This window comes from Petrotoga sp. Shatin.DS.tank11.9.2.9.3 (assembly GCF_003665005.1).
Taxonomy (GTDB): Bacteria; Thermotogota; Thermotogae; order Petrotogales; family Petrotogaceae; genus Petrotoga; species Petrotoga mobilis.
The window spans coordinates 27,264-84,934 of the sequence record NZ_JGVT01000004.1; the positions used below are offsets into that span (position 1 = coordinate 27,264).

Sequence of the window (57,671 nt, forward strand, 5' to 3'; positions counted from 1 at the left end):
TCCATCTGGTTTTTGAGTTCTTCTGAGTTCTTCCTGCTTTCTTGTGATGAGCGCGTTAGACTTTCTGATGCCTTTTCTACTTTGTCTGATGCCTGTTTTATTGATCCCACGGATCTTCTCAGTTCTTTACTCATTTCTGATAGAGCGTTAGCCATCTGACCTATCTCGTCTTTGCTTTTACTTTCAAAGTTTACCGTTAGGTCTCCTTCTTTGAATTGGTTTATCTTGTTTTTGAAGTCTAACAGTGGTTTCGTTATACTCCTTATTAGATAGATGATCATGATTATCGATACTATGAAGGCTACTACGGTTAGGATGGCTGTCAAGGTTATTGCTTGATTGTTTTCTTCTATGAGTGATGGACCTAACGTGTCTTGTTGGACCTTTAATTCATTTCTTTGTTCTTCTAATAGGTTTATTAACTCTACCCTTGCTTGTTCCATCTGCCCGATTATAGGCTGTTGGGATTCTATCGCTGTGACTATTTGATTGAAGGTGTTTCTGAACTGTTCAGCCATATCTTTCATCTCGTTGAACATTTCAGTTAGTTCGTCAGAGGTTAGACCATATTGCATAATCAAAAGTTGAGAATCCAAATCATTAAAAGCGTTTAAAACATTGTTTTTATCACCAAAAGATTTGGATGAAAAATACATGGAAGATAAATTATCTATATCATCCAATATATTCATTGAACTATCCGCATAAAAAACGAGGGTTGAAACGTTATTTTTTTGGGCTAAGGTTTTAAAATCGGTAATAAGTTGGCGTAATTCATTTGATATATCTTTAAAATCCTGACTTGCGAGTCTATTTTTTTCTTCATTTAATTGAACAATTTGATTAAAATTATTTTCATAGTCCTCTATCTTTGTGATTATGTTTTGTACAAGTGTTGAATCGGTAGTTTCACCTGTAAAGAAACTTTGAACCGCGTTGATATTTTGAGTAAAAGTTTCTTTTGTTTGTTCATCGTAGTTAATCACATAATCTTTGAAGGCTAAAGCAGCTCCAAAAAAGTTGTCTTCTATTTCGGAGATCTGATTCGTTACCTCAGATAAATCCCTATAACTACCCAAACCATCGTTGGACTTTACCAAAGAAAAAATATTGAAAAAAATCGCTGCCCCAAATAAAACAAAAATTACAACGATAATTACAATTATCCTTCCTCTTATGCTTTTGAATGACATGGAATTTTTCCCCCTTTATTTTTAATTATCTTATCAATAATTATAATATAAAACAGTACTCAAAAGCAAATAAAAAGTTTTTAGAAACATACCTTTCTAATGCGAAATAAAAAAATAACAATAAGATATGGTAAAATAGTATAGGGTATAATTAAAGAAGAAAGAGGAGGTAGATTATGCAATATAACAATCTTGGTAAAGCTGGTATAAAAGTAAGTGAAATTTCATTTGGATCTTGGCTAACTTTTGGAAATCAGCTCGACACAGAAGGGGTCAAATCATGTTTGCGTACAGCTTATGAAAACGGTGTTAACTTTTTTGACAACGCTGAAGCTTACGCTAATGGTCTTTCTGAATCTCTTATGGGAATGGCAATAAAAGAGTATAGAAGAGAAGATCTTGTAATTTCCACAAAAATATTTTGGGGTGGAAAAGGCCCAAACGATAGAGGGGTATCAAGGAAACATCTTCTAGAAGGAACATGGAACTCTCTAAAAAGGCTACAAGTTGATTATGTTGACCTTATATTTTGCCACAGACCAGATCCAACAACACCCATTGAAGAAACAGTATTCGCAATGGATTACATAATAAGAAACGGTTTAGCTCTTTATTGGGGAACTTCCGAGTGGAGTGCGGAACAATTGGAAGAAGCTTATCAAATAGCGGATAAAAGAAATCTTATTCCTCCCACAATGGAACAACCTCAATATAACATGTTTGTTAGAAATAAGGTTGAGAAAGAATTTAAACCTCTTTATGAAAAATATGGATTGGGATTAACAACATGGAGCCCGTTAGCCAGCGGGGTGCTCACTGGAAAATACAACGATGGAATTCCTCAAGACAGTAGACTTGCAAAATTTGAAAACTTACGAGAAGAGTTCGAAAAAGGCGGACTATTATCTCAAGAAAATATCGAAAAAGTCAGAAAATTGACAAAAATAGCTAACGATTTAGGTGCTACAATGGCTCAGCTTGCTCTTGCCTGGATATTGAAAAATCCTAACGTTAGCACCGTAATAACTGGTGCAAGCAGGCCAGAACAGGTAAGAGAAAACGTAAAAGCTTCCGAAATAAAAGAAAAACTTACAGATAGTGTAATGGAAGAAATTGAAAAAATTCTAAACAACAAACCCTAATAAAAATTAGTAAAATCCCACCAATGCGGTGGGATTTTTTTAATTTTCTTTAGTTTTATAGAAATCCCTAACCTCGATTATGTCAAGCCACAAACATTGGAAATAGTGATATTTAATTTGCTTTTTGAAAAATGACAACTTTCTTTTATCAACGACTTTGTCTAAATATGTATGGCTAATCCTTCCACGCTTTCTTCTGCGCCAAGCAGACTTTCAGTCAAAGTGGGGTGAGGATGTATACTATTCGTTAGTTTCTCTACACTCATCCCATATTTTACAGCCAAAACTCCTTCCATAATCATATCTGTAGCATTCGGAGAGACAATAGCTACACCTAATACTTTTTTAGTCTCCTTGTCAGCTATTATCTTTGCAAAACCATCTAACTCTTCCATAGTCCTTGCTCTGCCGGTAGCAGATACAGGAAATTTTGAAACGATAACTTTTTCAGAATCTACTTCTTTTTCTTTCAGACCTACGGTTGCTATTTCTGGGTTAGAGAAAATAATGTTTGGCACAGCACTGTAATCCATTTCCTTGGTTTCACCTGCAATATTGTGGGCTGCTACTATACCTTCATTCATAGCCACATGAGCTAACATAATATGGGCTCTAATATCTCCTATTGCATATACGTTTTCAACGTTTGTTCTCATTTTGGAATCTGTTTTAACCCCTTTTTCTATCTCTACACCTAAATTTTTAATATCTTGCGTTATAACAGGCCTTCTCCCCACAGCAAGTAAAATCTTTGAGCTTATTATTTCTTTGGTCTCACCGTTGAATTCGATTTTTGATACGTATGAATCTTCATTTTTTTTAATATCTATGACCTTATGTTTTTCTAAGACTTCCACACCTTTTTTAACCAAAGATTTTTTTGCTTCTTCTGCTACATCTTTGTCCTCATTGGGGAGTATATGTTCAAGCAGTTCAACAACATAAACTTTTTTACCTAAACTTGCAAAAAATGTAGCAAATTCTACACCAATTACCCCTCCACCAACTATCAAAATCGATTCAGGCATATGTTCCATCTTAAACACATCGTCACTTGTCCAAATTCCTTGAATTTTATCAAAGGGGGGAAACATTACTGGTTCAGAACCGTGAGCTAAAATAATGTTTTGCGTTTCTATACTTTTATCGCCAACTTTAATATGATTTTTATCAATTATTTCAGCGACACCTTGTATTAAATCGATATGATTTTTCTTTAATAGATACTCTACACCTTTTTTGGATTGTAGAACAATTTTTTTCATATGGCTCATTATTTCGCTTATTTCATATGTTACTTCACCCACTTTTATGCCTAATTTGTTCGATTTTTTTAAAATCTCTTCGTAAAGATGTGAAGAGGTCAACATTGCTTTTGTGGGGATACAACCTTTGTTGGTACAAGTTCCACCAAGATTTTCTTTCTCAATAACAGCAACCTTTTTCCCTAATTGCGATAACCTTATTGCCGCAACATAACCGCCTGGACCTGATCCAATAACAACAACATCGTACATTTGAGGTTCCCCCCTTTTAATTTCATTGTTTATTGCCTTTAGAATCTCTAAAACATTATATATAGCGTCCTTCCCCCGCTCCCCACCCAAAAGGATAAAAATATTTTTATCTTTTATTACATAACTGCCCTTTTAAGGAATAAATCTGCGGTATCTTAGAACCTTAAGCCCAGCTGAAAGGATAATGAAAATTTATTCCTTTGTCCAACAGTCCATCTAATTTCATCTTTCAATATTATAACAAAAAAGGGGAGATTTTCTCCCCTTTGACATAATTCACTATTATTTTAGGTCTTTTAACGCTTCCAAAACCAAACCTGCGTGCATTAAAGCTGGACCTCCACCCATTAACACTGCAACCCACGCAGCTTCCAAAATTTCCTCTTCTGTGGCACCTGCTTCTAACGCAAATTTCACATGACACGCGATGCACCATTCACAATTTCTTGCTATAGAAAGTGCAACAGCTATTAGCTCTTTAGTTTTTTTATCAAGCGCGGCTCCTTCTTCTTTTTCGATTGCCTCCATCATGTTTTGGAAACTCTTCATTTGCTCTGGGTTTGTCTTAGAAAACTCCTTCATCCAGTCCATTGCTTTTTGAAAACTATCTTTCATACTCACCGAAATCACCCCTTTTATAATTTTTGTTATATATTTCACAATTTTTTCAAAAAAGAATTTCAAATCCTCATATTTCAACAGTCTTTTTTCACCATTATCAAAATTATTATAACTCAAATTTGTTAAAATTTTAACAAGCTAATGTTTCGTTTAAATCAAATTATTATTCAAATACTCTTTACTAAAAAAAAGAAAAAAAGGACCCTTTTATAGGATCCTTATATTGTATTGGCTGGGGGAGGAGGATTCGAACCTCCACTGACGGAGTCAGAGTCCGCTGTCCTGCCGTTAGACGATCCCCCAATCAGCAAAATTATTATATCACAATTTTTTTTGGTTGACAAGTAAATTTGAAACTCTAAAAAAAGAGGTCGATTGGGGACAAAACCCTTAGCCCAAATATCTAGAAATTTCTAAGTATTCGGTTTTTTTAACATAGGTTCAAATGTTAGAAACTATTTTGTGGGAAAATAACTGCGGATTTTGTTCCTTTCAAAAATTTTTTAATGGAGACAATAATTATTATGAAATGTGAAGGCTGCGGTATAGGAATACAAACAGAAGACCAAGAAAAACCAGGATATATCCCTGAGAATGTTCTCAAAGAAAAAATAAAAAATAACGAATCTGTAGTTTGCCAAAGATGCTTTAAATTAAAGCATTATAATTATTTATTACCTATAACAATAAATTCCGATTTTTCCGGTGAGCTTGACAAGGTTTTAAAAGATTTTGAAACGGTTTTATGGGTGGTAGATGTAATAGATTTCGAAGGCACATTCAGAAAAGAGATTGCCGAAAAAATAAAAGGGAAGAATATTTTTTTAATCGTCAATAAAATAGATCTTTTACCGAAAAGCACACCCTACGAAAAATTAAAAAATTGGTTGCTCTTGAGAATCAAAGAGATGGGTATAAATATCCGGGATGATCATGTGAGAATGGTCAGCGTTAAAACAGGTATGGGAATAGAAAAAACAAAACAATTGCTTTTGCAAAAAGAGAAAGAAAAGGCATTGGTAGTAGGGGTAACCAATGTAGGTAAATCATCTTTTTTAAACAGATTAGTGGAAGCAGAAATAACTGTAAGTGCATATTCTGGAACTACTTTGAAGGTATTAAAAGCAAACGTACCTAACACAGATTTGCAATTATTCGATACCCCCGGCATTTTCACACAAGACAGGTTGTGCGATTTTTTTGATATTTACACTCAAGTTAAGATGATTCCTTCTAAAAAAATTAAGATTAAAACTTTCACTGTGAATGAAAAAAATGTTCTTTTTATCAGCGGATTGTTCTGGTTGAAAGTTTTAAAGAACGGTGTTAACAATTTACCACCTATAATCACTGTTTTTCTTCCAGAAGAGATATCTGCTCATAGAGCAAAAGAAGAAAGAGTTAATGATTTACTTCACAATAGAGAGGTTTTATTCCCTCCTTACAATGATAATTTTGATTTTGATCAAATAGAGTTTGAAAGAGAAAATGTAAAAATTGATAAGGGAAATGATATAGCCCTTCCCGGAGCGGGATGGCTTTCTATAAAAAGAGGTCCCTTAATAGCAGAAATATCAAAACCTAAAGGGCTAAGATATGTGCTAAGAAAATCAATGAAATAGGAAGATTTCATGTGGGCCGATTGTGGGGTGGGGAGCGGGGCGAAGGGGCGCTGTCTATAGAGTTTTCGAGCTTTGAAAGAAAGTAGGATTTCATAATTTATGGAGGTGTAAAAACTTGCAATTGAAAGAACCTGGAGTAGTTGTTGGGGTATCAAATAGGCATGTACATTTATCACAAGAAGATTTGGAAAAGTTGTTTGGTGAAGGTTATGAATTAACTCCCTTAAGACCACTGGGACAACCGGGTCAATACGCATCTGAAGAATGTGTAGATTTGATAGGACCAAAGGGTTCTTTCCAAAAAGTGAGAATATTAGGTCCGGTAAGAAAGGAGTCACAAGTCGAAATATCTAGAACAGACTCCTTTAAACTGGGAGTAAACCCCCCTGTTAGAGACTCAGGAGATATAGAAGGAACACCAGGGATTACGATAAAAGGACCTGTTGGTGAAATACAATTAAAGAAAGGTGTAATCATTGCCAAAAGGCACATACATATGCACCCAAAGGATGCCGAACATTATGGCGTTAAAGATAAAGACTTAGTTTCAGTATATTGTGATAAAGAAGGAAGAAGACTTATTTTTCAAGATGTTTTGGTCAGAGTCAGTGAAAAATATGCATTAGAGTTTCATGTTGATATCGACGAGGCAAATGCGGCTTTACTCAACAACGGAGATTATGTGAAAATTATAGAAAAATTCTAAAAATCGGTGCTTGCACCGGTTTTTTTCAATCAATATCAGAAGGTATTTCATAGGTTATACCCCCATATTTCCCTTCGGTTATTTCTCTTAGAAAGGCATTTCTTCCCCTTTCGTAATCTGGAACTCCGCCTTTTTTTATAAAATTTCTCTTCATAGAAAACCTTTCAATGAACTCAACTATATTTTCACAGCTTTCCCAATCTTTTAAAACTGAATCCAAAATATTAGGATACTCTTGTTTTAAAAAATCAAAAAGGTAGAAAAGAGCCTCATCTAATTCCGTATCTTCTGCTTTTAGAGAACCAATTAGAATTAATTTGTTAACAAGATCTTTGTTAAAAAGTTTTGGATATAACACACCCGGTGTATCAAGAACTTTTAAGTCCTTCGATACGGTTATCCATTGTAAACCTCTTGTTATACCAGGTTTATTGCCCACTGCTGCAGACTTTTTGCCTTTTAGACGGTTTATGAAAGTAGACTTACCAACATTTGGTATACCAACTATCATTAGAGTTTTTTCATTGAACTTTTGAGGGACGATGGGATAAATGTAGTTTAAAAAAAAGTCTTTAACATTGAATTCATTGAGGCTAAGTGAAAAAACATCCTCACCTTTCTCTTTATAATACTTTTCCCATAACTTGGTTTTTTTCATGTCGCAAAGGTCTTTTTTATTCAGAATAATTATTCTTTTTTTGTTTCTAAAAAGTTGGTCTTCTTCATATGCCCTGCTGGCGTAGGGAGCCCTTGAATCGAGAATTTCTACTACCGCATTGACAAGTTTTAAATGCTTTTTTATCAAAGATTTGGTTTTTTCTATATGCCCCGGATACCACATGCTTTTAACCCCTTTGAACAGTCGTTTTTACCATGATTCTTATTTTACTTAAATTGTGGTATAATCTAAGTGATAAAAGTATACCTTATTTTGTAAAAAAATCAAAGAGGAGGGATAATCTATTCTGAGATATTCTATCTCTATACCCGATAATGTGGAACCGATTGAAATTTTTGGGGCTTATGATAGCCGGACAAAATACATAAAAAAAGAGATGAACGTAGATATACATTACAAAAACAGAAAAATTTTTATTGAAGGAAAGGATGACGACTCGGTCAATAAAACATCAAAGATATTCACAGAACTTTTAGAAATTTTAGATGAAGGGCATTTAATCGATTGGGATGAATTCCAATACGTGGTTTCTAGGTATAAAACCAACGGGAATGTTTCTAAGACTGAAGAAAAGAAAAAATCGATGAAAGATGTGATAAATACCCGCATTGTAGGTACTCAGATATTTGCAAAAACTGAAGGCCAAGCAAATTACATTGACTACTTAAAAAATAATGATATTGTTTTTAGTATAGGACCAGCCGGAACTGGCAAAACATATCTTGCAGTTGCTATGGCGGTAGATTATTTAAGATCGGGTAAAGTTCAAAGGATAATATTAACAAGACCCGCTGTTGAAGCAGGAGAAAAATTAGGTTTTTTACCTGGTAACTTTTATGAAAAGGTTGACCCGTATTTAAGGCCCTTGTACGATGCCTTACTTGATTTTATGGATACAGACAAACTAATTTCATACAGAGAAAAAGGCATTATAGAAATACTTCCATTAGCTTACATGAGAGGTAGAACGTTAAACAATTCTTATATTATTTTAGACGAAGCTCAGAATACAACTTATCAGCAAATGAAGATGTTTTTAACAAGAATAGGTTTCAACACTAAGGCGGTCATCACTGGTGATGTCACTCAAATAGACTTAGAAAAAAAGAAAGATTCGGGACTACTTTCGGTTAGAAAGGTGCTCAATGGAAACATTTCAGGAATAAAATTCATTGAACTTTCAAATAACGATGTGGTAAGAAATCCTTTGGTAAAAGAGATTATAAAAGCATACGAAGATTATGAAAACTCTGTATAAATAAGGAAGTGTTTTCCGCTGTATGAAGAACAAAAGTACAGAAAATAATAAGAGAACCAGTAAAAGTCTTTTTCAAAAAGCAAATCTAGTTTTTTCTAAAAATAAGGGTTTTATAATTAGGATGATTCTTTTTACATTTTTAGCCTTATTCACAGAATGGCTTATTTTCAACAGAATCTCGTTGAATTTTCAGTTGAGTTTTAACTTAGTATTTCTCGTATTTTGGATATTTATCGGAGAATTTTTGCTACCTAAGAATAAAATGTTTAAACTTCATCCTAAAAATTATTGGGCGGCTTTTTTAACGCCGCTCTTTTTCAATATAATACTAAATCTTTTTGTTTTCAAATATGTGAATATATTTGCAATATCGACCATATTGAGTACTTTGATAATAACCTTACTAATAGATTACTCTACCGGTTTAATTTCAGGTCTCATATTTTCCGCTTACTTTGGTATTTTATTCGGATTTGATTTGAAGTTCATGATTTTTTTATTTTTACCCGCAGCAGTTGTCGCCCTATCATCCAGAAAAACCAAAAGGAGAATAGAGATAATACTACCATTTTTTTGGGCTAGTTTAACGCAAATTATCGTTGCTTATGTAATTAACTTATACTATACCCCTTTGGACTATCTAATAATAATCGAAAGTAATTTTTTGAGCGTGTTGGTAACTATGGGTATTTTACCCTTCTTTGAATACTTAACCAGAGTTTATTCCGAGATTGGGTTGTTGGAACTTGGTAATTTAAGTAATCCTTTGCTAAAAAATCTTTCTTTGAAAGCACCAGGAACATACTATCACAGCATGATCATATCTAACTTAGCGGAAAGCTCTGCTGAGATTATCAATGGAAATATGGTTTTAGCCAGGGTAGGTTCTTATTTCCACGATATAGGGAAGGTGTGGAGACCTCAGTTTTTTTCCGAGAATCAAAAGAATAAAAACCCTCATTCCGATATAAGTGCTAAATTAAGTTCTTTGATTTTAAACAACCATGTCACTTATGGTATCGAATTGGCAAAAAAACACCGTTTACCTATACTAATAGAGGATATGATAGCACAGCATCATGGCACAAGGGTTAAGCAATTCTTTTACAGCGAATATTATAATCAAACAGGGATAAAAGATACCAACATGTTCAGATATCCCGGACCCATTCCTCAATTTAAGGAAGCTGCCATACTAATGATATGCGATGTAACTGAAGCCATGGTAAGAAGTATGCAAGACTTAAGCGCTGTTGATCTTAATGAAAAACTTGATAATTTGATAAATTCTCTTTTTTTTGAAGGACAGTTAGATGATTGTGGATTAACACTTAGAGAAGTCAAAAAGATAAAAGGCAGAATTATTAGAACCATAATGGAAATGAATCATAAAAGGATATCCTATCCCAAAGTTGAGGCAAAAGAACTTAAAGAGTAGAGGAGAACGCCTTTGAAAATAAACATTATAAACCAACAAGAGTTAAGAGAGATAGACACTAAAAAAATCAAAGATATCGCCAAAAAACTTCTTCTAAACGAGGTTGGCGAAGGGGATTTTGAATTAAACATATTAATCACCGACGATAAGAATATAAGCGAATACAATAAATATAGAGGCAAAAGTTCACCTACGGATGTTTTATCCTTTTCTTATGGTTTAAAAGAACCTGTCATTGGAGATATTGTCATTTCTGTTGAAAGTATAGAAAAACAAGCGCCTGATTTTGGCAATTCATTTGAAGAAGAATTCTATTATATACTTATTCATGGCTTACTACACATCGTTGGTTACGATCATGAAAACTCTGAAGAAGATGCTAAAAAAATGTTTGACGTTCAAGATCAATATTTTCATCAATTAATTAAAGACAGGAGGAGATAGAGTTGGCTACAGTAAAGCCCTTTCAAGCTTTAAGACCATATAAAGGGATAGAACAGTGCTTTTCTTGCCCACCCTACGATGTACTTGAGGAGGATGAAGTTAAGGAAATAATCTCTAGAAACCCCAATTCTTTCTTGAGAGTAACAAGGTCCGAAGTAGAGGCGAAAGAAGATTCTAAAGAAGCTATTTACAAAAAAGCCAAAGAAAATCTTGAATCCTTTATTAAAAATGGTGTATTAATCAAAGATGTTGAACCATCTTTTTATATTTATCGTGAAACCTGGCAAGGAGTTTCTCAAACAGGTTTTTTTGCTGTGGTGAGCGTGGATGAGTACGACAAAGGGATTATAAAAAAGCATGAATTAACAAGAAGTGACAAAGAAGACGATAGGACAAATCACATATTAAATTTAAATGCACAAACTGGACCTGTTTTCTTAACCTACAAAACCCAAGAAGACTTAAAAGCCATAATTGACAAGCTTATAAAAAACAAGGAAATTCTTTATTCCTTTTGCGATGAAAACAATGTGAAACATGAACTCATCAAAATCCAAGAAGAAAGCGAAAAAGAACAAGTCGAAAAAGCTTTCAAGAGTATCGAATATCTTTACATTGTAGATGGACACCATAGGGCTGCTGCCGCTTCCAGAGTTCAAAAAATACTGAAAGAAAAAGACACAAGTTACTCTTTGGATAAACCCTACAATTATTTTATGGCAGCTATTTTCCCCCACAACGAACTCAGAATACTCCCGTACAATAGAATAGTTAAAGATCTAAACGGTTTAAGCAAAGATGAATTTTTGAAAAAGATCGGTTCCTATTTTCAAGTAGAAGAAGCTCCTTTTTCACCCTATTCTCCTGATTCCTCACACTCTTTTGGAATGTATCTTCAAAAAAAATGGTACAAACTCACATTTAAAGGTGAAGAAAGTGAAGATCCTGTAGAAAACCTTGATGTGCAAATATTGCAAAAATACTTATTAGATCCCATACTTTCCATAAAAAATCCCAGAACCGATCCAAGAATATATTTCCTGGGTGGTATTAGAGGCGTAAAAGAAATCGAAAAGTGGGTAGACAAGAAAGATTGGAAAGTTGGATTTTCTATGTATCCCACCCAAATAGACCAACTCTTAAAAGTTGCAGAGATGAACAAGATAATGCCGCCTAAATCCACTTGGTTTGAACCAAAATTGAGAAGTGGTTTATTAATACATGAATTAAGCTAAGCCTTTTTTTCAGACATTTGGGGTGGTAGTTATAAAATACTATAATTTTGATTTAAAAAACAAAATCGAAACAATAAAAACTCATACCGTTGATGAAAAAATTCAAGTAGATGAAATAAAGGTATTTGAAAATAATCTGTACGGAATAAAAAGAAAATGGAAGATTTTATCTTCTCATAACTCCGTTGATTTCATAAAACGCATACTATGCCCCAGTGATAACGTTATGCTAACCTATTATCATGATGAGAAAGGTGAAATGTCTAAATATCTCGTTTATATAGATTTTGGTAAATACAATGTCAGCAGCGGCAATATTGAATTTCAAGATCAAGAATTAGATCTTCTAGTTTATAACAACTTAAAATATAAAATACTTGATATGGGCGAATTATTAAAAGCTTTTGAATGCAAAAAGGTCACCTTATCTGATATGCAAAAAAATTTAATAACTCTTGAGCATTTTATTAATAATTTTAATTATTTGGGTGTAATTGACGCTATTAATTTGAAATTCGGCCCCAATGCTATTAATTGGCTTTTGAAAAACAAAACTTGGGTGATAAACAGAGCCTAAGGGACCGCAGGTCGCTTCCTTAAAAAGGGTGGGGAGCGGTGATAAGAGTAAAGACCTTTTATCCTTATGGGTGGGGAGCGGGGCGAAGGGGCGCTAACACATGTAGTTTCTAATGGCAGTTTTCACTTCATAACTGGAGGGGAAAAAATTGAGAAAACTCTATCGTTCCAGAGAAAATAAGATTTTAGCCGGTGTTTGCGGAGGCTTAGGTGAGTATTTTCAAATAGACCCTGTCATCATACGGCTGTTATGGATTGTTTTAAGCCTAGTTTGGGGATTCGGAGTTATTTTGTACATAATCGCAATTTTTATAATTCCCCCTCAACCTCAAGGAAATAATTATTCTGAACAATTTGAAGAAACACCCGAAAACGAGCATAGTCATATTTCACATAATATAGAAGACGAAGACAGAAAAGTCGTCATAGGTTTGTTTGCTTTACTATTTATCGTAATTGGGCTAATTATTTTGGTAAGTATAATAACTCCTTCTACATTCTTCTTTAGAAATTTTATCAAAATCGTGATAAGTATATTACTGATTGGAATTGGTGCATATTTAATTTCAACCTCAAGGACAAAAAAATAGTTTTGTATTTCTTTCCAAGTTATATAGTTCCCTTAATCTTGAAAATCGAAAAGGGCCTTTTGGCCCTTATTTTTCAATTGGCAAAAATAAAGAAAACACTGTTCCTTTTCCAACTTCGCTCTCCACTTCTATTCTTCCATCATGCGCATTAACGATCTCTTTGACAATTGCCAGCCCTAAGCCAGTACTTTTTTCACTGCTTGTCCTTGCTTTATCTCCCCTGTAGAAACGATCGAATATTCTATGTAAATCTTCTTTAGGAATACCTCTACCCGTGTCTTCTATCGATATTTTAGCAAAATTACCAATTTTAACAGAAGAAATAGTAACTTTACCTTCATCCGTATACTTTAAAGAATTATCTAAAATGTTTATAAGAGCTTCTTTTAATTTATCTTTGTCTGCCCTGATATTTAACTCTTCCAATTTTTCAACTTGTAAGGTTAAACTCTTGTTATGGTATAAAGGACTAACTTTTTTTATTACTTCCTCCAACAAAGATTTCAAATTAGTTTTCGTGAAATTGTAAAATTGAGTTTTGTTATCACTCCTGGCTAAAAAAAGTAATTTATCGATAATTTCTGACATATAAGAAGTTTCTTCTAAGATCAACTCTAATGATTTTTTATACTCGTCTATCGACCTGTCTTTTTTTAAAGTCAAACTACTTTCAGCTTGTATTATGGAAAGTGGGGTTCTTAAATCGTGAGAAACATCTGCGGTGAATTGCTTTTGTTGTTCAAAGGCTTTTTCAAGTCTCGAAATCATTTGATTCAACGTGGAAGCTAACCTTCCTAACTCATCTTGGGAGTTTACTTTTATCCTTTCAGTTAAATTATTTTCTTCGATATTTTTTGCGGTATCTATAATTTTTTCAACAGGTCGAAGAGAACTATCGGCATAAAAAAATCCACCTATCCCCGCAAGAATCATCACCAAAACGCCAGTCGATATCCCACATTTTCTCCTCAAGAATAGTTCTGGTAACTACTATTTTTGGATTCCTCATAAAATACTCCAAGATATTGTATTCCTTCGGGGTTAATTTCAATTTTTTCTCCCCCATCCAAACCTCTCTTGTTAAGGTGTTTAAAGTTAAATCTCCCACTTTAAGAACTGGGTTACGAGTGAAACTTTCTCTTCTCAGCAAAGATCTAACCCTTGCAAATAATTCATCGAAATCAAAAGGTTTTACCAAATAATCGTCCGCTCCAGAATCTAAACCCTTAACTCTGTCTCCCACACTATCCTTTGCAGTTAACATCAATATTGGAGTATTGATGTTTTCTTTTCTTAAATTTTGACAAACGGTTATCCCATCTTTTTTTGGTAGCATTATATCTAAAACTATCAAATCGTATGAAGAATATTTTGCATAGTTTTCCGCTTCTTCTCCGTCGTAAACAACGTCGATACAGTATCCTTCTTCCGTAAGTCCTCTTTTTATGAAATACAACGGGGACACTCTCCAATTCATTGGAGAGATGAGAGCTGTTTTATTATTCATACTACACACAATCCCTTTCTAAATATGTATGGTTCAACAATTTCTGTCTTAACTGGTTTTGAAAGCCCTGCAAGTTTAATATAACTTCCCTTATTTTGTATACCTTTCACAGTATACTTTTTACCTTCGTATATTACTATATCCTTTGGTTGATAAAAATACCTTTGAGTACGTATACTCCTTCTACCTTTGGACACTTTCTGCCCTCTAAACTTTTTAAGGTTCTGTGTATTGTAGTTCTTATTACGCGTAGTTCTGCCATTAAACAGTTCTTGCCCTTTCTTAGTCGAACCATCTCTTGTGTCTATATACTTTGCGTCATAAAACTTTTCTAACGAACGATTGTTTCTCCTAATCTGTTCAAAGTATATAGGTTCTATTCTCCTTTGCCTAGTTCCACCTGCAATGCAAAATGCATCGTTATAATGAGTTTTATCGAGGTTAAGCTTTATTCTCTTCGATTTGGTTATATAACCGTATGTATATTTACAACCTAAAGCATTAACTAACTTCCATCTAACAGTAGACATAAAGGTAGCTTCTTTCAATGGTTTTTGTACAGGTTTCATACCGTAAAGTTTACCACCTTTTAAGTGGTTTTTAGGATCATGGCATTTAGTACATAACGTAATTAAATTGCTTGGTCTATTGGTTCTTTCACCTTTCCAGTAGCCTATATGATGTACTTCAAGTGGGACATTAATCTTACCGCATAATTGACAAGTATAATTGTCTCTGTACAATATATACTCACGAAGGTTGTAAAAGTTTTGTTGCTCACCTTGTTGGTACTCTATACCTTCTATGTTAGGATTTTTAATCTTCTGAGTATCGAATTTTGCTACTTCAATTATTGGTTCTCTTCCAAAAAGTGTGGGTAGAAAAAATGAAATATGAACAAATGATTAAATAATCTGGTATCATGTAAGGAAACACAAAAATACACAAGGAGTGATATCAGATGAGAAAAGAGCTACCAAAATTCTTCGAACAGATACTGAATATAACAGAGCCATGGTACATAGAAAAGATAGAACAGCAAGGAAATATAATCAACATATATGTTGATTTCAAAAAAGGTGCAAAGTTCGAATACAACGGTAAATATTACAGTGCATACGATACGGTTCAAAGAAGTTGGAGACACTTAAACTTATTCCAATATGAAACATATATACATGCTAGGGTACCTAGGATAAAAACAGATGATGGGACAAAGACTGTAGAGGTTCCTTGGGCTCGAAAAAACTCTGGATTCACCTTATTGTTTGAAGCTTTTATCCTCGAGTTGTACAACCACATGACGGTTGCTGAGATAGCTAAAAAGTATAATATAACCCAAAATAGGTTGTGGAGAATATTAGACTTTTACGTTTCAAAGGAATTAGAAAAACAAGATTTCTCAAAAGAACCGATAAAAACGTTATCTGTTGATGAAATAGCAAGGAAAAAGCATCATGTATATTTAACCAATTTCTTAGATGTGGAACGAGAAAAGGTTGTACATATAGCTGATGGAAAAGATGCAGAAACCTTCCTATCATTCAAAAAGAGATACACTGAAAAAAACGGTGATCCAAAAGACATAGAGTCCATATGCATGGATATGTCGGTACCTTTCAAAGCTGGAGCAAGGGACCATTTTCCAAAAGCAAAGATAATATTTGACAAATTCCATGTGCTTAATGTATTAAGTGTCCAACTTGATAAAGTAAGAGCCAGAGAGAATAAAGGGTACCATGAAATACTCAAAAGGACAAAATACTTGCTATTAAAAAATCCTAACAACCTTACCAAGAAAGATAAAGTTAGACTCGATGAATTGATGGAATATCAACACCTTGATACAGTTCAAGCCTACGGATTGGTACTTGAGTTCAAAAAGATGTTCGATTACAAGAAACCTTCTTATGCAGCTAAGTATTTTAAACGATGGTATGAAAAGGTAATAGAATCAAATATACCTGAAATGATTAAAGCTGCTAAGACTCTTTTAAATCACATAGAAGGTATCTTGTTGCACATAAAAACGAATATCTCTAACGGTAAAATAGAAGGTATGAACTCTAAACTTAGAGGATTTACTAAAAGGGCTTTTGGTTTTAAAACATTAAAGAATTTAAAAATCACTATCTTTATTGCCCTTGGTAAACTTAATTTAACTCCAGCTTAATTACCCACTATTTTCGTGATAGAACCCAATTATTATCTCAGTTATAGGAAGTATCTTCTTAATGAATTTTATAAACCGAATATGAGTATCTAACTTATGTTTGATTGATGGTGCTAACCAACTTTCCTTGATCCCCTTTCGGAGTGTTTCCTTCCTAGAAGATATTCTGTTGTCAAACTTTGGTTCTCTATACCTTAATCTACTTCGTCTGATTCTGCGATACATAACCTTTTCTTTGATAAGCTCACTTATATCATCCCTAAGCTCAACTTCGCCTGATAATAATTCTTCTTTTCCTGTTACAGCAGAAAAACCTATGTACTTGTGACCGCTATCTATACCAAGCGTTATAGGTTGAGTGTAATGTGTTGTGTCATAGGTCAGTTGTATAGTAAACGGTTTGTTTCTAACAACTTTTGCTTTACCTTCTCTAAGTAAATGTTTAACTTTACCGTGCCTTTTAGTAGGCATTAAAGGTGTTTCGTCTTTAGAAAGTACATATACCATTCTTAGATCTCCTTTCGGAAATAAATCCGCTATATAGCGGTAGGTCCACATCGCCAATGTTATATCGGGTTTGTCGTCAGCAACACTTCTCCTACCCCTCAGAGATGTTTAATCACTGACCGTAGAGCATAGAACTTGTGGAGCATCCTATGGTACCTATTTGGCATACGCCATTCCGATATAACGTAGCCCCTTCAACATTCGCTAGTAATAGCCGATTGCTGGTGGCTGAGGCTAATCAACTAGGGCTTGTTTATCACAAGCCACCGTCTTTAGACGGGGGTAGTTGACTATATTAGCAAGTTTTTCTTCATCTTCAACAACAAGGATTTTCATACTATTCACCTCGATAATTAATATTCTATCACAACCAATTTTCTGACTTTTAAATTAAACTTTTATGAAAAAAATAACTTTTTAAATGTTGACGACCCACATGAAAAAGGCTGCTATTGGAGCCATCGTCGGTATCGAACCGATAAGATAACTCGCAATCAACGAGATTAAAAATCTCATCTCGATCACCTCTTATTTTTCATTATACTCCATTTACTAAATTCTTAGAAAAAATAAGAAAAACCAACCTAATCAAAAATATTTGGATTTAATTGGGTTACATTGACTATAATCAGGTAAAATCAAGTTTGACTTTTTGTTTATTTTAATTTAAAATGGATACGAATAAATTCGATTTTAGAATGAATTAATTAAAGGGGTCAGAAAAATATGCCAGTAAAAATTTCTTTTATAGGAGCAGGTAGTGTTAGATACACAGTGAAATTAGTAGGGGATTTAGCAAAAACAAAGGAATTAAATGGAAGTTTAATCTCTTTCATGGACATAGACGAAGAACGATTAAATGCCGTAGATAACCTCGCTAAAAGATACACAGAAGAAATAGGTGGAAATCTTAAATTTGAGAAGACTACCAACCGTGAAGAATCTTTAAAAGATGCAGACTTTGTTATAAACACGGCATTATACAGAGCACCGGGCCATGAAGATGGTTATGTAAGTTATGAAATCATGAGAGATGTGGCAGAAAAATATGGTTATTACAGAGGAATAGATAGTCAAGAGTTCAACATGGTATCGGATTATTATACATTCACAAACTATAACCATCTGAAATTATCATTAGATATAGCCAAATCGATTGAAAAAATTTGTCCGAATGCATGGCTTATACAAACCGCTAACCCTGTTTTTGAAATTACACAATTGATTAAAAGGCTGACCAACGTAAAAGTAGTAGGCTTTTGTCATGGGGTTGGAGGTATCCACGAAGTACTAAAAACTTTAGGATTAGAAGAAAAAGAAACTGATTGGCAGGTAGCTGGTGTAAACCATGGAATATGGTTGAACAGATTTCTATACAAAGGCGAAGATGGCTACCAAATCTTAGACAAATGGATAGAAGAAGAATCAAGCAATTGGGAACCAAAAGATCCTTGGGATACCCATTTAGCTCCGGCAGTTATCGATATGTACAAATTCTATGGATTATTACCCATAGGAGACACAACTAGAAACAGCACTTGGAAACATCATCATAGTTTACAAGCAAAAAAGAAATGGTATGGAAAGTTCGGGGCAATAGACAACGAAGTTGAAAGGCCGAAGTTCTATGAAGAACTACGTCAAATAAAAAGATTGATAATTCAAGTTTCGAAAGATCCAAGTATCAAAATAACAGAATACTGGCCTGAAGAGTTCCCGAAAGAAAAAATGAGTGGCGAACAACAAGTGCCTTTTATAAACGCTTTAACTAATGATGTTGAAGCAAGATTATTCCTGAATGTTTTGAATGATGGAACGATAAAAAACATTCCTAACGATGTAGTTGTAGAAGTGCCTGTAAAAGTTAACAAAAATGGAATATTCCCTGAAAAGATACAGCCAGATCTACCAGAAAAGATTAAAAATTACTATATAATCCCCAGAATCACAAGAATGGAAATGGCATTAGAAGCCTTTATAACTGGAAACAGAAATATCTTAGAAGAAGTTTTAGTAAGAGATCCAAGAACCAAAAATTATGATGATATTCCTAAGTTGTGGAATGAGATATTCGATCTTCCATTTAACAAGGAAATGAAGGAACATTATAGAAGTTAATAACGTGCTTAAAAGAAAAGGTCCTAAAGCATCTTTTAGAATTTTCAAAGACAGGAAGAATTGAAGTATAGGAGGTTTGAAGAATGTCTTTTTTGGACGAAAATTATTTACTACAAAACAACACTTCGAAGATGTTGTATAATTCAATTAAAGATCTCCCGATCTTAGATGCTCACAATCACGGGGATGTGAAAGAGATCGTTGAGGACAAAGGTTGGGATGACATCTGGCAAGTTGAAGGAGCGACAGATCATTATGTGTGGGAATTAATGAGAAAGAGAGGGGTCCCCGAAGAAAAAATAACTGGAAATGCTTCAAATAAGGAAAAGTGGATGGCATTGGCTGAAGTTTTCCCTGAGTTCGTTGGCAATCCTACCTACGAATGGGTACACCTCGATCTAAAAAGAAGGTTTAAAATAGAGGATAACATTTCAAAGTATACAGCTGAGAAAATATGGCAAGATACTTCTTTATTACTAAAAAGCGAAAGTATGAAACCTCAACGATTACTAAAAGAAATGAACGTAGAAATAATGTGTACAACAAATGACCCAACAGAGGATCTCTTATTCCATGAAAAAGCTAAAGATATTGAAGGAATAAAGATTCTCCCCACTTGGAGACCAGACAAAGCTATGAACATTGAAAAAGAAAATTGGAAAGATTTTGTAGAAAAGTTAGGAGAAATAACAAAAGAAAATGTTGAACGTTTTGAGGGGTTTTTAAATGCTCTTTACAAGACACACACAAAATTTGAAGAACTCGGTGGTGTTTCGAGTGACCATGGGATATTTGAACCGATTTCATACCCAGTTGAAAAACAAAGAGTAAAAGAAATATATGAAAAAGCACTTTCAAAAAAAGAGTTAACGAAACAAGAAATTTCAGACTTCAAGTCCTTTATGTTTTATGAATTTGGGTCAATGAACGCTGAAAGCAATTGGGTTATGCAATTACATATTGGCGCTATGCGAGATTACAGAGACAAGTTATATAATACTTTGGGGCCAGATACAGGAGGGGATATTTCAACCAGCAACGTTGACTTGGCAAATGGGTTAAGATACTTTTTGAACCAATTTGATGAAAAATTGAAAGTCGTTTTGTACTGTTTGGACCCTTCGCTATTTCCAACCGTCGCCACAATAGCAAGAGCCTTTCCAAATGTTAGCCTGGGAGCACCTTGGTGGTTCAACGACAGCCCTTTTGGAATGGAGATGTATTTAAAATATATTGCCACCGTAGACCTTCTTAGTGACTTAGCGGGTTGGGTAACAGATTCAAGAAAGCTAATCTCCTATGGATCAAGAACAGAGATGTTCAGAAGAGAGTTATCCAACGTCGTTGGTGAAATGGTAGAAAAAGGTCAAATACCTATCCGGGAAGCATTTGATTTGGTAAAAGATATTAGTTATTTCAGACCAAAAAGGTTGTTTTTTAAAAAAATTTAGATAAAAATTATTGAACTCGGAGGTTCCAATTCGATGAAAAAAGCATCCTTGTCTTCTTTAAAAGAAAACAATGCGGCACTTATTTTTCAATCATTAAGGATTCAAGGCCCTATGACAAGGGCTGAAATTGCAAGAGAAACACGCCTCATGCCTTCAACTGTGAGTTATATAACGAATCTTTTAATTCATAAAAAGGTATTGAAAGAAGTTGGAAGTGAAGACGTTTCTCGTGTAGGGAAAAAGGGTATTTTGCTTGATATAAACTACGATGACTTCTTGTTTATTGGATATGACGTGGGCTCTGCATATTCAAGGGTTATTGTTTCAAACGGGAAGGGGGACATCTTATATTCCAAAAGATTCGTCTCAGAGAAAAACGACAAATTGTTGAAGCAGATTTATGAAAATATAAAAATGGTTAAAAACAAATTCAACATAATCGGTATAGGTATGGCTTTTCCTGGTTATATAGATCCAGAAAACGGAGTGGTTATAAGATCTCACAATATTGATATATCGAACTTTGAGGTTAAAAAGGTGATGAAAAAAGAGTTCAACCTACCAGCCTACGTGGATCATAACACAATAATGATGGCACGGAACTTAATTTCTAACAATTCCCACAAAGAGAAAGATTTTTGTGTGATCAACATTGGCCCAGGTATAGGAGTGGGGATAGTAAGCAACGGAAAGATATTGAGAGGATATAAGAACGCTGCTGGGGAGTTAGGTCATGTGACGGTTAACCCCGAAGGAAGAAGGTGTAACTGCGGTAAAAATGGTTGTTTGGAAACAGAAAGCTCAAGTAAGGCGATTGTTAGAAATTACGAAAAAATATCCGGGAAAAATTTAGAGTGTGAAGGAAGTTGTGAATCGAAATTGGTATATGAATTAGCCAAAAAAGGTGATGAAAATGCGATAAAAGCATTTGAAAGGGCGGGAAAATATTTAGGAATTGGCATTGCTACTTTAGTCAATATCTTAAATCCAGAAAAGGTCTATATAGCAGGTGGGGTGTCAAACGGGTGGGAATTTCTAAAAGACTCTACAGAACAAAGTTACAACCAGCATATATTTTACGCAAACAAAGATGTAAACGTTGAAGTTTCTTCGATAGGAGAATACATAACAGCTTGTGGAGCTGCGACTTATGCCTTTGAAAAATATGTAAGAGAAGAGTTAATACCATGAGGAGGAAAATATAAATGTTTACAATTTTACCGAAGAAAGGGATTTCTTTGGGTCTTGGGGATAGAATAGGAATTGCAACCCCGGGCCATATAAAAGTTGCAAAGAAATACAACTTCTTTCCTGTTTTTGCACAACAAAGTATTAGGGAGTTAAACTTCACTGGAAGAACGTTTACTGATGTAAGAAAAGACGTACTAAACGCACTTGTTGAGGAAAACTATGTTGAAAACAGTGGATTTGATGGAGATCATTTGAAAAGTGATGAGGAGATTCAATATGCTTTAGATTCGGGAATTACAATGCTCACTTTGGATTGTTCAGAACATATGAATAAAGATTCTTCTATAAAAGACCAAATATTTGAACAATTTTATAACAAAAGCTTTTTTGTAAACGATATGCCCATAGAATATTCAGATAAAAACGAATTGAATAAAATTGTTTCAATTTATGCCAGTGTTATCGAAAGAGTTATAGATGTATGGAACAAATTTCCAAAGGTTAATAAAAAAGAGGTAACTTTTGAAGTTTCAGTTGACGAGACAGATGTTCCAACAGATGAAAAAACACATTTTTTGATCTCTAAATATATCTACGATGAAGGGGTAAAAATAGATACACTAGCTCCACGTTTCCCTGGGGAGTTTCAAAAAGGTATTGATTATATAGGAAATATACAAGAGTTTAAAAAGTCTCTTATCAAACAAGACAAAATAGCCAAATATTTTGGATATAGGCTTTCCATTCATTCTGGTAGCGATAAATTCTCTATTTATCCCATAATAGGTGAAGTTACTCAAGGGAATTACCACCTAAAAACATCTGGAACCAGCTATCTCGAAGCTATTAAGGTTGTAGCTCAGAAAGATCCAGAATTCTTCAAAAAAATCTGGCAAACATGTCTTGATAAAAGAGAAGAAATGGATAAATACTACCATCTTTCCTGTGACCCATTCTCAGTTCCAAAAGATTTATCTCCAACAGAATACCTACAAAACCCAGATGCAAGGCAAACCCTGCACGTTTCATATATGTTCGTTTTAAACCCTCAATACGACTTCAGAGAAAAGTTTTTTGAGATTCTTACAAAATACCAAAATGAATACCATCAAAACGTTGCAAACCATATAGAAAAACATGTTAAAGAACTTAAAATTGAAGAAAAAAGCTAAAGTTCTCTAAAAGGTTCAACGATAATGGTGTCATAATTTCTATACAGCCACATTCCTGGTTTTGCTCCTTTTGGTTTCCATACGTTTTTTCTTTGTGTGTAATCAACCGCCACATTGGAAGACATTTTTGCTTTAGAAAATGTTGCGGCAATTCTTGCTGCGTATTCTATTACTTCTTGTGGTATTTCTTTACCAGAAGATTTTATTATTGTATGAGAACCTGGGATCTCATGTGTATGAAGCCATATATCGGCCTGTGCGGCTGATCTTGTCAATTCATCGTTCTGCTTGTTATTTTTCCCAACCAGTATTTCAAAGCCTTTGTGATTAAATTTCCTAAAGGTTGTTTTTACTTTTCTTTCCCTTTTAGATTTTTTGTTTTCACTTATCAGCCCTATATCTTTCATTTCTTCTTTTATCTCTATTAAGGTTTCAATTTCTTCTGCAGAAGAGATTGTTTCAAATAACTGATTGTAATATTCCAGTTCGTTATTCACTTTTTTTATTCTTTTCTTAGCATATTCAACTTTTGATTTTGTCCTTTTTATATTTTTATACAGCTTTTCCAAGTTTTGTGTTGGTGATAAAAGTGGGTCTATTTCGATTGTGACTTCCTCACCAGTATTCCAATCGGTTACTGTAAAGTATCTTTCACCTTTTTTTATTTTGTAGAGATAAGTTTGAAGAAGTTCTCCCTTTTTTTCTAAGTCCATTAGACTTTTTTCTTCATTTAAATCTTGTAATATTTGTTCTTTTGTCTTTTCTAGTCTGTCGATTTCATTTTTTACCCTTTTTTCTAAATCCTTTTTTATTTCCAATAATCGTGATTGATCAGCCTTTTCTTGAAAGACTTTGAGCAATGCCTCTGATGGTTTTAATTCCTCATATTCAAAATTATTGGGAGTAATAGCGGAGAAGTCATATGTGTTTGCCTCATTGAAGTAATAAAGATGAGGCTTTTTGAGGTCTTGTACAGCTCTTTGGATACCTATTTCTTTCAAAAACTCTTTTGATTTTTTAGAAAATCCCATCAATCTATCATAATCAATATTTTCTTCGTTTTCTATGTTTTCTCTCAATATATTTGTTTGAGAATCATCGTAGTAAGGTATGTATTTAACTCCTGGAATTATGGGTCTAAATTCGTCATAAATCCTTTTTAAAGATTCTTCTACTTTATTATCTTCGTTAACGAGTATTACATTGGAATTTCTTCCCATTAATTCGAAAAATAGCTTATATTGACGCAGAGTGGAGGTTTCTTGATCATAGCTTTCAATTTCAAAGTAACCTATCCTATCTAAACCTAACTGTTCAACATTTACCACTCTTCCGTTTCTTATTTTTTTTCTTAAAAACTGTGAAAAGTTCGCTGGTTGTATTGGTACGTTTGGTTTTTGAGAAAGTAAAATAACATAGGAAGGGCTTTTTAACGAAAGAAGCACAAAACTTTGAGAGAACTGAATTAACACTTGGGATTTGATAGGTTGATAAATATTTTTAATTCTATCCCCCACAATGTTGTCTTTTATTTCTTTTAATACTTTATGTAATACCAAACCATCAAAAGGCAAGTAAGACACCTCGTTTATATTTAAAATATAGCGCCCCTTCACCCCGCTGCCCGCCCATAATCTTTAAGGGGCTTTGCCCCTTAAGAACCCCAAATTCAAAATCAAAGTTTTTTGCATAGATCTGCAACATGATACGTCATTTGCTTCGCAAATGAGAATTTGGAAATTATTTCAAATGCATTATGAATAAGACGTTTTGCATAGAGCCGCAAAATGTTTCACAAACGAGATTTTGGAAAACATTTCTAAAGCATTGCAAACAAACCATTTTGCACAAATCAGCAACAAACGTTTTGCATAAAACGGCAAAAGCTAAGCAAATGAGATTAGGAAAGTTATTCAAAAACATTACGAAAAAAGACCTTTTTGCACAAGGCTGCAATAAGAACACAAAAGAGGCAAAACAATCTAAGCCTCTTTTGTGTTTTGTAAAAATCTATGAAATTAAAATTCTACGCTGCTGAACCTTTCTTTCCTTTATCCATAAAACCAACTATCAAAGCAATAATACCAACGATAATGTCTATCCACGCATGCCAATTTGGCATGGTTGCAACACTAAAACCAGCAATAGCCATTATTACAAGGTAAATCCCAACAACTATCAACCATGGTTTAGACATACTACCCCCTCCTTATACACTCAACTTTACACAAAATTAGCCGATAATTTCAAAGGAAACATAATGATAAAAATATAAGTTGAACAAATTTATCGGCTTAAACCCTAATAAAATGATAAGATATATATGTTACCGATATAATAACATTAGAATAATTTTAGTTTAACAACGAAAATCATTATACTTTTAAGGTTCTCTAATTTGTGATATAATATTAAAAGTCAGAATAAATAATAAAATTTACACGCATTATACTTAGGAGGTTCACTTGTGATAAACAACAATAAAGCTCGATTCTTGTTATTACTATTTATCTTGTCTGGGATTTATTCTTTAGCTTCTACTGTCCTAATTTTAAATTCGTATAACCCAGGTTTATCCTGGTCAGATAAGGAATTAGAAGGGATATATTCAGTTTTAGAAAATGAAGAAAGTATAAATCTACACGTTGAATATCTTGATAGCAAAAGGTTTGGTGATGATAATAGCCTAAACATATTCAAAGAATATTTTGAAAAAAAATTTAGCAATTTTACATTTGATGTCGTTATTGCGTTTGATAATAACGCCCTTGATTTTGTTTTATCAAATTATGATTCACTTTTTTTGGGAACCCCTATTGTGTATGCTGGGATCAATCACTATCAAGAATACGATTTGAGTGAATTAGACTTTGTAAGTGGTGTTGTAGAGATTCATGATATAAAAGAAACATTAGAATTGGCACTAAATATTCATCCAGATACAGAGAATGTTTATGTAGTTGTTGATAATCAGACTAAAACTGGGGAACTTTTCAAGCAAGAAGTGGAGAATGATGTAATGCCTGAATTTCAGGGTATTAATTTTATCTTTCTAACTGATTCTCTTGATCAAATAAAAGAAGAGCTTGATACACCTTCGCAAAACTCAATAGCACTTCTTTTGGCTTTTAGTAAAGATATTTATGGAAATTTTTATGATTATACAGAAATAGAGGTATATATGGGACAATTTGAGAATCTTCCCATTTATACTACCTCAAGTGCGTATATGTCCAACAACGTTGTAGGAGGTAAAATTACCAGTGCATACGATCAAGGGCTGAAAGCCGGGGAAATAGCAAAGGACTTATTAAGCGGAGTTAATATTAAAGAGTTACCAAGAATTTACTTCCCTGATAATAAATACGTTTTTAATTTTCCCCAGTTGGAAAAATTTGGTATTTCAATCAAGAGTCTACCTGCAGATTCAACAATCCAGAACAAGCCTCCTTCTTTTTATGAAAATTACCCTGTTATTTTTTGGATAATAATGATTCTAGTACCTTTTTCTATTGTATTTATATATGTTCTACGAGAAGAAAATTTAAAACTTAGCTCTCTTTTGAATGAATTAAATAAGGCAAAGGAAGAGGCCCAAAGTTATAATGAAGAACTTACCGCAGCAAATGAACAATTAACTTCCTACAACGAAGAATTGATATCACAAAATGAGGAAATAGAAAGTAATTATCAGGAAATAGAACAACTGAATAATAAAATAATTCATCTGTTGGAAATTATATCCGAAGTTGAAAACGAAGAAGTAAAAGAGGAAGATTTCTTCCAGAAATTTTTAAATACTTTAATCATAGAAATTCCAGAAGCTGATTATGGTAGTGTTTCTATAATAGAGGGAGATAGTTGGAGATTTTTAGCAACGTTGGGCCATGATATTAATGGTCTAAAAAGTTTAAATCTTAAAAAAAGTTATGCAGTGCGTTTGGAAAAAGCAACAGTATTTGATAATATACAAACCGTAAATGAAAAGACAATGCCTGAAGATGTAGCAAATTTAATGTCCAAATTTACCAAACCAGTAAAATCTACTCTACTGAAAGCAATAAAAATAGATGAAAATCGATATTTAGATATTTCACTTGATATTAAAAAGGATAGCGATGAGAATTTTTCTGAAGAATCGGTAAGATTTTTTGATTCTCTGTTAAATGTGGCAAAAATGTTTTTTGTCAACAGATTAAGAACGCAAGAGGTAAAAAATGCTTATGCAACCTTTGCAAGTAAACTTTCTATATTGGCAGAATCACACGATGAAAACAGCAAGAAACATATCTACCGTGTAAGTGAATTATCTGCATTTTTTGCAGAAAAATTAGGTTTCCCCAAAGAACACGTTGAAAAAATAAGAGATTTTTCTCCACTTCACGATGTGGGGAAACTTTTTATTCCTGCCGAGATTCTTAATAAACCTGGTAAACTTAATGAACAAGAATGGGAAGAAGTGAGGAAACATCCACTATATGCCGATAATTTGTTGGATGATCCATATTTTGAAACAGCAAGAAAAATTGCCCTTTACCATCACGAACATTACGATGGCTCTGGGTATCCTTTTAGATTAAGGGGTGAACAAATTCCCATTGAAGCGCAGATCGTATGCTTAGTAGATGTATACGACGCTTTAAGATCAAAAAGGAGTTATAAAGCAGCTTTTTCACATAGGGAAGCCATTGACATATTGTTAAATGGGGATCACAGGACAAAACCAGAACATTTTAATCCAAAACTCTTAGAAATATTGAAAAGATATGAAAGAGAAATAGAAGAACTATATAAAAAATACGAAGAGTAGGAAATGATTTTTAATCGGAGGTGTTTGAATGGAAAATTCACAAATCGACTCAAAAACAAAAAAACATTTATTAAATTTCCAAAAGGCTGAGTTAACGGAACATATGATTTATAAAAGGTTAGCTGGATCTACTAAAGATACTGAAAATAAAAAAGTCCTAGAAAGCATAGCAAACGAAGAGTTAAAACACCACGATTTTTGGAAAAGTTATACGAACGAAGATGTAAAACCAAATTACATAAAAGTCTTGTTCTATTTTATCCTTTCTAAATTACTTGGATTAACCTTTAGTTTGAAGCTCATGGAAAATGGTGAAGAAAGGGCTCAGATCTCCTATGAGGATATTTCCAATGTAGTCCCCGAAGCAAAACAAATTGAAGAAGAAGAAGATAAGCATGAACGAGAACTTTTAGGTATGATAGAAGAAGAAAGACTGAATTACGTGGGGTCGATTGTGCTTGGTTTAAACGATGCGTTAGTCGAATTGACTGGTGCATTAGCAGGTTTAACCTTTGCCCTTCAAAACGGAATAATAATAGCTACATCTGGATTAATAACTGGGATAGCTGCATCATTGTCAATGGCGGCATCCGAGTATCTATCAAAAAGAGCCGAAAACGATGAAAGAGCATTAAAATCAGCAGCTTACACAGGAATCGCATATATAATCACGGTATTTTTTTTAATCCTTCCTTATTTGTTAATGCCCAATAATTATTTTTTAAGTTTAATTATAACTTTACTAACAGCTGTTATAATAATATTGATTTTCAATTTTTATATTTCTGTTGCCAAAGATTTAAGCTTCAAAAGTAGATTTCTTGAAATGGCGGGTATAAGTTTGGGTGTTGCAGGATTAACCTTTTTTATAGGTTTCCTAGTTAGAATCACCTTGGGCGTTTCAATTTAATTCGATACATATTTTAAAGGGGGAGTTTGCATTGAAAAGAATCAGTACCAAGATTATTTTATCTTCTGCTTTGTTAGTGATTGCAGTGGTAACCGTTATAAGTCTTGTATCAATTTTCAGATCCACTGCTCTTTTAGAAGAATATTCACTAAACGGAGTGGAAAATTTAACTGCGAGCGTTGCATCTGATCTAGGTTCACAAATAAGTATTATTGAAATAGTAGTGGATAATTATAGCGATTCTGCCTTTTTGGGATTTGATCCTTTTATAGCGAGTTTTTCAAATGCTGAAGTGATAAAGTTTTTAGATAGAGCTAAGGATGTACCCCAAAATTTTTCGCAAAAAATAGAAGGTAATGCAACTTCTTTTATAGTTTTCAATCCAGATATGTTAAGGACAAAAGAATTGTATTCCCTTTACTACATTGAGGGTGAAGATAAAAGTTTAGAAAATGAATATATAAAATTAGACGATACTTTTAACCCAGAAAATAAAAAATATCAGTGGTTTTTTGAAGCAAGAGACAAAGGTGAAGGTGTTTGGACCGATATATACTTTGATGAATATTTACAGACAAATGTAATCACTTATTCTGTTCCTTATTACGATCCAGAAGATGGAACTTTTGTTGGTGTTGCTGGGATGAGTTTTCCCTTGGAATATTTTGCCAACCTCATTCAAAAAGATTTAGGATACCAAAAAGCATATGCGTACTTAGTGGATGATAATTTTAATGTAATTTTCCATCCTCTTTATGACTCTGGAAAGAGTATAGAAGATGAAATAACGGATTACTTAGAAACCATAAGCTCAAGTACAGAAGGGACTTTTGTAGAAAGATTAAATGGTGAAGGGTTCTTAACGAGTTATTCTAAGCTATCCAATGGCTGGATTTTGTTCCTAAATTTACCTGAGAGTGAAATATACAGTGAGATAAATAGTTTAACGCTTCTTATAATCCTAATAACCGTTGTGGGAGTTGTTATAGCAATTGTAGTTGCCTACTTTGTTGGAAAAGGTATCTCAAAACCAATAAAAGATTTTTCAAACGTATTATTGAAATTCGGAGAAGGGAATTTGGATGTAGAATTCGAAAGTAAATCCAAAGACGAAGTGGGAGAAATGGCTAAATCGTTTAGTAAGATGCGAGATAACTTAAAAGAAACGATTGAAAGTATAAAAGATGTTTCTGAAAGAGTTGAAACATCTTCAAAGGAATTAAAAGAAGCCTCACAAAAATTCAAAAAGTCGGCAGAAGAAGTTCTCGACGAAGCAAAAAATATAGAGTTAATTTCGGAAGATAGTGCCTCATCTGTCGAAGAGATCACATCCGGTATTGAAGAAATTGCCTCTTCAGCACAAAGTTTATCTTCTGCTGCACAAGAGTTATCCAATTCAGCTGAAATGACACAAAGCCAATCTAACAAAGGAATGGAAAGTATTCACAATATAGTAAAGAAAATAGAAGTTGGTGTAGAGCAATCCAAAGAAGCAGAAGAAAATGTTTCAAAACTTTTGGAAAAAGCAGAAAATATTGGAAATATTATTCAAACTATAAATTCCATAACTGAACAGACGAATCTGTTAGCACTGAACGCAGCAATAGAAGCAGCAAGAGCGGGAGAAGCGGGAAGAGGATTTGCCGTTGTAGCAGATGAAATAAGAAAATTAGCAGAAGAAAGCGGTAAAGCAACGGACGAAATCGGCAACATTTTAGAGGATCTGAAAAAAAGTACCAACAATGTAAACGACGTAACCAATAAAACCGTAAATACTATTGCAGAAATAAACGATGAAGCCCTCAAGGTTCGAGAACAATTTGAAGGCATATTAAATGAGATAAATGGAATGATTTCAGGGGTGGAAAACGTAACTGCTAGTTCGCAAGAACAAAGTGCAAGTACGCAAGAAATGAGTTCTTCAATGGAAAGAATAGCTAGAACAGTGAATGAAACCAGCGAAAAAATTAAAGAAATTAAGATGTTGATGCAAAATCAGTCTGAAAACGCTGGCTCACTTAGTGAAAGAGCTCAAGAATTAGAAAAACTTTCTCAAAATCTCAATTCAGCCATTTCAAAATTCAAAATAAGTGTTGAATAATAGGGAGGAAATAAAATAAAGAAGTTATCAATTATCCTCATCTTTTTGATTTTAATTGCATTATTCACCTTTGGAGAAACATCGATAGGGATAAAAAGTCCTTTAGCTGTTTATACTGAAATCTATGAAACGGTACCTTTTTATCGATTTGTAAACTCAACTGAAGGGATAGGGCAAGATTATATCAAAGAATTACTTTCAACGACATTAGAATCTACAAATACAAACATTCAAAATTTTTTAAATGCTCCGATGGTATTTTATTCGGAGAAAGACTATTCGTTCGGCGAATTATTTAATCCGAACTATTTTAACCTTTTATTTGACCTGATGGTTAATTCGAAAAGTATCGCCATATACTCTACCGAATATAACGTCTTCAATGAGATTTTTACAAAGATTTTTGGTGCTAATAAAGTGAGCAATGATCTATACACCTTAGAAGAAAAAAATTTTGCTATTCAAAAAAATGAAGTGGGTATCTTTTTGAACATGGAACCGACAACCTATGATAACAATTCAAATGCTTTAGTATCGGGGTCTCTAGAAAATGTTTTAAATGAAAATAACCTTTGGGATTTTTACGTTACCGTTGATTCGAGAACCTTAAAGGCAACATTTGAGTCTAAAGATTACAGAGGTGCCCAGAAAAATTTTGATTTGACACTTTTGGAAAACAAGAAATTGTTTGGAGAAGTTTTGAACATACAAAAGTTAGACAAAACCAATTTCCCATCGTATTTTGAAAATTTTTTAACCCCTTTGGACGATGAAAGCAAAAATGTTATAGGATTTATAGTCAATAGTATCAAAGAAGAGGAGTTTATAGCCGTTAGTTCACAAAGTATAAGTAATAATGAGCTTAACTTATTCTTTGAAGCATCGATTGATACTTATAAACTCAGAGAATTTGCAGAAGCAAGAAATATGGAAGAAGGAAATATTGGAACTTACAATTATTATCTTTGGTCTAATCAAAGTGTGGAAAACCAAGTTTACCTTTATTTTATAGAAGAGGAATTCATATTTTCAAACGTTTTACCCGATAAGATGAATGTGTATTTGTCAGAAATACAACGATTCAAAAACACTAAATATTATGAAGAAATTGAAAGAAAAGAAAGTCTCAACAGTCTGTTAATTTTAGATATTTCAAATTATTTATCAGTAAATTTTTATAGTTCGTTAGATAGTTGGGTAATAAAAGAAGAATACGATAATAACGGCTTGTATACAATAGAAATAAAAATAAGATAAAAATTATAGCTAAGAAATTTTGATTCGAAAGGAGTGCATTATTTATGCTTTTTGGACTTATAGACAAGAATAAAAGTTTACTAAAAAAATATTCAAAAATCGCAAATAAAATAAACGAATTAGAAAAAAGTATGAAATCTCTCAGCGACACTGAATTATCTGGAAAGACCTTGGAATTTAAAAAAAGGTTAAAACAAGGTGAGAGTTTAGACGATATCTTACCCGAAGCCTTTGCTGTCGTACGAGAAGCCTCACAAAGAACGATAGGGATGCGGCATTTCGATGTACAGTTAATGGGAGGCATCGCTTTACATGAGGGTAAGATAACCGAAATGAAAACAGGGGAAGGAAAGACCTTAGTTGCAACACTTCCTATATATCTAAATGCCCTAACTGAAGAAAATGTTCATTTGGCTACCCACAACGATTACTTGGCTAAAAGAGATGCGAATTGGATGGGACCAGTTTACGAATATCTAGGTTTGAGCGTAGGATACATTCAAGCCAACATGGACAAAGAAGAGAGAAAAAAAGCATATCAAGCTGATATAACTTACGGAACTGCAAATGAGTTTGGATTTGATTATTTAAGAGACAATTTAGTTTACGAAAATACTGACAAAGTACAAAGAGGCCATTACTTTGCAATAGTTGATGAAGCTGACTCCATTTTGATAGATGAAGCTAGGACACCGTTAATCATTTCGGGCCCTTCGGATACTCCTTCCGAACTTTACAGAAGATTTGCATCTTTGGCGAAAAAATTTATAGTTGAAAAAGATTACACTATCGATGAAAAACAAAAGACTTTAGCGTTAACAGAAGAAGGAATAAGCAAAGCAGAGAAACTATTATCTGTCGATAACTTATACGATCCGAGCAACATTAAGTATTTGTTCCATCTTTTGAACGCCTTAAAAGCGATAAATTTTTTCAAAAGAGATAAAGATTACATCGTTCACGATGGAGAAGTTGTCATCGTCGATGAATTTACAGGAAGATTGTTAGCTGGAAGAAGGTATTCTGAAGGATTGCACCAAGCTATAGAAGCAAAAGAAGGAGTAAAAATCAAAGAAGAGAGTGTAACTTTTGCCACAATAACTTTCCAAAATTATTTTAGGATGTACAAAAAATTATCAGGTATGACCGGAACTGCAAAAACTGAGGAAGACGAGTTCAAAGCGATCTACAACACAGAAGTTATTGTTATCCCTACCAACGAACCTGTTATTAGGGAAGACAAAAATGATTTAATTTTTAAAACCGAAAAAGAAAAATATCAAGCAATAATAGATGAAATAGTAAAACGTAACCAAAAGGGCCAACCTGTATTGGTGGGAACAACATCCATTGAAAATAGCGAAACCATAAGTGAAATTCTGAAAAAAAGAGGAATACAACATGAAGTTTTGAACGCTAAATATCATGAGAGGGAAGCAGAAATTATCTCTCAGGCAGGAGAAAAATACGCCGTTACCATTGCTACGAATATGGCGGGTAGAGGTACCGATATTAAGTTGGGAGAAGGGGTCAAAGAGCTTGGAGGACTCTTTGTTTTAGGTACGGAAAGGCATGAAAGCAGAAGAATAGATAACCAATTAATAGGGAGATCTGGTAGGCAAGGGGATCCTGGTGAATCAAGATTTATTATCTCTTTTGAAGATGACGTTTTACGATTGTTCGGTGGAGACAGAATGAAGAATCTAATGACCGCTTTAAAAATAGAAGAAGGTCAGCCCATAGAACATAAAATGCTGAGTAGAGTTATTCGGGATGCCCAAAAGAAAATTGAAGGAATACACTTCTCGATAAGAAAAAGATTGTACGAATTTGATTCAGTAATGGACAAACAAAGATCTGTAATATACAATCATAGGGATTGGATCCTTGAACAAGGTAACTATGATGATCATATAAAAGAAATCTTTATGGATGTTGTGGAAAGAATAGTGGAATCCTCATGGGATGAAACCGAAGAAAAATATGACAAAAGCAATATTTCAGAAAAATTGAAACAATATTTAATAATTTCTGACATAAAGGGGAACACGCGTGAGGAAATAGAAAATGAAATCTTTGATCTACTTTGGAAGAGATATCAATACAAAAAAGAAGAATTTGGAGAAGATTTTAACAAAGTCGCAAAATTTGTTATGTTAAGAATAATAGATGAAAAGTGGAGGCATCATTTAGATGCGATCGAAGCGCTAAAAGAAGCTGTAGGATTAAGATCTTATGGGCAAAAAGATCCTGTTATGGAATTTAAAAAAGAATCTTACCTTCTTTTTGACCAGATGGTTGACAGTATATACGACGATATAGTCAATTATTTAATGAGAATAGCAAAAATAGTTCCAGAAAAAGAAGAAAGAGAAGCAAAAAAAATATATGCCAGTTTGAACTTTGTACATAACAACGTATCAGCGGTCGATGAATCGAATGATGGTGGAGAAGCTAAAAGTAAAAATATCGCTAAACAATCAACCAAGATCAAAAAAAGGTATAAAGTTAAGAAATAATTATTGAAACAATTTTTAAGAGGTGATCAGATGATAGAATACGAAACGAAAGTTAAAATAGACGAATTAAAAGAAAATTTCGAAGATTTAAAAGAAGTTTTTAATATAGATAAAGTAGAAGAAGAAGTTAAAAAACTTGACAAAGAAATGATGGAACCAAACTTTTGGAACGATCAAAACAGGGCAAAAAAGATCTCCAAAATGGCACAAAATTTAAAAGATGAAATAGATGAATTTAAAAAATTGGAGAACAATTTTGAGGAATTAGAAATAGCAGTTGAATTATCAGAGGATGATCCGTCGATGACCGCGCAAGTTGAAGCAATTTTAAAAGTTATCGAAAAAAAGATCGGTTCTTTTCGATTAAGAATGCTTTTATCAGAAGAATACGATGATGCAAATGCATTTCTTAGCCTGCATCCTGGTGCGGGTGGAACAGAATCACAGGATTGGGCATCTATGCTGTTGAGGATGTACACTCGATGGGCAGATAAAAATAATTATGACATTGAAACTATAGACTTTCAGGAAGGAGACGAGGCGGGAATAAAAAGCGCAACTATCAAAATTTCCGGTCCCTATGCCTACGGTAAATTAAAATACGAAAGTGGGGTACATAGATTAGTCAGAATTTCTCCATTTGACGCCAATGGAAGAAGGCATACTTCTTTCGCCTCAATATCTGTGATGCCTGAATTTGATGAAAATGTTGAGATAGAAATAAATCCAGACGATCTGAAAATAGATACGTATAGATCAGGCGGAGCAGGCGGTCAACATGTTAACAAAACCGATTCAGCAGTTAGGATTACTCATTTACCTACAGGTATAGTGGTAGCGGTGCAAAACGAGCGCTCACAACATCAAAACAAAGCTACGGCTTTAAAAATTTTAAAGGCAAAATTATATGAGTTAGAACATCAAAAAAAGTTAGAAGAAAAGTTAAGATTACGTGGTGAGGTAAAAGATATTTCATGGGGAAATCAGATTAGATCATATGTTTTGTATCCATATACCTTAGTTAAAGATCTAAGAACAGAGTATGAAACCTCTAATGCTCAAGCAGTCTTGGATGGAGAAATAGACGAATTCATAGAAGAAGAACTGTTATTCTTTGCGAAATATAAGTAAAAAAATTAATTTGTTTTTCTGCAAAAGAGGTGTATAATAATAGTAAGAAAATACGACGATTTTCATAAAAGTGTAATGGTTGAAGAAGTCTTATCCTATTTGATAACCAACAAAGACGGTATTTATGTGGATTGTACCGCAGGCGAAGGTGGACATATAAAAGCTATTTTAGAATACACCGATAATATGGCTAAGGTAATCGGCATAGATGTAGATTACGAGGTCTTGGAAATTGCAGAACAAAGGTTAAAAGATCTATCGGATAATGTGGTATTGATTAAATCTTCTTATAAAGATATAGACATGATTTTGAGAGGTTTAGATATTGACAAAGTTGACGGTTTTTTAATGGATTTAGGGGTTTCTACCTTTCAGCTAAAAGGTGAAAATAGGGGATTTTCTTTTACTAAAGACGAACCTTTAGACATGAGAATGGATGTTCAATCGGAAAAAGATGCAGCGTACATAGTTAACAATTATTCAGAAGAAGAGCTCAGGCGCATCATTTTTGAGTATGGAGAAGAAAAAAGGTTCGCTCACAGTATTTCCAAAAGCATTGTAAAAAACAGGCCTATAAACACGACACTAGAATTAGTAAACGCCATTAGAAAAGGACTACCCAGTTCGCAAGTTCACGAAAGGCACAGACATTTTGCCACTAAAACTTTCCAAGCTCTGAGAATAGAAGTTAATGAAGAATTAAAAAATATCGAAGAAACCCTTTCTAAATTGGAAAACTTTTTAAAGGTAGGAGCAAGGGTAACGGTAATAACTTTTCATTCGCTGGAAGACAGGATCGTTAAAAATTTTTTCAAAAACAATGAAAGATATAATTTTCTCACTCCCAAACCTACTTTACCTTCGCAAGAGGAAATAAAACGTAACCCAAGAAGCAGAAGTGCCAAATTGAGGGTGGCTGAGTATATAGGGATTTAACAAATGACAAGAGTTAGGGGGAGTTTTTATGGAAAAAAATGTGTACGCAAAAAGTAAAGGAATTGAAAAGACTAAATCTAAAGTCAAGTCTCTGGATATTGTTATAATCATTTTAGTTTTCTTAGCCTTTTTAACCGTTAGCATTTGGCTTACCATCTTTCTTAACTTTGGCAAAAATATTGAAAATTATAAATCCATAATATCCCAATCTCAGATGGAGCTTAATAATATGGAGTCACAGATATCTGCCTTGGATAACCAAATTGACAGATACATAGAGATCTTAAATATCATGGAGAAATAATTCAGCCATGAAACACAAATGGTTATTCTTCACCTTCTTTTTTCTTTCAGGATATGTTTTTCTAATTATCCTCACCTTTGTGTATAATAACCCTTTGGCAAAGGATTTTAACGAATTTTCAGCTTCATTAGAAAATAACAAATATTCAGAACTTGTGGATTCCAATGGAAATTTGATTGTATACAACCAACAAAAATATGAAGCTTGGATCGATTTAGGCTTTATGAAATTACAAAACGACTTTAAAAGAAATAAATATATATTGAATCAAAGGTTTAGTGATGATCAAATAGAAAACATAAAATTTTTAAAATGGGGAACTTATGATACCTATGAAGAAGCTTATATCGATCTAGGAATTTTAAACAAATATTCTAGAATATACCCTGTTACTCAACGTATTTACAATGAATTATTCTCTCTTGATTTACTAGTTGGAAAAGCGAATAAAACCTCTTACGGAATCGAACCTTTTTTATTAGATAATGGGGTATTAAACAGTCAAAAAACAACAAGTTTAAGTATAGATTTGAAAATGCAACAAATAGCATATGAAGAACTTCTAAATACTGTAAAAAAAGAATCCGCAGAAGGCGGAGTTATTGTTGTTATGGAAAGTAAAACAGGTAAGATTAAATCGAGTGTTTCACTTTATCCATGGAATATTGCTTATATGGGGTATATAGAACCAGGTTCCACACTTAAACCATTATTAATTTCTACAGCACTAGATGAACATATAATTAATGCTAATGATAAATTTTATTCAGGATACGAATACTACCCTACAGGCAAAAAAAACTTTAAAGTGACCGAATCTCAAGGTTATGGAATGGGAGAAATCGGGCTGAAGGAAACTCTATCATACTCGTCAAATATAGCGATAGCACAGATGATGGAAAAAATCCTCGAAGAATTTTCTAATCAATGGCTCTATCAAAAGCTTTTAACCTATGGTTTTGGGGAAAAAACAGGGATAGAATTCAAAGGCGAAGTCAATGGGGTAGTCCCTTATCCTGATGATTGGTATGAAATAACCCCTTTTCAGATTGCTCTGGGTCAAGGAATAGGTATCACACCTATACAATTAATATCAGCTTTTAACATAATTCCAAACGGCGGGACGTATGTACAACCAACTTTTTTAGAAGAAAAAGAAATCTCAGAAAGACAAGTTATATCTGAACCTACCGCTAAGATGGTAAAAGAGTGGCTGAGTTATACAGTCATAGAAGGAACAGCCCAAAAAGCCTATAAGGAAGGGTTGAGAATCGGTGGGAAAACCGGCACCGCTCAAAAGGCAGAAAGTGGCGTAGGATACGTTGAAGGTAGCTATTATTCATTGTTTGTTGGTTTTTATCCGGTTGTTGATCCCATATATACTGCTGTTGTTATAATAGATAATCCTAAAGAAGAATTTTATGGTGGAGAAGTAGCTGCACCAGTTTTAACTAACATTTTTTATAGATATGCCAAAGAAAGTAACACAATCCAAAATCAAAAAGTTTTTTATCAAGATATTATGCCTAATTTGACTGGTTATCCTATAACCGAAGCTTACAACATCCTGTTGAACTTAGGAATAAAAGAAAAAAACGTAATAATAACTGGTAATGGTAACACCGTTGTTTCGCAATCTGTTCCACCAGATAAATTCCTAAAAGATCACGAAATCATTCAACTTCATACAAGCGACTGAAGGAGAGGTAAGGTTGCAAAAAATATTAATTTTGGGAAATTCAACTATACAAAAAAGAATCAGAATCGAAGAAATTATTAAAAAATCTCCAAATTCTGAAATAGTTACGTTATCGCCGGAAAATTATGTAGATGAAGAGATCAACAATATTTTCACCATGGGAAGTATCTTTTCAACAAACAGAATCATAATAATTTCAGATTTTGACTCTTTCAAAATACCCTATCAAGAAAAGATGTCTACCTTACTGAAACATTACGAAAGCCCCTTTGAAGGTACACTCATTTTGGATATTCAAAAAGAAAATAAATATCTAAAAGAAATAACTTTCGATAAAAAAATAGAGGCAATGATTCCTCCCCCTTGGAAAGATGAACTGTGGATAGAAATGCTTAAGGATTTTGCAAGCAAGTTAAACAAACAATTAAGTGATGAAACAGCCGAGAAAATAATACAATTTGTTGGGAAAAATGAGGATTTGTTGTATGAGGAAATTAAGAAGCTTTGCATATACTCCAATACGGAAATTATATCTATAAAAGACGTGGAAGATGTTTCTACTTATTTTTCTTCGGCTAATTACGAAGAACTCTGCTATGATTTAGTAACAAAGAAATTATCAAATTCACTAATAAAGCTGCAGTCGATTGTAAAATCTTCTTCATTCTCCCCAATTGCCCTAGCAAATTATTTATATAAGTACTTTTTGGATCTATATGCGGTGATATTAAACGGCGAAAGAAAGACCAATTACAATTGGTCTGAAGTCATGAAAGTCAGCAAAGATAGCATGGTTTCACAACAACGAGTAGCTTCTTTTTTAGGTTTCAATTTTAAAAACGACAAAGTAAAAAAAATCAATGTTGAGAAACTCTACTTCCTTACTTCTATAGAAAAAATAATAATAGATATAGAAGAATTAGATAGATCCTTAAAAACAGGCGGTGACCCTAAAGTACTCTTCCCAAATTTTTTTGAAAAAATATGTTCAGCGTAACTATTATTGACACTTATCTACAATACCACTTATGGATTGGGGTATTTTTATCAGGAACGTAGTTCCCTTGCCTAATTTTGATTTTACCTCTACACTACCTTTGAGCATTTCAAGATTCTTTTTTACAATTGCTAGACCCAATCCGCTTCCAGGTTTATCTTTAGAAACTCTAAAAAATGGTCTAAATATGTCTTTTAATTTATCTTCTGGAATTCCAGGTCCCGTATCTTTTACCTCGATTAGAAAATGTTTTGTATGACTTTCGTAACCTACACGGATATCTATTGAACCTTCTGTGGTGTATTTCATTGCGTTCCCTATTACGTTTACAAGGACTTGATTTAATTTAGTCTCATCTGTTTCAATATCTACTGGTATATCAACGGGAAAATCAAGATTTATTTCAACATCAGGGGATGCTGTCGGCTCTAACATCGATAAAACCTCATATAATAACTTTTTTAAATTTAATTTTTCTAAATTCAATCTCTTCTCTCTATTTAATTTGTTGAAAGTTGAAATATCGTCTAAAAGTGAGTTCATATGTTTAGCAGAAAATAGTATCTTTCTTATGATACTTTTTATCTCATCTTTTTTTAAATCCTCATTGTTCAATATTGTTTCGGCAAATCCTATAATTGAAGTCAAAGGTGTTCTCAATTCATGACTAATAAAACTCAAATAATTAGAATTTGTCTCTACTGTTTCTTTTTCTGAATCCCGTAGGATTTTCAAAGTCAAAAAAATAGATGCTAAATTACTGAACATTCTAAGCATTTTTTTTGAATTATCATCGAAAGAGTCAACATGGAAGCTGTCAATATATATATGCCCAATTACACTGTCTTTATTTTTTAAAGCTGAAATCAAAGTTACCATTTGATTCGTTTCTTTATGTAATTTTTTACTGATTTTGTACAAATCGGTTTCAGGGGAATTGTAATCCAAAATATTCTGAATCTCTATTAAATCTCTGTCCATATAGTTACTTACATATGACTCGTTGAACGGAACAACCATTTCTTTAATTAGATCTTCATCGTAACCAATTCCAACTATGGCTTCATATAATGCTCCCCTAATTAACCAAATAGAACCGTATTCTGCTTCGGGTATGATCTTTATAGCAATTTTTAAAAGCTTTGTTAGAAAATCATTCTCACTTTCGTCCCAATTTATTTCCTGCAAAAGATCTACCATTTCTTGAAAAGTTTCCATAAAAGATTCTTTATCTATTTCTTTTTGCATTTTAGTATAATCCCCCCCATTAATTTTGTAAATCTTCTGTCACTTCTATTGTATCACAAATTAAACAAATAGAGTATTAATTGTTCAAAAATAACAATATGCCCTAAACTTTAAAAATAACTTAAAAAAAGACGAACATTTAATGTTCGTCTTTTCAAAATATGGCGGGGACGACGGGACTCGAACCCGCGGCCACCGGTGTGACAGACCGGCATGATAACCAACTTCACCACGTCCCCATCTTCTGCTCAATTATTTTATCACAAAATTTTCACTTTGTAAAGCCCCCACAAAGATTACTCTTTTATGTATATCTTCCTCTGTAATACTGCCTTACTATAATATCTCTATCCTTGAGCTCATGGGCGGCATATACAGGCCAGTACGGCTGCCTTAAAAGTACCCTCCCCAGTGCAACCATATCCGCTCTCTCGTTTCCTATTATCTCCTCTGCAATTTCTGGACTGGTTATCAAGCCTACAGCCACAGACGGTACCCCTGTTTCCCTTTTTACAGCTTCTGCATAAATTATATGATAGCCAGGATATAAATCTATCCTTGATGATAAAAGACCGCCTGAGCTGCAATCCACAATATCCACAAAGTCTTTTACAAGTTTTACTATCTCTATTGTTTCATTTATGTCAATACCCCCGTCTACAAAATCGGTGGCAGATAAACGCATAAAAACAGGCATATCGTTGGGTATGTTTTTCTTTACTTCAATTAATACTTCCCGCAAAAATTTTACTCTGTTCTCTATTTTGCCTCCATACTCATCACTTCTTTTGTTAGAAAGTGGTGATAAAAATTCATGAATGAGATAACCATGAGCAGCGTGAACTTCTACAGTGTCATAACCAACTTTAACCGCTCTTGCAGCCGAAGTACCAAAAGCTTTAATTATATCTTTAATCTCATTTTTGGTAAGTTCTGATGGAACGGGATATTCGTCACTCCACTTAATACTCGAAGGAGCAACAATCTTTTCGTTTTTCACCTCACATTTTCTTCCAGCATGAGCCAACTGAACACCGATTTTGCCTCCTACAGAATGCACAAAGTCCACCATTTTTTTCAAAGGATCGATTTGACTATCATCCCACAGTCCTAAGTCATTGCCAGTAATTCTACCTCGCCTTTCAACGGCTGTAGCCTCTTGCATGATAAGACCAACACCTCCCACAGCCCTGGTACCATAGTGGACAAAGTGCCAGTCGGTTGGCTTGCCGTCATCACCAGCAGAATACATGCACATAGGCGACATCATGATACGATTGTTAACTTCAAGACTTTTTAGTTTAAATTTGGTGAAAAGTTTAGTCATTCCAACACCTCAGCATAGTTTATTTTTTCTTTTGTATCTTTTTAAAAATCACCAAAATTTATGATTTGGGGCATAAATTTATTTATCCTAAAGAATACGGAAAAGATCCAATAGAAGCAATATGAGCTACTATCAGCAGTACCAGTACAATCACAAACATATACCATTTTGCATGAAACATCCTGAGAGTCTTTTTAAACTTTGAACTTGCTTTTGTAAACCTCATGGTAAAACCTGCAAACACCATCCACCCCATCACAGCTATAAGTATCCAGTGAAATACCGAAGCATACTGCAACATTAAAACGCCATGTACTAAAGCTGCCATAAATGCAGCGATATTTCCTAAATAATGCACATAGTGCCATCTATTTCTCATTTTGTCTAACCATTTCCACTGCTTTTTTGGTGAAACCAATTGATTAATAAGATGAAAAAACACATAAAGATTGGCAATGAAAAAAAGTGCCGCTGCAATCGTTCCCATGGTTAAGCCAAATGATATATTGGCTGGAATCTCTTGCATACCTATTACCCCCTGTTTTCAAATTTATTTCTGAAGCTCATATTCCCTATTTATACAATACTTTGGCAAACATTTAAAAAAATCGCTTCCTTCCAAACTCATGGAGGAAGCCCTGATGCTGATAATTTGATTATACCATATCTTTTTGAAGGTGTGTTATCTTATCACACAAATCCTATATAATGAGTTTCAGCTTCTCCGCCCCGCAGCCCAACCAAAAAAGGGAATGGGACCTCTGCGTACAGTTGACATTTTTGAAATTATATAGTAAAATAAACAATGGAGGGCCTAAAGAATCTCGTGCACGTAATGGTGCTTGGCACTTTAATAGTGCGAAATTCCGCATAAGGTCGGATATTATATTTTTTGATAATCAGGCCCTCCATTTTTGACCCCAAATAGGGGTTTTTTGTATGTATTGTCAACAACGGATTAAGTTGCCGGTGTAGCTCAACGGTAGAGCGGCTCATTCGTAATGAGTAGGTTGGGGGTTCAAATCCCTTCACCGGCTCCACAATATTTTTAGTAATCAAAGCGTCTTGAGACGCTGTTTTGTTTTTATAGGCACTATCAGATTGATAATTGAAAGGAGAATAGGAAGTGATACTCCAAGATTTTGAGAAAAAAATATTTAAATTTATAAGAGACTATAAAATTTTTAACAAATATGATAAAATTCTATTAGGAGTTTCCGGTGGAAAAGATTCAATGTCTTTGCTTCATGTAATGTTTAAATTATCCACAATTATGGGATTTGAAGTATCTGTAGCCCATTTAAACCATTGCATGAGAGAAGAGGCTGATAGTGACGAAGCCTTTGTAAGACGAGTTTGCGAGAAACTAAGTGTACCTTTTTTTTCCAAAAAAGCGGATGTTTTTACATACTCAAAAGAAAACAAGGTAGGCGTTGAAGTAGCGGGGAGAAATTTAAGGTATGAGTTTTTTTATGAAACATTAAGAATGTTAAGTTATAATAAAATAGCAACCGCTCATCATATGGATGATTTATTTGAAACAATGATTTACAGAATTTTGAGAGGAACAGGTATATATGGATTAGGCGGCTTAATCCCTATAGAAGAAGAAATAACAAAACCAATGTTATGTATAGACTTGGAAGAAATCAAAAATTATGTTACAATTAATAATATAGAGTATGTGGAAGATAAGTACAATTATTCTTTGGATTATGCCAGAAATAAGATAAGATATGAATTTACTCCTTTATTTGAGAAGATCAATCCAAGGTACAAAGAAAGTTTCTTTAGACTTGCAAAAATCATTTGGAGTTACAGGGAAGAAGTCAAAAGGAAATTTGAAGAAAGAAGTGAGATCAGTAAAGACTCATTAAAATTAAGATTAGAAAATGACTTTTTCGATGGCGAAATAATAAGAATTGCCTTTTTGAAGTTTGGTAAATATCCTCCAAATATGGAGGAAACAGAGAAAATCATAAAAATGCGCAAGGGTGGAGTAAGAAAGATAAATGGGTTAAGTATAACAAAAAAAAGTGATTCTCTGCTAGTTAAAATTTAATAAACTTATAGAATTGAGAAAAGAGGAGGTCTAGTCTTGCAAAATAAAAGAAACCAATCTAGAGTTCTTTGGCTATTATTAATATATATAACAATAGGTATTTTTATATATGTTGGAGTTAACAGCCTTATCGGTACTCCAGATGTTTCGAAAATAGAATATAGTGAGTTAGTTCAAATGTTGGAAGATAAAAAGATTGTCTCTCTAGAAATAGAAGATTCTGGCTATGCCAGAGCAAGAGATAATAGAGGACTTTATTATGAAACATATGCCCCAACTCTTTTATCAGACCAACAATATGTTTATGGACTTGCAAATCAAGGAATAGAGATTAAATATGTCAGAAGCTTAGAAAACAGTTGGTGGATCTCTATTTTAACGTTTCTTTTGCCTGTTTTCTTACTTATTTTTCTTTTCACCCTTTTGTTTCGATCAAGCGGGGGTGGAGCAAATCAAGGTATGAATTTTATAAAAAGTCCTGCTAAAAAATATGATCCCAAAAAAACCCGCACCACTTTTAATGACGTTGCAGGGGTTAAGGAAGCGAAAGAAGAATTAACAGACGTAGTAAAATTTTTGAAAGATCCAAAGGTTTTTAATAGGCTAGGCGCTAGAATGCCAAAGGGTGTGCTTTTAGTAGGGGAACCAGGCACAGGTAAAACTTTACTTGCTAGAGCAGTGGCTGGAGAGGCAGGTGTACCATTTTTTTATATTAGTGGTTCTGATTTTGTGGAACTTTTTGTTGGGGTAGGAGCAGCAAGAGTTCGAGATCTTTTCAATCAAGCTAAGGCAAACGCACCTGCTATCATTTTTATTGATGAAATAGATGCAGTTGGTAGGCAAAGAGGATCGGGTCTTGGAGGAGGTCATGATGAAAGGGAGCAAACCCTTAACTCCATATTAGTAGAAATGGATGGATTCGATCCAAGTATTGGAATAATAGTTATGGCAGCTACAAATAGGCCTGATGTTCTAGACAAAGCTTTGCTAAGACCTGGAAGATTTGATAAAAAAGTGGTAATTGATAGACCTGATGCCGAAGGAAGGAAGGATATATTAAAGATTCACTTTAGAGGCAAGAAAATAGCCCCCGATGTTGATTTAGAGGTGTTAGCCAGAGCTACTCCTGGATTCGTTGGAGCAGATTTAGAAAATTTAGTCAACGAAGCGGCGCTTTTGGCAGCAAGAAACGGGGAAAAGTTCATAACAATGAAGGATTGCGAAGAAGCTATCGAAAGGGTTATAGTTGGTCCCGAGAGGAAAACGAGAGTGCTTTCCGAACAAGAAAAAGAAGTCGTTGCATATCATGAACTAGGTCATGCTATTTTAGGAACTATCTTACCAAATGCTGACCCTGTACACAAAGTGACAATTATTCCTAGAGGTTACGCGGCCTTAGGGTACACCTTACAGTTACCTTCTGAAGACAGGTATCTGATGAATAAATCTGAAATACTCGATGATATTGCGGTAATGTTAGCTGGTAGAGCCGCAGAAGAAATAATATTCGATGAAATTACCAGCGGAGCCGAAAATGATTTAAAGCGAGCTACAGAAATGGCAAGAAGGATGGTAGAAAGTTTTGGTATGAGCGAAAAAATAGGTCCTGTAGCTTGGGCTAGCGAAAGTGAAGAAACGTTTTTAGCACGTGAACTATTTAGAGAAAAAAACTATTCGGATGAAACTGCAAAAGAACTGGATTCTGAGGTAAAGCAAATAATAAATAAAAGCTATGAAAAGGCTAAATCAGTGTTGTTAGAAAACAAGGAGAAGCTACAATTCATTGCTCAATATCTTTTAAAAAAGGAAACTATCTCAGGACAGGAACTAAGAGACTTATTACAGAAAGATACAGATGACCTAAAGGAATATGTTGAAAATCTTGGAGTATCCTCAACTCAAGAAGAAGCAAAGGTGGTAAACTATGAGTACCTTTCTAGAGAAAATAATCTCATTGAAAGGAAAGGAATTTAATTACTCCTTTAAAGTAAAAGATGAAAGTTATTTATGGTCAGAAGATAACGAAGTTATAAGTTTTCATGCTTTAAGCACCTCTTCTCTTTTAGAAGAAATACATAAATGTACGTATAATATTTTAAAAGATCTTTTGGAAAAAGATCAAGTTTCTGTAGTTTCACATAGTTGCATAGACCATCTGTCCTCTACACCTTATTCTTTTAAGGTATTCATAAAGTTAAAAATAACAGATGTTTCCTACAACAAAGTGCATTTTCAGGGAGAAGCCTTTGATGAAATTAACAAAATCGCAACTTTTGAATTAACTCGAAATATTGTTTCTAAAAAGATCCTGAGAAAAAACTTAAATCAAAAAATGGAGAGTATAAATTTGTCAGGACAAATTTCTGAGCGTTACACATGAAGATGAGTCTTAGTTAAATAAGTTAACCAAAAAAATATCCCAAAGGGGGGAAAGAAAAGTGGCAAAAAAAAGTATTATGATAGTAGAAGACGATCCGGCGATCTCTGAAATGTTATCTTTGAACTTGACCAAAGAAGGTTACGAAGTAATAACGGCTGTGTCTGCTGATGAGGCTTTAAAGAAATTAGAGGAAAAAGATACCGACTTTTTCATAGTGGATATTATGTTACCAGGTTCAATGGATGGATTTGATTTAATTAGAATCTTGAAATCCAGCGAAGATTATCGCAATACGCCCGTACTCATATTGAGTGCCAAAGATGATGCTGCTGATAAAGTAGCTGGGTTAGAACTTGGTAGCGATGATTATGTCACTAAACCTTTTAATGTAAGAGAACTAATTGCAAGAATTAAAAGCATATTTAGGAGACAAGCTGCATCAGCTCAAATGAAAGAAGAAGGACCCAAAAAAATTACAGCCAAAGATTTAATTATCGACACTGAAAGATTAGAAGTTTGGGTAGGGGGAAATCCAGTCAGCCTTACCCCGTTGGAGTTCGATTTGTTAGTTTTTCTTGCTAAAAATGAAGGAAAAGTCTTTAGTCGAGATGTATTGTTGGATAAATTGTGGGGTTATGACTACTACGGAGATACAAGAACAGTAGACGTTCATATCAGAAGGTTGAGAACAAAGATCGAAGAAGATCCTTCTAATCCAAAATACATAATTACAGTAAGAGGGAAAGGATACAAATTCAGAGATCCTGGAAAGGAAAGAAACTACTAAATATTCAATGGCAGAGGGTAATACCTCTGCCTTTTTTCCAATTGGATTTTATTAATAAACTAGGTGAAAATATTGGTCAATATATATATTATCGTTATTTTATTGCTTATTATCACAAATATTTTATTTATATATGCTTATTCAAAAAAGAGAAAAGAAGAAAAGGCTCATCAACGGTTTAAAAATGAGATTGCAAAAAGCATAAATATAAATATAAAAAATCCTGTTGATGATTTTCTTTTGCATCAACTAACTTTGTATATTAAAAATTTAGAAGAAAAATACAAATCCGAAAAATACAAAAGAAGGAACATATTTTCGATTCTAGATACCCTTTCCGAAGGAATAATATTGGTTTCTTATAATCAAAATGAAATTATCAGGGTGGATTTCGCTAATTCTTTTGCCAAAAATATTTTCACAACAGAAAATTTTGTCGGTAGGTCATTAACAGAGGTAGTTGACAATCACAATCTCATTGAATTGACTTTAAAAAGTTTTAAAACTAATAAAGATTTGGAAGAAGAAACTTCATTCTATTATCCAGAAAAAAAATACTTCAGATGTCAAGTTAAATCAATAAATGTTGAAAATTATAGAGTTATTATTTTGTTAGATATCACGAAAGAAAAAAATTTAGAAGATCTAAGAAGGGAATTCTTAACCATCATGTCGCATGAAATGCGGACACCTTTATCTGTTATAAGCGGATACTTAGAAACGATATTGCACGAACCTAATTTAGACGAAGAAATTTATCAACCACTAAAAAAAATAGAAGAAGAAATATCGAGATTAACCAGAATGTTTAACGATCTTTTAGATATAGAGAGATTGGAAAAAAATATAGGCGAAGAAAAAAGATTTGTATATTTCAATTTTTCTAATACGGTAAAGAGAGCCTTTGATTTCTTTAAAATTGTTGCTGATAAGATGTCCATTGAGTTTGAAGAACAAATAGAAGATGATCTATACGTTTTCGGTAATGAAGATAGACTCCTTCAGGTAGTGTATAATATTTTAGACAATTCTTTTAAATTCACAGCTTTAAAGGAAAAAGGCGAAAAGAAAGTATGGTTAAGATTGTACGAAAATGACAATACTATAATTTTGGAAATTGAAGATACAGGAATAGGCATACCTTCAAAAGAGTTAAAAAGGATTTTCGATCTATTTTACAGAGTAGACAAATCGAGAAGCAGGCAAGTACCAGGCTTGGGGATTGGTTTGTACATAGTCAAAACTGTTTTGGATAACCACAATGCAAGAATATATTTAGACAGTGAAGAAAACAACGGTACATTGTTTCAAGTCATCCTTCCTATCAAAACAAATAATGAAACGGAGGTTTAAAGTTGAGAGCATACGATATTATAAAAAATAAAAGAGATGCTAAAGAAAATACAAGAGAAGAAATAGAATTTATGATCAATGGCTATTTAGAAAACCGTATTCCAGACTATCAAGTTTCTTCCTGGTTAATGGCTATTTTCTTCAACCATTTAACAGAGGAAGAAAGTTATAATCTAACGGATGTAATGCTTAAAAGTGGAGATATTATAGACTTATCAAGGATCACAGGTAAAAAAATCGACAAACACTCTACTGGAGGCGTTGGTGACAAAACTACAATAGCCATAGCACCTATGGTTGCTTCATTAGGGGTTAAAATAGCCAAATTATCGGGCAGATCTTTAGGGCACACTGGAGGAACTATAGACAAGCTTGAATCTATTCCTGGTTTTAAAACCTCTCTAACCACTGAAGAATTCTTTGAAATAGCGAACAACGTAGGGATTGTTGTGGCTGGACAGACTGGAAATATTGCCCCAGCAGATAAAAAATTGTATTCCTTAAGGGATTCTACCGCAACTGTTGAGGAATTATCCTTAATAGCTTCAAGTATAATGAGTAAAAAACTCGCCATAAATAGTGACGGAATCCTTTTGGACATCAAAGTGGGTTCAGGGGCGTTCATGAAAAACATTGAAGATGCCAAAGAGTTAGGTAGAATCATGCTAAAAATCGCAAAAAGATACGATAAAAATACTGTTGCTTTAATTACCAATATGGATCAACCTTTGGGAGATAACGTTGGAAACGCTTTGGAGGTAATGGAAGCAATAGATACAGTCAAAGGAAAAGGCCCAAAAGATTTTTCTGAGTTATGTTTAGAAATCTCTTCTTATATGGCTTCCTTATCTGGTATAATAACCTATGAAGAAGCGAAGAAAAAATTAATAGAAAACATAGAACGCGGTATAGTAAAAGAAAAAATGAAAGAATGGATAAAAGCTCAGGGCGGAAAAGAAGAAGTAGTTGATGATCCCACTAAGTATCTTAATATATCCTCAAAAACTTTAGAATTCAAGGCAAAGGAACAAGGGTATATAACCTTTATTGATACCGAAAAAATAGGTTTAGCATCAATGGTATTAGGAGCCGGCAGACAAAAAAAAGAAGATATTATCGATAAAAGTGTTGGTTTAACAATTAACAAAAAACTTGGTGATAAAGTTGAAGAAGGGGAGACAATAGCTAAGTTGTTTGTCAGTGACAAGAGCGACGTTGATGCCTCTCTAAACCTTTTAAATGCTGCTTACAACATTAGTAAAGAAAAGCCTAAAAACATAAATAAAAATGTAATTCTTGATGTTTTATTTTCCAATGAGAAAAGTTGATTGGATGGAGGATCATTCATTGATGAAAAAGCTTATCTTTCTCTTCTTGCTAATAATTCTAGCAATAAATTTATTTTCTGAAGAAGCTATTTTTATATCTCAAAAAAATCCTCCTGTGAATATGGAAGCTATCAAAAATCAAGATTATTTTTATATTAATGTTGATTATCTTTCCAAATATGATAGCATGGTAATGAATCGCACTTCCAGAATAATGTATATAATATACAATAAAAATGTTTTAGAAATTAGTTTGAACGATTATTACTCTAAAATTAACTTTATAAACAAATACAATAATTCCGTACTTATTATCGATGAAAATGTATACATAAGGGAAGATGTCTTATCTACATTCTTACAATTGAATAATTTTAAAGATATTGACAATATTTTCTTCTACTCAGAAATTCCTAAAATAACTACCTGTAATGTTAGTACAAGTGAAATCAAAATTGAATTTAATTCATATCTCTCAGAAGATTCGATAACTTTGACTAGAATAACAAAAGATGGAGATTACTTATTAAGCATAAAACCTGTTGCACCTATGGAAAGTATTCCAAATAATCTCGACTATTCATACTCAAACAATACCGCTTACTTAAAGTTCAAAAGTGATTTCAACTATGAAGTTAATTTAAATGGGAAAAATTTATCTATTATCATCGATGAAAAAGTTATTTCAACCAGCACCGATACGGATAAAACCACATATGAAAACGAAGGTCTTCAATACATTGAAAAAACCGAAGAATTAAACGGACAAAGGTTAAAAATTTACCAATTAATCGTCGATCCAAAAATATATCAAATAAAAGTTGATTTGAATAATTTAGGAACACGCTCCGATGTATATTCTTTTTTAAAAGAGAAAAATCCGATCTTTTCTGTTAACGCTTCTTTTTTCGATCCTCAAACTTTGGAACCAGTGGGAAATATCATATCCGACGGCGCATTATTACATTTGAGCTCTTATTCTCGGCCTGCATTAATTATAGGAACAAATTTTCTAGACATCGACTATATTAAATTAGAATACCAATTAAATATTGATAATCTGCTTTTTTGGATAAAATCCATTAATTCTACCTGGAAAGGAGACGTTAAATTATATACTCATCATTATAAGGGAAACATAACGGAAACAGAAGAGAATTATGTTTTTTTCTTAATTGATGAAAATAACCGAATTATATCAAAAAATAAAACAACTCCTTCTGAAGGTGAAAAATTAATACTTGTAGATAAAAAATACGAAAAATATCTAGAAAATATATCTTTGGGAACAAAAGTCGATTTCACACTTAATAAAAGCGAAAATTTGACAAACGATCCTACTTTACTTTTAGAGGGTGGGCCCATATTGATACATTCCAAATATACGCAAGAACAACTAGATGCAGAAAAGAAAAGTTACTCCAATGGAATAATTTATGGTAAAGCCCCTAGAACTGTAGTAGCGATAGATAAAGAACAAAATATCAATTTAATGGTAATTGAAGGACTTGATAATCCGGAAACAGGTCTTACATACGACGAAACAAGAAACCTGCTATTTAAAATTGGTGAGTTTGAAGTTGCGATGATGCTAGATGGTGGTAGTTCTTCTATAGTTTATTACGAGGGTAAAATACAAAATTTCAAAAACGAAAAAACTCGTAATTATATTCCCGTGCTTCTAAGTGTTTATAAAAAAATCCCGTAGTTAAGAAATAGATTTAGAATGGAGGGGTAATAGTGAGTGAATATAACGCTGAAAAAAAGAGGATCATAGGATTCTTTGGACATCATGGATGTGGTAAAACTACCCTTATGGACGATGTCCTTGTAAATCTTGGATTAACTGATAGAATAGGTCAAAGACATTTAGACAAGGATCCTGTTGAAAAAGAAAAAGGAGCAACCTTTTCTAACCACATTTTCTCGTTCGATTTAGATGATTCAAGAATGTACTTTTTTGATACACCGGGATCTTTAGACTTTATAGGAGATATACAAATAGCTTTAAACGCTGTGGACAACGTAGTTATTGTAATAAACGCTTCTGCTGGTGTGGAAGTAACAACAGAAAGAATTTGGAATATGGCGAGAGAATTAAACAAGCCTATCGTATTTTATGTAAACCAAATGGATAAAGAAGAAGTTAACTTCGGAAACTTAATGCAAGAACTCAAAGAAAGTTTTGAGGACGAAATAAGAATAGTTCCTTTCCAGGTTCCCATAGGCGAAGGCTCAGATTTTAAAGGAGTTATAAATCTTTTATCAAATGACGTATTTATATATGAAGAAGGGACAGGCAAATCCTCCAAACAAAGTGAAATCCCTGATAATGCTAAAGATTATTTGGAAAGATTTCATTCTGAAATAATAGAAGATATTGTTGAAACCAACGAAGAACTAATGGAAAAATATTTTGAATCCGGCGAAGAAGGATTAAGTCAAGAAGAATTGATTTCCTCACTTCATAAAGCGTATGATGAAGATAAAATAATTCCTGTATTCATTGGATCTGCTTTAAAAAACATTGGTTTTGATCAATTAATAAAGGCTTTAATGAGTTTCGGAATGACCCCGCTTGAAAGAAAGTTTTACACTGAAGAAGGCAGTGAGATTTCTTCCCAAGAAGATGGTCAGTTTTTAGGTATCATCGTTAAAAATGAAGTAGACCCGTTCGTTGGAAAACTCACCTATCTAAGGGTTATTAGCGGTTCTTTAAAAGCCGGTTCTAGTATCTATATTGTTGAAGAATCCACAAGAGAAAAGATTTCCCATATCAACATACCTAGATTTGATAAGAACGAAGAAGTCGAAGTCGCTGGTGTTGGCGATATCTTAGTTATACCTAAGCTAAAATCGAGTAAAATAAATCAAACCGTATCCAGTGAAGAAACGTCAAATAGGCTGAAATTACCAGAATTTCCAGAACCGATGATATCTAAGTCTATAGCCCCTAATTCTAAAAATGAAATAGACAAAATTACTGAATCGTTGGCAAAAATTGCAGAGTCAGATCCAACATTTAAATGGGAATTCGATGCGGAAACTGGAGAAACGGTCATAAGTGGAATGGGAACCATTCACTTAGAAATAATGATAGAGAAATTGAAGAAGAATTTCGGCATTGATTTTGAGGTAGGAAAACCAAAAATTGCTTACAAAGAAACCATAAGAAATAAATCCCAGGCAGAATACAAACACAAAAAACAAACCGGAGGTCATGGTCAATACGGTCACGTTAAAATAGAAATTGAACCGCTGGAAAGAGGAAAAGGCTATGAATTTGTTGATAAAATCGTTGGAGGAGTCATCCCAAAAAATTTCATACCATCCGTAGACAAAGGTATCAGAGAAGCTATCAAAAAAGGTGTTTTGGCTGGTTTTCCTGTTGTTGATATTAGGGTCACTCTTTTTGATGGCTCTTACCATGAAGTTGACTCTTCAGATATTTCATTTCAAATAGCTGCAAGGCACGCATTTAAAATAGCTATGGAAAGCGACACACCGGTTATTTTAGAACCAATTATGCATGTTGAAATATTCTTACCCACTGAAAACACAGGAGATGTTATCGGTGAAGTTACAGCTAAAAGGGGAAGGCCTTTAGGAATGGAATCAGCCGGGAAAGGATACGATAAGATAGTGGCTGAAATTCCATTGGCTGAAATGTTGGATTTTTCACCTCGTCTCAGTTCTATCTCCTCAGGAAAGGGTTATTTTACCATGAAATTTTCCCATTATTCAGAAGTCAGCCCTGATATACAAAACAAAATAATAGAAGAAAGAAAAAGGGAAGAAGAATTACAAAAATAAAATGGGGCTATGCCCCATTTTTATATATCTTTTGCAGCTTTGTGCAAAATGGTTTTTTAAGTTTGCCGAATTGTGCAAACTGTGGCACTTCAAAACTAAGATTTTCATTTTAAAAGGGTCACAGGACAAATAAATAAAAAGGAGAGATGTATGGTGTCTATTACAACAAAAACAGGTGATAAGGGTGAAACTTCTCTTTGGAGTGGAGAAAGAGTATCAAAAGACGACCTAAGGGTTGAAGCCTACGGTACCGTAGATGAATTAAACTCATTCCTTTCCGAAGCAAGCCACTATTTAAAATCTCATGAAGTAAAAAAAATAATTAACGAAGTACAGAATAATTTATTTAAAGTAGCAGGAGAATTAGCTTCCAAAAGTCAAACATATAAATATCCCATTCAAGAAGAAGATGCCCTTAAAATTACGAATTATGTTTATGAATTTGAAAACAGGTTAGATTTAAAGGGATTTGTAATACCCGGAAGAACTTTGCAATCTGCAAAGTTAGATATTTGTAGAACTATAGCTCGAAGAGCAGAAAGACGAATTATCGCTTTAGACAAAAAAGAACCTGTATCAGAGCCATTAAAAAAATATGCAAATAGATTATCTGATCTGTTATTTGTATTAGCTCGTTTTGAAGAGTACATAGAAGATAAAATTGAATTCAAAAAATGGTGAGGGAATTAAAATGTTCTGCATCAAATTAGAATTGAAAATTAGGTTGTTTGGAATTGGTTCTTTGAAAGACAAAAGATCGGTAGTGAAAACACTTATAAACTCACTTAGAAAAAAGTACAATGTGTGTGCTCTAGAAGGGAATTATAACGACTCGAAAAATTACTTGGGAATATTCGTATCGTCGTTAAGTCAAAGCAGAGATTATTTACTAAACCTTATTGAACAGATTGAGGATGACATCGAACTTAATTATGGTTTAGAAGTTGAAAGGGAAGATTACACAATTTTTTAATTGTTATATGACCGCATAGTTAGGAGGTTATAATTTGGATTTAACCAGAATTATAGAAGAATTAAAAATGTATTTAAAAGCAACTATTAAATCTAAAAAAAGATTAGAACATATCTACAACGTTGTCAATTTCTCCATAAAATTAGCCCAAATCCACAAACTTCCAGAAAGAAAAGTGGAAGTCGCCTCGTTAGGACACGATTTGTTTCGAGATGTAGATCCAGGCAGGTTAATCAAATTGGCGGAGTTTTATAAAATTTCACTTGATAAATTCGATAAAAATCGCCCCATTCTCTTGCACGGAAAAGTAAGTGCGGAATTTTTGGCAAGGAAATTCCATATTGATGATGATATATACCAAGCGATATATTATCACACGAGCGGTTATGAAAAAATGGGAGATATAGGAAAAGCGCTTGTTATTTCCGATTCAGCAGGAGATGACAGGAATTTTGAAGGCGTTGAAGAACTAAGAAAGGTATCAATCATATCTTTGAATGAAGGGTACAAATTAGCGATTAAAAACAAAATAAGCTATGCATTAGCTAAAGAGAGATACATATTGGAAGATACATATAAGACATGGAACGCACTGTGTCAAATTTGATGGATTTGTATCAATTTCCACCTAAGCCATATTCGTTTTCTGTATTATTCAACACATAAATTCTATTACTGGAAGGCAAAAATACTAACGGGTCGTAATTTGTATCGGCCTTTTTAACTTCGAAGTGAAGGTGAGGACCTGTACTTAAACCTGTATTTCCCACTCTTGCTATCATTTCGCCTTTTTCGACATATTGACCCTCGTACACATTTATTTGAGAAAGATGACCGTAAACATAAGAACCATTGGAAGATTCTATTTCAACCATCAAACCATATCCTCCATTTTCGCCAACGAATTTTACTTTCCCAGCTTCGACACAAAAAACGGGTGTGCCGATGGGTGCCGCAAGGTCGATCCCTTTATGAAAAGAATATTCTTTAGTAATAGGGTGAATCCTATATCCATAAAGAGAAGAAATCGTACCATAAACAGGCCATATTATACTTCTTTCGTTATTAAAAGCTTTTCCTACAACACTTTTAGGGATAAAAAGTTTTTGATTAACAAAAATAGTTGTTGTAGCAAGATTGTTCGCTTTAACTATATCAGAAACGCTTGTGAAAAACAATTTAGCGATATAAGTTAGATTATCTCCCTTTTTGACTTCATAGATATACCCTTCCGGTTGAGGAATCGATATTACTTGCCCAATTTTTAAATTGTTTGGAGATAAATTAGGATTCCAATCTAAAATAGTTGAAATGGATACGTTGTATTCAATTGATATACTATACAATGTTTCATTACTTTTAATTTGATGTTCAACGATAGAATAAGACGAAAAGGCTACTACAGCCAAAATTGAGAAAGTAAAAAATACAGCCGCTCTTTTAAGACTGCCCAAAAGTTGTCTTCCCCCTTACTGATTCAACAGGTTAATAAAGAATACGAATTTATTATACCATATGATAATCTTTATCTAGTAAAAAAATAATTAACAATTCCTAAACTTACTTTCTCTTATTTTGATTTTTCTAATCATTGACATCTATTAAAATTGGTGTTAGAATAGAAAAATCTCTTCTGAGAAAAGCCTATGATTGCCACTATGGTAAAAATGGGCTTTAATTTTTTAAATATCTTCCTAAAATGGGGGAATATTTTTAATATGAATCTATTTTATTTAATCCCAGCTATATTGTTAGGATGGTCTTTAGGTTCCAACAATTCTTCCAATGTATTTGGACCAGCTGTGGCTTCTGGATTAGTTCCATACAAAAAAGCTATTATAGTATCTGCATTTTTTGTTTTTGTCGGCTCTGTAGTTGGGGGGAGAAATGGGTTAAACACCTTGGGGGCTTTGACTAATTTAAGCGTTGAGTTACTGTCATTAGCCTTATTTTGTGCTTTTTTAACGATGATTTTTATGAGTTTGATTGGGCTTCCTGCATCTGCTACCCAGGCTGTTGTAGGAGCTCTGATTGGTTTAAGTATTCTAAAAGGAACGTTCAATTCAGCCATTTTAACAAGAATTTTTATTTCGTGGATACTTACTCCTATTGGTGCCTTGGTTTTCGCTTTTATATTATATAGACTTTTAGCCCTAATATTTAGAAAATTTTTGGGGATCACAGCCCAAGATAGATTCTTAAAAGTACTAACATGGCTCGCTATTTGTTATAGTGCCTACTCATTAGGGGCTAACAACGTTGCAAACGTTACTGGAGTATTTGCAAACGTTCTATTTACCCCTTTTCTTTTACTCATTATAGGTGGTTCAGCAATAGCGGTTGGAATTTTATCTACAAACAAAAAGGTTTTATATACCGTAGGGAAAGGAATTGTTGAATTAGATCATTTTTCATCATCCATATCGATTTTGGGGGCAGGAGTTACCTTGTGGGTCTACTCTTTAATTGGTATCCCTGTCAGTGCCGCACAAGCTACAATAGGTGCCATTATAGGTGTTGGATTAGCAACAGGTACTAGAACTTTTGATACTAATACGATAATGAAAGTAATATTTGGTTGGATAGGAACACCTAT

Annotated in this window: 50 protein-coding genes and 3 tRNA genes (1 of these 53 only partly in view); 37 read left to right on the forward strand and 16 right to left on the reverse strand. The window is 33.5% G+C overall.

Annotated elements, in window-relative coordinates; genetic code table 11:
- The coding region (locus BZ25_RS04235) for a methyl-accepting chemotaxis protein (protein WP_121567423.1) at positions 1 to 1,193 on the reverse strand (1,193 nt) is incomplete at its 3' end.
- Positions 1,194 to 1,369: 176 nt separating this feature from the next.
- On the opposite strand from BZ25_RS04235, the gene BZ25_RS04240 reads away from it, so the two are divergent.
- The gene (locus BZ25_RS04240) at positions 1,370 to 2,335 is read left to right on the forward strand and encodes an aldo/keto reductase (protein WP_103898493.1); all 966 of its coding nucleotides are present in this window, start codon (positions 1,370 to 1,372) and stop codon (positions 2,333 to 2,335) included.
- A gap of 161 nt (positions 2,336 to 2,496) precedes the next feature.
- Here the strand turns inward: BZ25_RS04240 and lpdA are convergent, their stop codons facing one another.
- The 3 genes from lpdA to BZ25_RS04255 all read right to left on the reverse strand — a co-directional run bounded on the left by lpdA (position 2,497) and on the right by BZ25_RS04255 (position 4,776).
- Positions 2,497 to 3,852, reverse strand: coding sequence for a dihydrolipoyl dehydrogenase (lpdA, locus tag BZ25_RS04245; RefSeq protein WP_121567424.1), 1,356 nt, complete (start codon positions 3,850 to 3,852; stop codon positions 2,497 to 2,499).
- 282 nt (positions 3,853 to 4,134) lie between these two features.
- The gene (locus BZ25_RS04250) at positions 4,135 to 4,467 is read right to left on the reverse strand and encodes a carboxymuconolactone decarboxylase family protein (RefSeq protein WP_121514944.1); all 333 of its coding nucleotides are present in this window, start codon (positions 4,465 to 4,467) and stop codon (positions 4,135 to 4,137) included.
- A 235-nt stretch (positions 4,468 to 4,702) separates the two neighbouring features.
- A tRNA-Gln gene (locus BZ25_RS04255) sits at positions 4,703 to 4,776 on the reverse strand.
- Between the two features lie 221 nt (positions 4,777 to 4,997).
- Here BZ25_RS04255 and yqeH point away from each other — a divergent pair.
- Entirely contained in the window at positions 4,998 to 6,095 is a 1,098-nt protein-coding gene (gene yqeH / locus BZ25_RS04260) for a ribosome biogenesis GTPase YqeH (RefSeq protein ID WP_121567425.1), read from the forward strand.
- Positions 6,096 to 6,210: 115 nt separating this feature from the next.
- Entirely contained in the window at positions 6,211 to 6,801 is a 591-nt protein-coding gene (pduL, locus tag BZ25_RS04265; protein ID WP_121567426.1) for a phosphate propanoyltransferase, read from the forward strand.
- A 25-nt stretch (positions 6,802 to 6,826) separates the two neighbouring features.
- Here the strand turns inward: pduL and ylqF are convergent, their stop codons facing one another.
- Positions 6,827 to 7,642: a ribosome biogenesis GTPase YlqF gene (ylqF, locus tag BZ25_RS04270; RefSeq protein ID WP_121567427.1), complete on the reverse strand. Its 816-nt coding sequence runs from the start codon at positions 7,640 to 7,642 to the stop codon at positions 6,827 to 6,829.
- Between the two features lie 214 nt (positions 7,643 to 7,856).
- Between ylqF and BZ25_RS04275 the strand changes: the two genes are divergently transcribed.
- The 6 genes from BZ25_RS04275 to BZ25_RS04300 all read left to right on the forward strand — a co-directional run bounded on the left by BZ25_RS04275 (position 7,857) and on the right by BZ25_RS04300 (position 13,021).
- Positions 7,857 to 8,738 carry a PhoH family protein gene (locus BZ25_RS04275; protein WP_121567448.1) on the forward strand — a complete coding sequence of 294 codons (882 nt, stop codon included), beginning with the start codon at positions 7,857 to 7,859 and terminating at the stop codon, positions 8,736 to 8,738.
- A 22-nt stretch (positions 8,739 to 8,760) separates the two neighbouring features.
- On the forward strand, positions 8,761 to 10,176 hold the full coding sequence (locus tag BZ25_RS04280) for an HDIG domain-containing metalloprotein (RefSeq protein WP_121567428.1): 1,416 nt from the start codon (positions 8,761 to 8,763) through the stop codon (positions 10,174 to 10,176).
- 12 nt (positions 10,177 to 10,188) lie between these two features.
- On the forward strand, positions 10,189 to 10,620 hold the full coding sequence (gene ybeY, locus BZ25_RS04285; protein ID WP_121567429.1) for an rRNA maturation RNase YbeY: 432 nt from the start codon (positions 10,189 to 10,191) through the stop codon (positions 10,618 to 10,620).
- A 2-nt stretch (positions 10,621 to 10,622) separates the two neighbouring features.
- Complete coding sequence (locus tag BZ25_RS04290) at positions 10,623 to 11,855, forward strand: DUF1015 domain-containing protein (RefSeq protein WP_121567430.1); 1,233 nt, start codon at positions 10,623 to 10,625, stop codon at positions 11,853 to 11,855.
- A gap of 22 nt (positions 11,856 to 11,877) precedes the next feature.
- Positions 11,878 to 12,432: a hypothetical protein gene (locus BZ25_RS04295; protein WP_121567431.1), complete on the forward strand. Its 555-nt coding sequence runs from the start codon at positions 11,878 to 11,880 to the stop codon at positions 12,430 to 12,432.
- 148 nt (positions 12,433 to 12,580) lie between these two features.
- Positions 12,581 to 13,021 (forward strand): PspC domain-containing protein, encoded by a 441-nt coding sequence (locus tag BZ25_RS04300; protein WP_199676847.1) that lies wholly within the window; start codon positions 12,581 to 12,583, stop codon positions 13,019 to 13,021.
- Positions 13,022 to 13,087: 66 nt separating this feature from the next.
- Here BZ25_RS04300 and BZ25_RS04305 read toward each other — a convergent pair whose 3' ends face one another.
- From BZ25_RS04305 to BZ25_RS04315, 3 genes are read right to left on the reverse strand one after another with little or no spacing between them, the layout of a single operon-like run.
- Positions 13,088 to 13,954 (reverse strand): cell wall metabolism sensor histidine kinase WalK, encoded by an 867-nt coding sequence (locus BZ25_RS04305; protein WP_121567433.1) that lies wholly within the window; start codon positions 13,952 to 13,954, stop codon positions 13,088 to 13,090.
- Positions 13,914 to 14,528, reverse strand: coding sequence for a response regulator transcription factor (locus tag BZ25_RS04310; RefSeq protein WP_233552360.1), 615 nt, complete (start codon positions 14,526 to 14,528; stop codon positions 13,914 to 13,916). The genes BZ25_RS04305 and BZ25_RS04310 overlap by 41 nt, the downstream gene beginning before the upstream one ends.
- Positions 14,525 to 15,271 (reverse strand): HNH endonuclease, encoded by a 747-nt coding sequence (locus BZ25_RS04315; RefSeq protein ID WP_199676848.1) that lies wholly within the window; start codon positions 15,269 to 15,271, stop codon positions 14,525 to 14,527. Before BZ25_RS04315 ends, BZ25_RS04310 begins: the two co-directional genes overlap by 4 nt.
- A gap of 218 nt (positions 15,272 to 15,489) precedes the next feature.
- On the opposite strand from BZ25_RS04315, the gene BZ25_RS04320 reads away from it, so the two are divergent.
- Positions 15,490 to 16,701: an ISL3 family transposase gene (locus BZ25_RS04320; protein WP_121567435.1), complete on the forward strand. Its 1,212-nt coding sequence runs from the start codon at positions 15,490 to 15,492 to the stop codon at positions 16,699 to 16,701.
- On the opposite strand, the gene BZ25_RS04325 is transcribed toward BZ25_RS04320, so the two are convergent.
- Positions 16,702 to 17,208 carry an RRXRR domain-containing protein gene (locus tag BZ25_RS04325; RefSeq protein ID WP_121567436.1) on the reverse strand — a complete coding sequence of 169 codons (507 nt, stop codon included), beginning with the start codon at positions 17,206 to 17,208 and terminating at the stop codon, positions 16,702 to 16,704.
- Between the two features lie 726 nt (positions 17,209 to 17,934).
- Here BZ25_RS04325 and aglA point away from each other — a divergent pair.
- The 4 genes from aglA (at position 17,935) to BZ25_RS04345 (ending at position 23,140) form a co-directional block, all read left to right on the forward strand.
- Positions 17,935 to 19,326 (forward strand): alpha-glucosidase AglA, encoded by a 1,392-nt coding sequence (gene aglA / locus BZ25_RS04330; protein WP_121567437.1) that lies wholly within the window; start codon positions 17,935 to 17,937, stop codon positions 19,324 to 19,326.
- 83 nt (positions 19,327 to 19,409) lie between these two features.
- A complete protein-coding gene (uxaC, locus tag BZ25_RS04335; RefSeq protein ID WP_121567438.1) occupies positions 19,410 to 20,777 on the forward strand; it encodes a glucuronate isomerase in 1,368 nt (455 codons plus the stop codon).
- Between the two features lie 33 nt (positions 20,778 to 20,810).
- Positions 20,811 to 21,968: an ROK family transcriptional regulator gene (locus tag BZ25_RS04340; RefSeq protein ID WP_121567439.1), complete on the forward strand. Its 1,158-nt coding sequence runs from the start codon at positions 20,811 to 20,813 to the stop codon at positions 21,966 to 21,968.
- A 14-nt stretch (positions 21,969 to 21,982) separates the two neighbouring features.
- Complete coding sequence (locus tag BZ25_RS04345) at positions 21,983 to 23,140, forward strand: tagaturonate epimerase family protein (RefSeq protein WP_121567440.1); 1,158 nt, start codon at positions 21,983 to 21,985, stop codon at positions 23,138 to 23,140.
- On the opposite strand, the gene BZ25_RS04350 is transcribed toward BZ25_RS04345, so the two are convergent.
- Both BZ25_RS04350 and BZ25_RS10300 read right to left on the reverse strand, forming a co-directional pair.
- Positions 23,137 to 24,714: an NFACT family protein gene (locus tag BZ25_RS04350; RefSeq protein WP_158584849.1), complete on the reverse strand. Its 1,578-nt coding sequence runs from the start codon at positions 24,712 to 24,714 to the stop codon at positions 23,137 to 23,139. The genes BZ25_RS04345 and BZ25_RS04350 overlap by 4 nt on opposite strands.
- 452 nt (positions 24,715 to 25,166) lie before the next feature.
- Complete coding sequence (locus BZ25_RS10300; RefSeq protein WP_158584850.1) at positions 25,167 to 25,337, reverse strand: hypothetical protein; 171 nt, start codon at positions 25,335 to 25,337, stop codon at positions 25,167 to 25,169.
- 270 nt (positions 25,338 to 25,607) lie between these two features.
- Between BZ25_RS10300 and BZ25_RS04360 the strand changes: the two genes are divergently transcribed.
- Genes BZ25_RS04360 through BZ25_RS04405 form a run of 10 tightly spaced genes read left to right on the forward strand, consistent with a single transcriptional unit; the run spans position 25,608 to position 39,804 of the window.
- A complete protein-coding gene (locus BZ25_RS04360) occupies positions 25,608 to 27,950 on the forward strand; it encodes an HD domain-containing phosphohydrolase (RefSeq protein ID WP_121567443.1) in 2,343 nt (780 codons plus the stop codon).
- Positions 27,951 to 27,978: 28 nt separating this feature from the next.
- Positions 27,979 to 28,860: a VIT1/CCC1 transporter family protein gene (locus BZ25_RS04365; RefSeq protein WP_121567444.1), complete on the forward strand. Its 882-nt coding sequence runs from the start codon at positions 27,979 to 27,981 to the stop codon at positions 28,858 to 28,860.
- 31 nt (positions 28,861 to 28,891) lie between these two features.
- A complete protein-coding gene (locus tag BZ25_RS04370) occupies positions 28,892 to 30,961 on the forward strand; it encodes a methyl-accepting chemotaxis protein (RefSeq protein ID WP_121567445.1) in 2,070 nt (689 codons plus the stop codon).
- A 45-nt stretch (positions 30,962 to 31,006) separates the two neighbouring features.
- Complete coding sequence (locus BZ25_RS04375; RefSeq protein ID WP_121567446.1) at positions 31,007 to 32,218, forward strand: hypothetical protein; 1,212 nt, start codon at positions 31,007 to 31,009, stop codon at positions 32,216 to 32,218.
- 44 nt (positions 32,219 to 32,262) lie between these two features.
- Positions 32,263 to 34,737 (forward strand): preprotein translocase subunit SecA, encoded by a 2,475-nt coding sequence (gene secA, locus BZ25_RS04380; protein ID WP_121514923.1) that lies wholly within the window; start codon positions 32,263 to 32,265, stop codon positions 34,735 to 34,737.
- A gap of 30 nt (positions 34,738 to 34,767) precedes the next feature.
- On the forward strand, positions 34,768 to 35,868 hold the full coding sequence (gene prfB, locus BZ25_RS04385) for a peptide chain release factor 2 (protein ID WP_121514924.1): 1,101 nt from the start codon (positions 34,768 to 34,770) through the stop codon (positions 35,866 to 35,868).
- A 39-nt stretch (positions 35,869 to 35,907) separates the two neighbouring features.
- Complete coding sequence (rsmH, locus tag BZ25_RS04390; RefSeq protein WP_121514925.1) at positions 35,908 to 36,804, forward strand: 16S rRNA (cytosine(1402)-N(4))-methyltransferase RsmH; 897 nt, start codon at positions 35,908 to 35,910, stop codon at positions 36,802 to 36,804.
- Between the two features lie 28 nt (positions 36,805 to 36,832).
- The gene (locus tag BZ25_RS04395) at positions 36,833 to 37,108 is read left to right on the forward strand and encodes a hypothetical protein (RefSeq protein ID WP_103064665.1); all 276 of its coding nucleotides are present in this window, start codon (positions 36,833 to 36,835) and stop codon (positions 37,106 to 37,108) included.
- 7 nt (positions 37,109 to 37,115) lie between these two features.
- Positions 37,116 to 38,807, forward strand: coding sequence for a penicillin-binding transpeptidase domain-containing protein (locus BZ25_RS04400; RefSeq protein ID WP_121514926.1), 1,692 nt, complete (start codon positions 37,116 to 37,118; stop codon positions 38,805 to 38,807).
- A gap of 13 nt (positions 38,808 to 38,820) precedes the next feature.
- Positions 38,821 to 39,804 (forward strand): DNA polymerase III subunit delta, encoded by a 984-nt coding sequence (locus BZ25_RS04405; protein WP_121514927.1) that lies wholly within the window; start codon positions 38,821 to 38,823, stop codon positions 39,802 to 39,804.
- A 3-nt stretch (positions 39,805 to 39,807) separates the two neighbouring features.
- On the opposite strand, the gene BZ25_RS04410 is transcribed toward BZ25_RS04405, so the two are convergent.
- From BZ25_RS04410 to BZ25_RS04425, 4 genes are all read right to left on the reverse strand, one after another.
- Entirely contained in the window at positions 39,808 to 41,052 is a 1,245-nt protein-coding gene (locus BZ25_RS04410) for a HAMP domain-containing sensor histidine kinase (RefSeq protein ID WP_121514928.1), read from the reverse strand.
- A 162-nt stretch (positions 41,053 to 41,214) separates the two neighbouring features.
- Positions 41,215 to 41,291, reverse strand: a tRNA-Asp gene (locus BZ25_RS04415).
- Between the two features lie 65 nt (positions 41,292 to 41,356).
- Complete coding sequence (gene namA / locus BZ25_RS04420) at positions 41,357 to 42,379, reverse strand: NADPH dehydrogenase NamA (RefSeq protein ID WP_121514929.1); 1,023 nt, start codon at positions 42,377 to 42,379, stop codon at positions 41,357 to 41,359.
- 82 nt (positions 42,380 to 42,461) lie between these two features.
- Positions 42,462 to 42,905: a hypothetical protein gene (locus BZ25_RS04425; protein ID WP_121514930.1), complete on the reverse strand. Its 444-nt coding sequence runs from the start codon at positions 42,903 to 42,905 to the stop codon at positions 42,462 to 42,464.
- Between the two features lie 439 nt (positions 42,906 to 43,344).
- On the opposite strand from BZ25_RS04425, the gene BZ25_RS04430 reads away from it, so the two are divergent.
- The 12 genes from BZ25_RS04430 to yqeK all read left to right on the forward strand — a co-directional run bounded on the left by BZ25_RS04430 (position 43,345) and on the right by yqeK (position 55,682).
- Positions 43,345 to 43,419: transfer RNA gene (locus tag BZ25_RS04430), tRNA-Thr, on the forward strand.
- Between the two features lie 86 nt (positions 43,420 to 43,505).
- Positions 43,506 to 44,441: a tRNA lysidine(34) synthetase TilS gene (tilS, locus tag BZ25_RS04435; protein ID WP_121514931.1), complete on the forward strand. Its 936-nt coding sequence runs from the start codon at positions 43,506 to 43,508 to the stop codon at positions 44,439 to 44,441.
- 36 nt (positions 44,442 to 44,477) lie between these two features.
- Positions 44,478 to 46,415, forward strand: a complete 1,938-nt coding sequence (ftsH, locus tag BZ25_RS04440) for an ATP-dependent zinc metalloprotease FtsH (RefSeq protein ID WP_121514932.1) — start codon at positions 44,478 to 44,480, stop codon at positions 46,413 to 46,415.
- Complete coding sequence (locus BZ25_RS04445; protein ID WP_049755269.1) at positions 46,366 to 46,821, forward strand: thioesterase family protein; 456 nt, start codon at positions 46,366 to 46,368, stop codon at positions 46,819 to 46,821. The genes ftsH and BZ25_RS04445 overlap by 50 nt, the downstream gene beginning before the upstream one ends.
- A gap of 58 nt (positions 46,822 to 46,879) precedes the next feature.
- Positions 46,880 to 47,608, forward strand: a complete 729-nt coding sequence (locus BZ25_RS04450; RefSeq protein WP_012208701.1) for a response regulator transcription factor — start codon at positions 46,880 to 46,882, stop codon at positions 47,606 to 47,608.
- Positions 47,609 to 47,680: 72 nt separating this feature from the next.
- Positions 47,681 to 48,961: an ATP-binding protein gene (locus BZ25_RS04455; RefSeq protein ID WP_121514933.1), complete on the forward strand. Its 1,281-nt coding sequence runs from the start codon at positions 47,681 to 47,683 to the stop codon at positions 48,959 to 48,961.
- 2 nt (positions 48,962 to 48,963) lie between these two features.
- Positions 48,964 to 50,289 carry a thymidine phosphorylase gene (locus BZ25_RS04460; protein ID WP_121514934.1) on the forward strand — a complete coding sequence of 442 codons (1,326 nt, stop codon included), beginning with the start codon at positions 48,964 to 48,966 and terminating at the stop codon, positions 50,287 to 50,289.
- Between the two features lie 22 nt (positions 50,290 to 50,311).
- Complete coding sequence (locus BZ25_RS04465) at positions 50,312 to 51,997, forward strand: phosphodiester glycosidase family protein (protein ID WP_158585708.1); 1,686 nt, start codon at positions 50,312 to 50,314, stop codon at positions 51,995 to 51,997.
- A gap of 32 nt (positions 51,998 to 52,029) precedes the next feature.
- The gene (fusA, locus tag BZ25_RS04470) at positions 52,030 to 54,102 is read left to right on the forward strand and encodes an elongation factor G (RefSeq protein WP_121514936.1); all 2,073 of its coding nucleotides are present in this window, start codon (positions 52,030 to 52,032) and stop codon (positions 54,100 to 54,102) included.
- 153 nt (positions 54,103 to 54,255) lie between these two features.
- Positions 54,256 to 54,783: a cob(I)yrinic acid a,c-diamide adenosyltransferase gene (locus BZ25_RS04475; protein ID WP_041534059.1), complete on the forward strand. Its 528-nt coding sequence runs from the start codon at positions 54,256 to 54,258 to the stop codon at positions 54,781 to 54,783.
- A gap of 10 nt (positions 54,784 to 54,793) precedes the next feature.
- Complete coding sequence (locus BZ25_RS04480) at positions 54,794 to 55,075, forward strand: DUF503 domain-containing protein (RefSeq protein ID WP_012208707.1); 282 nt, start codon at positions 54,794 to 54,796, stop codon at positions 55,073 to 55,075.
- A 34-nt stretch (positions 55,076 to 55,109) separates the two neighbouring features.
- A complete protein-coding gene (gene yqeK, locus BZ25_RS04485) occupies positions 55,110 to 55,682 on the forward strand; it encodes a bis(5'-nucleosyl)-tetraphosphatase (symmetrical) YqeK (RefSeq protein WP_121514937.1) in 573 nt (190 codons plus the stop codon).
- Between the two features lie 10 nt (positions 55,683 to 55,692).
- Here the strand turns inward: yqeK and BZ25_RS04490 are convergent, their stop codons facing one another.
- Positions 55,693 to 56,529 (reverse strand): M23 family metallopeptidase, encoded by an 837-nt coding sequence (locus tag BZ25_RS04490; RefSeq protein WP_121514938.1) that lies wholly within the window; start codon positions 56,527 to 56,529, stop codon positions 55,693 to 55,695.
- 264 nt (positions 56,530 to 56,793) lie between these two features.
- Here BZ25_RS04490 and BZ25_RS04495 point away from each other — a divergent pair, with 264 nt between their 5' ends.
- Positions 56,794 to 57,671: the 5' portion of an inorganic phosphate transporter gene (locus BZ25_RS04495; protein WP_121514939.1), read on the forward strand. The gene runs 55 nt beyond the window's last position; 878 of the gene's 933 nt are visible here — the first part of the coding sequence; the start codon lies at positions 56,794 to 56,796; its stop codon lies off the right edge, out of view.

What these genes read in the sequence shown, in the direction of transcription:
- BZ25_RS04240 (WP_103898493.1), top strand. Translation starts at nt 1,370, where the DNA reads ATGCAATATAACAATCTTGGTAAAGCTGGTATAAAAGTAAGTGAAATT.
- lpdA (WP_121567424.1), bottom strand. Translation starts at nt 3,852, where the DNA reads ATGTACGATGTTGTTGTTATTGGATCAGGTCCAGGCGGTTATGTTGCG.
- BZ25_RS04250 (WP_121514944.1), bottom strand. Translation starts at nt 4,467, where the DNA reads ATGAAAGATAGTTTTCAAAAAGCAATGGACTGGATGAAGGAGTTTTCT.
- yqeH (WP_121567425.1), top strand. Translation starts at nt 4,998, where the DNA reads ATGAAATGTGAAGGCTGCGGTATAGGAATACAAACAGAAGACCAAGAA.
- ylqF (WP_121567427.1), bottom strand. Translation starts at nt 7,642, where the DNA reads ATGTGGTATCCGGGGCATATAGAAAAAACCAAATCTTTGATAAAAAAG.
- BZ25_RS04275 (WP_121567448.1), top strand. Translation starts at nt 7,857, where the DNA reads ATGAACGTAGATATACATTACAAAAACAGAAAAATTTTTATTGAAGGA.
- BZ25_RS04280 (WP_121567428.1), top strand. Translation starts at nt 8,761, where the DNA reads ATGAAGAACAAAAGTACAGAAAATAATAAGAGAACCAGTAAAAGTCTT.
- BZ25_RS04305 (WP_121567433.1), bottom strand. Translation starts at nt 13,954, where the DNA reads ATGATTCTTGCGGGGATAGGTGGATTTTTTTATGCCGATAGTTCTCTT.
- BZ25_RS04310 (WP_233552360.1), bottom strand. Translation starts at nt 14,528, where the DNA reads ATGAATAATAAAACAGCTCTCATCTCTCCAATGAATTGGAGAGTGTCC.
- BZ25_RS04320 (WP_121567435.1), top strand. Translation starts at nt 15,490, where the DNA reads ATGAGAAAAGAGCTACCAAAATTCTTCGAACAGATACTGAATATAACA.
- BZ25_RS04325 (WP_121567436.1), bottom strand. Translation starts at nt 17,208, where the DNA reads ATGGTATATGTACTTTCTAAAGACGAAACACCTTTAATGCCTACTAAA.
- aglA (WP_121567437.1), top strand. Translation starts at nt 17,935, where the DNA reads ATGCCAGTAAAAATTTCTTTTATAGGAGCAGGTAGTGTTAGATACACA.
- uxaC (WP_121567438.1), top strand. Translation starts at nt 19,410, where the DNA reads ATGTCTTTTTTGGACGAAAATTATTTACTACAAAACAACACTTCGAAG.
- BZ25_RS04340 (WP_121567439.1), top strand. Translation starts at nt 20,811, where the DNA reads ATGAAAAAAGCATCCTTGTCTTCTTTAAAAGAAAACAATGCGGCACTT.
- BZ25_RS04345 (WP_121567440.1), top strand. Translation starts at nt 21,983, where the DNA reads ATGTTTACAATTTTACCGAAGAAAGGGATTTCTTTGGGTCTTGGGGAT.
- BZ25_RS10300 (WP_158584850.1), bottom strand. Translation starts at nt 25,337, where the DNA reads ATGTCTAAACCATGGTTGATAGTTGTTGGGATTTACCTTGTAATAATG.
- BZ25_RS04365 (WP_121567444.1), top strand. Translation starts at nt 27,979, where the DNA reads ATGGAAAATTCACAAATCGACTCAAAAACAAAAAAACATTTATTAAAT.
- secA (WP_121514923.1), top strand. Translation starts at nt 32,263, where the DNA reads ATGCTTTTTGGACTTATAGACAAGAATAAAAGTTTACTAAAAAAATAT.
- prfB (WP_121514924.1), top strand. Translation starts at nt 34,768, where the DNA reads ATGATAGAATACGAAACGAAAGTTAAAATAGACGAATTAAAAGAAAAT.
- BZ25_RS04395 (WP_103064665.1), top strand. Translation starts at nt 36,833, where the DNA reads ATGGAAAAAAATGTGTACGCAAAAAGTAAAGGAATTGAAAAGACTAAA.
- BZ25_RS04400 (WP_121514926.1), top strand. Translation starts at nt 37,116, where the DNA reads ATGAAACACAAATGGTTATTCTTCACCTTCTTTTTTCTTTCAGGATAT.
- BZ25_RS04410 (WP_121514928.1), bottom strand. Translation starts at nt 41,052, where the DNA reads ATGCAAAAAGAAATAGATAAAGAATCTTTTATGGAAACTTTTCAAGAA.
- namA (WP_121514929.1), bottom strand. Translation starts at nt 42,379, where the DNA reads ATGACTAAACTTTTCACCAAATTTAAACTAAAAAGTCTTGAAGTTAAC.
- BZ25_RS04425 (WP_121514930.1), bottom strand. Translation starts at nt 42,905, where the DNA reads ATGCAAGAGATTCCAGCCAATATATCATTTGGCTTAACCATGGGAACG.
- BZ25_RS04445 (WP_049755269.1), top strand. Translation starts at nt 46,366, where the DNA reads ATGAGTACCTTTCTAGAGAAAATAATCTCATTGAAAGGAAAGGAATTT.
- BZ25_RS04465 (WP_158585708.1), top strand. Translation starts at nt 50,312, where the DNA reads ATGAAAAAGCTTATCTTTCTCTTCTTGCTAATAATTCTAGCAATAAAT.
- BZ25_RS04480 (WP_012208707.1), top strand. Translation starts at nt 54,794, where the DNA reads ATGTTCTGCATCAAATTAGAATTGAAAATTAGGTTGTTTGGAATTGGT.